General features: G+C 70.6%; 61 protein-coding genes (2 of these 61 only partly in view). 50 read left to right on the forward strand and 11 right to left on the reverse strand.

Features of this window, described 5'->3' with window-relative positions; translation table 11 throughout:
* The 6 genes from HFP15_RS12275 to HFP15_RS12300 all read left to right on the forward strand — a co-directional run.
* Positions 1-347 carry the final stretch of an Rv2578c family radical SAM protein gene (locus HFP15_RS12275; protein ID WP_312871555.1) on the forward strand. It extends 1,114 nt beyond the left edge of the window, so the window shows 347 of its 1,461 coding nt (coding positions 1,115-1,461); its start codon lies beyond the left edge, outside the window; it ends in the stop codon at positions 345-347.
* A 95-nt stretch (positions 348-442) separates the two neighbouring features.
* The gene (gene aspS / locus HFP15_RS12280) at positions 443-2,215 is read left to right on the forward strand and encodes an aspartate--tRNA ligase (RefSeq protein WP_168514796.1); all 1,773 of its coding nucleotides are present in this window, start codon (positions 443-445) and stop codon (positions 2,213-2,215) included.
* 3 nt (positions 2,216-2,218) lie between these two features.
* Complete coding sequence (locus HFP15_RS12285) at positions 2,219-3,163, forward strand: DUF389 domain-containing protein (protein ID WP_168514798.1); 945 nt, start codon at positions 2,219-2,221, stop codon at positions 3,161-3,163.
* A 46-nt stretch (positions 3,164-3,209) separates the two neighbouring features.
* Positions 3,210-4,379, forward strand: a complete 1,170-nt coding sequence (locus HFP15_RS12290) for a phosphotransferase (protein ID WP_168514800.1) — start codon at positions 3,210-3,212, stop codon at positions 4,377-4,379.
* 60 nt (positions 4,380-4,439) lie between these two features.
* The gene (locus HFP15_RS12295) at positions 4,440-5,351 is read left to right on the forward strand and encodes an SGNH/GDSL hydrolase family protein (RefSeq protein ID WP_210717132.1); all 912 of its coding nucleotides are present in this window, start codon (positions 4,440-4,442) and stop codon (positions 5,349-5,351) included.
* Positions 5,327-6,709, forward strand: coding sequence for a replication-associated recombination protein A (locus HFP15_RS12300; protein WP_168514802.1), 1,383 nt, complete (start codon positions 5,327-5,329; stop codon positions 6,707-6,709). Before HFP15_RS12295 ends, HFP15_RS12300 begins: the two co-directional genes overlap by 25 nt.
* Before the next feature lie 4 nt (positions 6,710-6,713).
* Here HFP15_RS12300 and HFP15_RS12305 read toward each other — a convergent pair whose 3' ends face one another.
* From HFP15_RS12305 to HFP15_RS12315, 3 genes are read right to left on the reverse strand one after another with little or no spacing between them, the layout of a single operon-like run.
* Positions 6,714-7,337, reverse strand: coding sequence for a maleylpyruvate isomerase family mycothiol-dependent enzyme (locus tag HFP15_RS12305; RefSeq protein WP_168514804.1), 624 nt, complete (start codon positions 7,335-7,337; stop codon positions 6,714-6,716).
* A 9-nt stretch (positions 7,338-7,346) separates the two neighbouring features.
* Positions 7,347-8,375, reverse strand: coding sequence for an S-adenosylmethionine:tRNA ribosyltransferase-isomerase (locus HFP15_RS12310; RefSeq protein WP_168514806.1), 1,029 nt, complete (start codon positions 8,373-8,375; stop codon positions 7,347-7,349).
* Positions 8,372-9,064, reverse strand: coding sequence for an SDR family NAD(P)-dependent oxidoreductase (locus HFP15_RS12315; protein ID WP_168514808.1), 693 nt, complete (start codon positions 9,062-9,064; stop codon positions 8,372-8,374). The genes HFP15_RS12310 and HFP15_RS12315 overlap by 4 nt, the downstream gene beginning before the upstream one ends.
* A 50-nt stretch (positions 9,065-9,114) precedes the next feature.
* Here HFP15_RS12315 and HFP15_RS12320 point away from each other — a divergent pair, with 50 nt between their 5' ends.
* The 9 genes from HFP15_RS12320 to HFP15_RS12360 all read left to right on the forward strand — a co-directional run bounded on the left by HFP15_RS12320 (position 9,115) and on the right by HFP15_RS12360 (position 17,971).
* The gene (locus tag HFP15_RS12320; protein WP_168514810.1) at positions 9,115-9,963 is read left to right on the forward strand and encodes an NAD(P)-dependent oxidoreductase; all 849 of its coding nucleotides are present in this window, start codon (positions 9,115-9,117) and stop codon (positions 9,961-9,963) included.
* A gap of 146 nt (positions 9,964-10,109) precedes the next feature.
* Complete coding sequence (locus HFP15_RS12325; protein WP_168514812.1) at positions 10,110-10,517, forward strand: DUF948 domain-containing protein; 408 nt, start codon at positions 10,110-10,112, stop codon at positions 10,515-10,517.
* Positions 10,514-10,816, forward strand: coding sequence for a hypothetical protein (locus HFP15_RS12330; RefSeq protein WP_168514814.1), 303 nt, complete (start codon positions 10,514-10,516; stop codon positions 10,814-10,816). The genes HFP15_RS12325 and HFP15_RS12330 overlap by 4 nt, the downstream gene beginning before the upstream one ends.
* Positions 10,817-10,873: 57 nt before the next feature.
* Positions 10,874-13,534 carry an alanine--tRNA ligase gene (alaS, locus tag HFP15_RS12335; RefSeq protein ID WP_168514816.1) on the forward strand — a complete coding sequence of 887 codons (2,661 nt, stop codon included), beginning with the start codon at positions 10,874-10,876 and terminating at the stop codon, positions 13,532-13,534.
* Entirely contained in the window at positions 13,531-14,022 is a 492-nt protein-coding gene (ruvX, locus tag HFP15_RS12340; RefSeq protein WP_168514818.1) for a Holliday junction resolvase RuvX, read from the forward strand. Before alaS ends, ruvX begins: the two co-directional genes overlap by 4 nt.
* A complete protein-coding gene (gene mltG, locus HFP15_RS42725; protein WP_312871556.1) occupies positions 14,019-15,575 on the forward strand; it encodes an endolytic transglycosylase MltG in 1,557 nt (518 codons plus the stop codon). The genes ruvX and mltG overlap by 4 nt, the downstream gene beginning before the upstream one ends.
* A gap of 7 nt (positions 15,576-15,582) precedes the next feature.
* Entirely contained in the window at positions 15,583-16,410 is an 828-nt protein-coding gene (locus HFP15_RS12350) for a shikimate dehydrogenase (RefSeq protein ID WP_312871567.1), read from the forward strand.
* A gap of 36 nt (positions 16,411-16,446) precedes the next feature.
* A complete protein-coding gene (locus HFP15_RS12355; protein WP_168514822.1) occupies positions 16,447-17,049 on the forward strand; it encodes a GrpB family protein in 603 nt (200 codons plus the stop codon).
* Complete coding sequence (locus HFP15_RS12360) at positions 17,027-17,971, forward strand: D-2-hydroxyacid dehydrogenase family protein (protein ID WP_168514824.1); 945 nt, start codon at positions 17,027-17,029, stop codon at positions 17,969-17,971. Before HFP15_RS12355 ends, HFP15_RS12360 begins: the two co-directional genes overlap by 23 nt.
* On the opposite strand, the gene HFP15_RS12365 is transcribed toward HFP15_RS12360, so the two are convergent.
* From HFP15_RS12365 to HFP15_RS12380, 4 genes are all read right to left on the reverse strand, one after another.
* Entirely contained in the window at positions 17,964-18,743 is a 780-nt protein-coding gene (locus HFP15_RS12365; protein ID WP_168514826.1) for a S1 family peptidase, read from the reverse strand. The genes HFP15_RS12360 and HFP15_RS12365 overlap by 8 nt on opposite strands.
* 110 nt (positions 18,744-18,853) lie before the next feature.
* Entirely contained in the window at positions 18,854-19,663 is an 810-nt protein-coding gene (locus HFP15_RS12370; protein WP_168514828.1) for a serine hydrolase domain-containing protein, read from the reverse strand.
* Positions 19,664-19,719: 56 nt separating this feature from the next.
* Entirely contained in the window at positions 19,720-20,940 is a 1,221-nt protein-coding gene (locus tag HFP15_RS12375; protein WP_312871557.1) for a PTS transporter subunit EIIC, read from the reverse strand.
* Positions 20,937-21,707, reverse strand: coding sequence for a GntR family transcriptional regulator (locus HFP15_RS12380; protein ID WP_168514830.1), 771 nt, complete (start codon positions 21,705-21,707; stop codon positions 20,937-20,939). Before HFP15_RS12380 ends, HFP15_RS12375 begins: the two co-directional genes overlap by 4 nt.
* A gap of 165 nt (positions 21,708-21,872) precedes the next feature.
* Here HFP15_RS12380 and HFP15_RS12385 point away from each other — a divergent pair, with 165 nt between their 5' ends.
* Together HFP15_RS12385 and HFP15_RS12390 are read left to right on the forward strand one after the other, a co-directional pair.
* Positions 21,873-22,109: a PTS sugar transporter subunit IIB gene (locus HFP15_RS12385; protein ID WP_168514832.1), complete on the forward strand. Its 237-nt coding sequence runs from the start codon at positions 21,873-21,875 to the stop codon at positions 22,107-22,109.
* A complete protein-coding gene (locus tag HFP15_RS12390; RefSeq protein ID WP_168514834.1) occupies positions 22,106-22,558 on the forward strand; it encodes a PTS sugar transporter subunit IIA in 453 nt (150 codons plus the stop codon). The genes HFP15_RS12385 and HFP15_RS12390 overlap by 4 nt, the downstream gene beginning before the upstream one ends.
* Position 22,559: 1 nt before the next feature.
* Here the strand turns inward: HFP15_RS12390 and HFP15_RS12395 are convergent, their stop codons facing one another.
* Positions 22,560-23,009, reverse strand: a complete 450-nt coding sequence (locus HFP15_RS12395) for a QcrA and Rieske domain-containing protein (RefSeq protein ID WP_168514836.1) — start codon at positions 23,007-23,009, stop codon at positions 22,560-22,562.
* A gap of 114 nt (positions 23,010-23,123) precedes the next feature.
* Here HFP15_RS12395 and HFP15_RS12400 point away from each other — a divergent pair, with 114 nt between their 5' ends.
* The 9 genes from HFP15_RS12400 to HFP15_RS12440 all read left to right on the forward strand — a co-directional run bounded on the left by HFP15_RS12400 (position 23,124) and on the right by HFP15_RS12440 (position 31,038).
* Complete coding sequence (locus HFP15_RS12400; protein WP_168515090.1) at positions 23,124-23,516, forward strand: hypothetical protein; 393 nt, start codon at positions 23,124-23,126, stop codon at positions 23,514-23,516.
* Positions 23,513-24,025, forward strand: coding sequence for a sigma-70 family RNA polymerase sigma factor (locus HFP15_RS12405; protein WP_168514838.1), 513 nt, complete (start codon positions 23,513-23,515; stop codon positions 24,023-24,025). Before HFP15_RS12400 ends, HFP15_RS12405 begins: the two co-directional genes overlap by 4 nt.
* Complete coding sequence (locus tag HFP15_RS12410) at positions 24,022-24,657, forward strand: anti-sigma factor family protein (protein WP_168514840.1); 636 nt, start codon at positions 24,022-24,024, stop codon at positions 24,655-24,657. The genes HFP15_RS12405 and HFP15_RS12410 overlap by 4 nt, the downstream gene beginning before the upstream one ends.
* Before the next feature lie 471 nt (positions 24,658-25,128).
* The gene (locus tag HFP15_RS12415) at positions 25,129-25,773 is read left to right on the forward strand and encodes a prepilin peptidase (RefSeq protein WP_168514842.1); all 645 of its coding nucleotides are present in this window, start codon (positions 25,129-25,131) and stop codon (positions 25,771-25,773) included.
* 36 nt (positions 25,774-25,809) lie between these two features.
* A complete protein-coding gene (gene aroC, locus HFP15_RS12420) occupies positions 25,810-26,997 on the forward strand; it encodes a chorismate synthase (protein WP_168514844.1) in 1,188 nt (395 codons plus the stop codon).
* Positions 26,994-27,518 carry a shikimate kinase gene (locus HFP15_RS12425; protein WP_312871558.1) on the forward strand — a complete coding sequence of 175 codons (525 nt, stop codon included), beginning with the start codon at positions 26,994-26,996 and terminating at the stop codon, positions 27,516-27,518. The genes aroC and HFP15_RS12425 overlap by 4 nt, the downstream gene beginning before the upstream one ends.
* Complete coding sequence (aroB, locus tag HFP15_RS12430) at positions 27,515-28,624, forward strand: 3-dehydroquinate synthase (RefSeq protein WP_168514846.1); 1,110 nt, start codon at positions 27,515-27,517, stop codon at positions 28,622-28,624. The genes HFP15_RS12425 and aroB overlap by 4 nt, the downstream gene beginning before the upstream one ends.
* A 34-nt stretch (positions 28,625-28,658) precedes the next feature.
* Positions 28,659-29,099, forward strand: coding sequence for a type II 3-dehydroquinate dehydratase (aroQ, locus tag HFP15_RS12435; RefSeq protein WP_168514848.1), 441 nt, complete (start codon positions 28,659-28,661; stop codon positions 29,097-29,099).
* 442 nt (positions 29,100-29,541) lie between these two features.
* On the forward strand, positions 29,542-31,038 hold the full coding sequence (locus tag HFP15_RS12440) for a glycoside hydrolase family protein (protein ID WP_168514850.1): 1,497 nt from the start codon (positions 29,542-29,544) through the stop codon (positions 31,036-31,038).
* Here the strand turns inward: HFP15_RS12440 and HFP15_RS12445 are convergent.
* Positions 30,986-31,444: a B-4DMT family transporter gene (locus HFP15_RS12445; protein ID WP_210717134.1), complete on the reverse strand. Its 459-nt coding sequence runs from the start codon at positions 31,442-31,444 to the stop codon at positions 30,986-30,988. The two genes, HFP15_RS12440 and HFP15_RS12445, sit on opposite strands and share 53 nt — an antisense overlap.
* A gap of 31 nt (positions 31,445-31,475) precedes the next feature.
* On the opposite strand from HFP15_RS12445, the gene HFP15_RS12450 reads away from it, so the two are divergent.
* From HFP15_RS12450 to nusB, 3 genes are read left to right on the forward strand one after another with little or no spacing between them, the layout of a single operon-like run.
* Positions 31,476-32,573: a M24 family metallopeptidase gene (locus tag HFP15_RS12450; RefSeq protein ID WP_168514852.1), complete on the forward strand. Its 1,098-nt coding sequence runs from the start codon at positions 31,476-31,478 to the stop codon at positions 32,571-32,573.
* A gap of 43 nt (positions 32,574-32,616) precedes the next feature.
* Positions 32,617-33,180, forward strand: a complete 564-nt coding sequence (gene efp, locus HFP15_RS12455) for an elongation factor P (RefSeq protein WP_168514854.1) — start codon at positions 32,617-32,619, stop codon at positions 33,178-33,180.
* Complete coding sequence (gene nusB / locus HFP15_RS12460; protein WP_168514856.1) at positions 33,177-33,629, forward strand: transcription antitermination factor NusB; 453 nt, start codon at positions 33,177-33,179, stop codon at positions 33,627-33,629. The genes efp and nusB overlap by 4 nt, the downstream gene beginning before the upstream one ends.
* Before the next feature lie 7 nt (positions 33,630-33,636).
* On the opposite strand, the gene bldD is transcribed toward nusB, so the two are convergent.
* On the reverse strand, positions 33,637-34,125 hold the full coding sequence (gene bldD / locus HFP15_RS12465) for a transcriptional regulator BldD (protein WP_020422358.1): 489 nt from the start codon (positions 34,123-34,125) through the stop codon (positions 33,637-33,639).
* A 247-nt stretch (positions 34,126-34,372) separates the two neighbouring features.
* On the opposite strand from bldD, the gene pyrR reads away from it, so the two are divergent.
* The 21 genes from pyrR (at position 34,373) to HFP15_RS12570 (ending at position 55,622) form a co-directional block, all read left to right on the forward strand.
* Positions 34,373-34,960, forward strand: a complete 588-nt coding sequence (gene pyrR, locus HFP15_RS12470; RefSeq protein ID WP_168514858.1) for a bifunctional pyr operon transcriptional regulator/uracil phosphoribosyltransferase PyrR — start codon at positions 34,373-34,375, stop codon at positions 34,958-34,960.
* The gene (locus HFP15_RS12475; RefSeq protein ID WP_168514860.1) at positions 34,957-35,886 is read left to right on the forward strand and encodes an aspartate carbamoyltransferase catalytic subunit; all 930 of its coding nucleotides are present in this window, start codon (positions 34,957-34,959) and stop codon (positions 35,884-35,886) included. The genes pyrR and HFP15_RS12475 overlap by 4 nt, the downstream gene beginning before the upstream one ends.
* 76 nt (positions 35,887-35,962) lie before the next feature.
* Complete coding sequence (locus HFP15_RS12480; protein WP_168514862.1) at positions 35,963-37,255, forward strand: dihydroorotase; 1,293 nt, start codon at positions 35,963-35,965, stop codon at positions 37,253-37,255.
* Positions 37,255-37,767: a PH-like domain-containing protein gene (locus HFP15_RS12485; RefSeq protein ID WP_168514864.1), complete on the forward strand. Its 513-nt coding sequence runs from the start codon at positions 37,255-37,257 to the stop codon at positions 37,765-37,767. Before HFP15_RS12480 ends, HFP15_RS12485 begins: the two co-directional genes overlap by 1 nt.
* Positions 37,768-37,852: 85 nt before the next feature.
* Positions 37,853-38,971 (forward strand): glutamine-hydrolyzing carbamoyl-phosphate synthase small subunit, encoded by a 1,119-nt coding sequence (gene carA / locus HFP15_RS12490; protein ID WP_168514866.1) that lies wholly within the window; start codon positions 37,853-37,855, stop codon positions 38,969-38,971.
* Positions 38,971-42,285 carry a carbamoyl-phosphate synthase large subunit gene (gene carB / locus HFP15_RS12495; RefSeq protein WP_168514868.1) on the forward strand — a complete coding sequence of 1,105 codons (3,315 nt, stop codon included), beginning with the start codon at positions 38,971-38,973 and terminating at the stop codon, positions 42,283-42,285. Before carA ends, carB begins: the two co-directional genes overlap by 1 nt.
* Positions 42,282-43,109 carry an orotidine-5'-phosphate decarboxylase gene (gene pyrF / locus HFP15_RS12500; protein WP_168514870.1) on the forward strand — a complete coding sequence of 276 codons (828 nt, stop codon included), beginning with the start codon at positions 42,282-42,284 and terminating at the stop codon, positions 43,107-43,109. The genes carB and pyrF overlap by 4 nt, the downstream gene beginning before the upstream one ends.
* 170 nt (positions 43,110-43,279) lie before the next feature.
* Positions 43,280-43,597: an integration host factor, actinobacterial type gene (mihF, locus tag HFP15_RS12505; RefSeq protein WP_017983071.1), complete on the forward strand. Its 318-nt coding sequence runs from the start codon at positions 43,280-43,282 to the stop codon at positions 43,595-43,597.
* Positions 43,594-44,253 carry a guanylate kinase gene (gmk, locus tag HFP15_RS12510; RefSeq protein ID WP_168514872.1) on the forward strand — a complete coding sequence of 220 codons (660 nt, stop codon included), beginning with the start codon at positions 43,594-43,596 and terminating at the stop codon, positions 44,251-44,253. Before mihF ends, gmk begins: the two co-directional genes overlap by 4 nt.
* Positions 44,250-44,522 carry a DNA-directed RNA polymerase subunit omega gene (rpoZ, locus tag HFP15_RS12515; protein WP_091507578.1) on the forward strand — a complete coding sequence of 91 codons (273 nt, stop codon included), beginning with the start codon at positions 44,250-44,252 and terminating at the stop codon, positions 44,520-44,522. The genes gmk and rpoZ overlap by 4 nt, the downstream gene beginning before the upstream one ends.
* The gene (gene coaBC, locus HFP15_RS12520) at positions 44,515-45,735 is read left to right on the forward strand and encodes a bifunctional phosphopantothenoylcysteine decarboxylase/phosphopantothenate--cysteine ligase CoaBC (RefSeq protein WP_168514874.1); all 1,221 of its coding nucleotides are present in this window, start codon (positions 44,515-44,517) and stop codon (positions 45,733-45,735) included. The genes rpoZ and coaBC overlap by 8 nt, the downstream gene beginning before the upstream one ends.
* Positions 45,736-45,796: 61 nt before the next feature.
* On the forward strand, positions 45,797-46,999 hold the full coding sequence (gene metK / locus HFP15_RS12525; protein WP_168514876.1) for a methionine adenosyltransferase: 1,203 nt from the start codon (positions 45,797-45,799) through the stop codon (positions 46,997-46,999).
* On the forward strand, positions 46,992-49,043 hold the full coding sequence (locus HFP15_RS12530; RefSeq protein ID WP_168514878.1) for a primosomal protein N': 2,052 nt from the start codon (positions 46,992-46,994) through the stop codon (positions 49,041-49,043). The genes metK and HFP15_RS12530 overlap by 8 nt, the downstream gene beginning before the upstream one ends.
* A 116-nt stretch (positions 49,044-49,159) precedes the next feature.
* Entirely contained in the window at positions 49,160-50,086 is a 927-nt protein-coding gene (gene fmt, locus HFP15_RS12535; protein ID WP_168514880.1) for a methionyl-tRNA formyltransferase, read from the forward strand.
* Positions 50,083-51,510 (forward strand): RsmB/NOP family class I SAM-dependent RNA methyltransferase, encoded by a 1,428-nt coding sequence (locus HFP15_RS12540; RefSeq protein WP_168514882.1) that lies wholly within the window; start codon positions 50,083-50,085, stop codon positions 51,508-51,510. Before fmt ends, HFP15_RS12540 begins: the two co-directional genes overlap by 4 nt.
* Positions 51,507-52,001, forward strand: a complete 495-nt coding sequence (locus HFP15_RS12545) for a flavoprotein (RefSeq protein WP_168514884.1) — start codon at positions 51,507-51,509, stop codon at positions 51,999-52,001. Before HFP15_RS12540 ends, HFP15_RS12545 begins: the two co-directional genes overlap by 4 nt.
* A 19-nt stretch (positions 52,002-52,020) precedes the next feature.
* Complete coding sequence (gene rpe, locus HFP15_RS12550; RefSeq protein WP_168514886.1) at positions 52,021-52,704, forward strand: ribulose-phosphate 3-epimerase; 684 nt, start codon at positions 52,021-52,023, stop codon at positions 52,702-52,704.
* A gap of 26 nt (positions 52,705-52,730) precedes the next feature.
* Positions 52,731-53,363 carry a riboflavin synthase gene (locus HFP15_RS12555; RefSeq protein ID WP_168514888.1) on the forward strand — a complete coding sequence of 211 codons (633 nt, stop codon included), beginning with the start codon at positions 52,731-52,733 and terminating at the stop codon, positions 53,361-53,363.
* A gap of 26 nt (positions 53,364-53,389) precedes the next feature.
* On the forward strand, positions 53,390-54,670 hold the full coding sequence (locus HFP15_RS12560; protein ID WP_168515096.1) for a bifunctional 3,4-dihydroxy-2-butanone-4-phosphate synthase/GTP cyclohydrolase II: 1,281 nt from the start codon (positions 53,390-53,392) through the stop codon (positions 54,668-54,670).
* The gene (gene ribH / locus HFP15_RS12565) at positions 54,667-55,173 is read left to right on the forward strand and encodes a 6,7-dimethyl-8-ribityllumazine synthase (RefSeq protein ID WP_168514890.1); all 507 of its coding nucleotides are present in this window, start codon (positions 54,667-54,669) and stop codon (positions 55,171-55,173) included. The genes HFP15_RS12560 and ribH overlap by 4 nt, the downstream gene beginning before the upstream one ends.
* Before the next feature lie 5 nt (positions 55,174-55,178).
* Positions 55,179-55,622, forward strand: coding sequence for a PH domain-containing protein (locus HFP15_RS12570; RefSeq protein ID WP_168514892.1), 444 nt, complete (start codon positions 55,179-55,181; stop codon positions 55,620-55,622).
* Between the two features lie 81 nt (positions 55,623-55,703).
* Here the strand turns inward: HFP15_RS12570 and HFP15_RS12575 are convergent, their stop codons facing one another.
* On the reverse strand, positions 55,704-56,160 hold the 3' portion of the coding sequence (locus HFP15_RS12575; protein WP_168514894.1) for an exodeoxyribonuclease III. It continues 323 nt past the right edge of the window; only the last 457 of its 780 coding nucleotides appear in the window; its start codon lies beyond the right edge, outside the window; the stop codon is at positions 55,704-55,706.

The following is a 56,160-nucleotide window of genomic DNA, read 5'->3' on the forward strand; positions in this document are numbered from 1 at the left end:
CCGGCCTCACCGATTCCACCGGGCAACTGGACGAACTGCTCGCCGAGGTCGCCGCCACCGGGGCCACCAGCGCCACCGTGCTGGCACTGCACCTGCGGCCGGGCGCGCGCGAGTGGTTCGCGCACTGGCTGGGACGCGAACATCCCGGGCTCGTCCCGCGCTACCGCGAGATCTACGGCAAGGGCAGCTACGCCGGCGGCCGCTACCGGCGCCTGCTGGCGGCGAGGGTGGGGCCGTTGCTGCGGCGCCACGGTTTCGCCCGCGAGAACAGGGAAGCCGATCATCGCCTGCCGGAGCAGCGGGCCGCGGAGGAGGAGCCCCGCGCGGAGCAGATGAAGCTGCTCTGAGAAACCTGGTGGCGGGCACGTGGGCTACGTTCGTTAGCCTTTATCTGCATTCTGTCGCAGTTAGCATGATGATCCTTTCAAGGAGAGCAACCGCAGTGCTTCGCACCCACGACGCCGGCACCCTGCGTGCCGAGCACGCCGGCCAGATCGTCACGCTCACCGGGTGGGTCGCCCGGCGGCGCGATCACGGCGGGGTGATCTTCATCGATCTGCGGGACGCCACCGGGGTCGCACAGGTGGTCTTCCGCGAGGGCGAGATGGCCGAACGCGCCCACCACCTGCGGTCGGAGTTCTGCGTCAAGGTCACCGGCGAGGTCAGCAGGCGCCCCGAGGGCAACGAGAACAGCGAGATCCCCACCGGCCAGATCGAGGTGCTGGCCACCGCGCTGGAGGTGCTCTCGGAGTCCGCGGTGCTGCCCTTCCCGATCGACGACCGGGTCGACGTCGGCGAGGAGATCCGCCTCAAGTACCGCTACCTCGACCTGCGCCGCAGCGGGCCCGCGTTCACCATGCGGCTGCGCAGTGAGGTCAACCGCGTCGCCCGCGAGGTGCTGCACGCCCAGGACTTCGTGGAGATCGAGACGCCGACCATGACCCGCTCCACGCCGGAGGGCGCGCGGGACTTCGTCGTCCCCGCCCGGTTGCGTCCCGGCGCCTGGTACGCGCTGCCGCAGTCGCCGCAGCTGTTCAAGCAGCTGCTCATGGTCGGTGGCATGGAGCGCTACTACCAGATCGCGCGCTGCTACCGCGACGAGGACTTCCGCGCCGACCGCCAGCCCGAGTTCACCCAGCTCGACATCGAGATGAGCTTCGTCGAGCAGGACGACGTGATCAAGGTCGGCGAGGACGTCGTCGCGGCGCTGTGGAAGCTGATCGGGCACGAGGTGCCGCGGCCGTTCGCGCGCATGACCTACGCCGACGCGATGGCCAAGTACGGCACGGACAAGCCGGACCTGCGCTTCGGCCTGGAAATCACCGAGCTGACCGACTACTTCGCCGACACGCCCTTCCGCGTCTTCCAGGCGCCCTACGTCGGTGCCGTGGTGATGCCGGGTGGCGGCAGCCAGCCGCGCCGCCAGCTCGACGCGTGGCAGGAGTGGGCCAAACAGCGCGGCGCGAGGGGCCTCGCCTACGTGCTCATCGGCGAGGACGGCACGCTCTCCGGCCCGGTCGCCAAGAACATCTCCGAGGCCGAGCGCGAGGGACTCGCCGAGGCCGTCGGCGCGAAGCCGGGCGACTGCGTCTTCTTCGCCGCGAGCAGGCCGAAGGACGCCCGTGCCCTGCTCGGCGCGGCCCGCGTCGAGATCGGCCACCGCCTCGGCATGATCGATGAGAACGAGTGGTCGTTCGTGTGGGTCGTGGACGCGCCGCTGTTCGAGCCCGCGGACGAGACCGACGACGTGGCGGTCGGCTCCGGCAAATGGACCGCGGTGCACCACGCGTTCACCTCGCCGACCCCGGAGTGGATCGACAAGTTCGAGCAGGACCCGGGCAGCGCGCTGGCCTACGCCTACGACATCGTCTGCAACGGCAACGAGATCGGCGGCGGCTCCATCCGTATTCACCGCGCGGACGTGCAGAAGCGCGTGTTCGAGGTGATGGGCCTTTCCGAGGCCGAGGCGCAGGAGAAGTTCGGCTTCCTGCTCGACGCCTTCCAGTTCGGCCCGCCGCCGCACGGCGGCATCGCGTTCGGCTGGGACCGCATCACGATGCTGCTGGCCAAGGCCGAATCGCTGCGTGACGTGATCGCGTTCCCGAAGACCGGTGGCGGCTACGACCCGCTCACCGGCGCGCCGGCGCCGATCACCGCGCAGCAGCGCAAGGAGGCCGGGATCGACGCCAAGCCCCCGGTCAAGCCCGCCTCCTGACCGGTGCTGCATCTGCGGGTGGTGTGCCCGCCGGAGAAGACCGACGACGCGCTCGCGCTGCTGCGCCGCCGCACCGGGGTGGCGCACCTGATCGTGCATCGCGGTGTCGCCGTCGCTCCGGCGGGCGATCTGATCGAGGCCGACGTGGCCCGCGAGGCCGCCGACGAGGTCATCGACCTGCTGTGTGAGCAGGACATCGATCACGCCGGCGGGATCACCCTCGAAGCGATCGACACGGCGCTGTCGGACGCGGCGGACGAGGCGGAGGAGGACGCGCCGGGCGAAGGTGCCGACGCCGTGGTGTGGCAGGAGCTGGTCAGCCGCACCGGCGAGGAGTCCCGGCTGAACGCGACCTTCCTGGCGTTTCTCACCATCGCGTGCCTGCTCGCCTCGGTCGGCGTGATCACCGATTCACCCGTCACGATCGTCGGCGCGATGGTCGTGGGACCCGAGTTCGGCCCGCTCGCGGCGATGGCGGTCGGGCTCGTGCTGCGGCGATGGGACCTGCTGCGCCGCGCGGGTGCCGCGCTCGCCATCGGCTTCCCGGCCGCCGTCGTGGTCACTGCCGTGGTGACGCTGGCGTCGGAGGCCGTCGGGCTGCTGGACGTCAGAGCCATCCGCTCGGGCGCGCACCAGGTCGACTTCGTCTACGAGGTGGGCTGGTATTCGCTGATCGTGGCCCTGCTCGCGGGTGCGGCCGGCATGCTCGCCATGACGTCGGCGAAATCGGCCGCGCTGGTCGGTGTCTTCATCTCCGTGACCACCGTGCCCGCGGCCGGGTACGTGGCCGTCGCGGCGGTGCTCGGGGACTGGCAGCGGGCGCTGGAATCGCTCGGCCAGCTGGTGGTCAACCTGGCCGGCATCGTGATCGCCGCGGCGGCCGTCCTGGCGCTGCGCCGGCGCGGGCAACGCGTCCGTGCGGGGGACCGCCCGCTGGCGCGTGGGTGAAATCGTTGTGGTCGCTGGGGTGCGGCCGCTAGTAGGGTCGAACACGATGACCGTGGACACTTCCGAAGAAGGCCCAGCCGCCTTGCGCGGCGGTGCGGAGGCCGGAGCGCTCGCCGTCGAGGCGGCGGTCAAGGCAGGCGAGGCGGTACTGGCCAGACGTTTCGGCAGCGCGATCTCCCTGGTCGCGCCCGAGGTACTGGCCGGAAGCGGGCCGGCGACGGTGGTCCGGGCCCGGATCGCCACCTCGCCCTTCGGGCTGCCCCGAACCCTGGTGATCAAGCATTATCCCGAGCTGCCCGGCAAGCGCAAGCCGGATCCCTTCGCCCAGGAAGCCGTCAGCTACCAGCTGTTCGCCGCGCTCTCGGCCGAGGAGCGGATGTGCCCCGAGCTGTTCGCGCACGACGGCGGGCACCGCGTCATCGTCATCGAGGACCTCGGCGGCGCCCCGACCCTGCAGGACAAACTGGCCGGATCGGACGCCCGCGCGGCGGAGCGTTCGCTGCTGTCGTGGGCCCGCTCGCTCGGCCGCCTGCATGCCACCACCGCGGGCCGTGAGGCCGATTTCGACGCGCTGCTGCGCCGGCTGGGCGGGCCGGTCAAGCAGGAGCAGCTCGAGCCGGCCACGGTGTGCGGGCGGCTGCCCGGCCTGCTGGCCGACGCGCTCGGCGTCGACACCCCCGAACCGGTTCGGAAGTTCGCCGGCCACGTCTGCGAGCGTGTCACCTCGCTGTCCTACCGCGCGTTCAGTCCCGTCGACCTCAGCCCGGACAACAACCTGGTGACCAGCGGCGGGGTGCGGTTTCTCGACTTCGAACGCGGCCGGGTGCGCAACGCGCTGATCGACGCGGCGCACCTGCGGGTGCCGTTCGCGTCGTGCGGCCGTCCCTTCGCGTTGCCCGCGGGTATGAGCGAGGCGATGATCGCGGCGTGGCGTGCCGAGGTGTCCGGGATGTGGCCGGGCCTGGCCGACAACGAGGTGCTCAACGCGCACCTGCTGGACCACCAGCTGCTGCTGGTCTGGGCCAAGACCTGGACCGCGCTCGGCGGGCACCCGGACAAACCCGCCGCGCTCGTCACGTGGTGGCGTGACCTGGCGCTGTACTCGGACCGGCAGGACGAGCCCGAGGTCGCCGCGCACGCGCGCAAGGTCGCCGACGCCCTGGATGCCCGCTTCGGACCTGGGCTGGAGTTGCCCTACTACGCCGCGTTCCGGTAATTCGTCCAGAGATCTCCACCTCGTTACCCGCGCATCACCGCTGGTGAGTGTCGATGCCCGATGGTCTGTGGCGTGACCGCCCTCGAGCAGATCCCCTTGACCCAATCGATGCCACGGCGGGCCGAGCGGCTGGCCGTGCTCGGCGACTCCACGGCTGTCGGCCTCGGCGATCCGGTGCCGGGCCGAGGCTGGCGTGGCGTCGGTCCCTTCGTCGCACACGCGCTGGGCATCGGTCCCGGCGGCTACCTCAACGCGGCCTTCACCGGTGCGCGCATGGGCTGCGTCCGCACCGAGCAGCTGAAGCAGGCGCTGGCCCACCGGCCCGACGTCGCACTGGTCATCGTCGGCATGAACGACACACTGCGGTCGGATTTCGACGCCGCCTCGATCGCCGCGGACCTGGAGCACGTCGTGACCACGCTGACGGAGCAGGGCACGATCGTGGTTCCGGTGCGTTTTCACGACCACAGCAGGGTGTTCCGGCTGCCCGGTTCGCTGGCGCGCGCGCTGCGTGCCCGGATCCTCGAGCTGAACGGCGCGATCGACGGGGTGGTCGCACGACACGGCATCCCGTGCCTCGACCTGGACGCGCTGCCGGGGGCCTACGAGCTGTCGTCGTGGAGCGTGGACCGGCTGCACCCGTCCGAGCTCGGGCACCGGATGCTCGCGCGGGGACTCACCGACCTGCTCGCCGAGACCGGGGTCGCGCTGGCGGAACCGGTCAGTCTGGTGTGTTCCGGCGGTATCAAGCCGCGCACCATCGACCACGTCGGATGGCTTGTGTTCAAAGGACTTCCGTGGTTGTGGCGGCGGGGGCGGGATTTCCTGCCCTACGCCTTCGCGATCATGGCGGCCTCGGCCAAGGAGTCCTATATCCACTGGCGTGACCAGCCCGCCCCGCCCCCACCAGCGCAAGGTTTGTCGGACCTGCCGATTACCGTGGAAGGGTGCAGGACGAACTCTTCACCGTAAATCCGGACGTGGCGCCTCCGCCGCCACCGGCCGAGGCGCCCGCTGAGCCGGTCATCCCGCCCGGCTCGCCGCTGGCCGTCCGGATGCGCCCGCGCACGCTGGACGAGGTGGTCGGCCAGCAGCACCTGCTGGGGGAGGGCGCGCCGTTGCGGCGGCTGGTCGAGGGCGCCGCACCCGCGTCGGTCCTGCTCTACGGCCCGCCCGGCACCGGCAAGACCACGCTGGCCAATCTCGTGTCCACCGCGACCGGCCGCCGCTTCGTCGCGCTCTCGGCGCTCTCGGCCGGGGTGAAGGAGGTACGCGGCGTCATCGAGGAGGCGCGGCGCAGGAGGCAGTACAACACCGAGAACACCGTGCTGTTCATCGACGAGGTGCACCGGTTTTCCAAGACGCAGCAGGACGCGTTGCTCGGCGCGGTCGAGAACCGCACGGTGCTGCTGGTGGCGGCCACCACCGAGAACCCGTCGTTCTCCATCGTTTCGCCGCTGCTGTCACGCTCGCTCGTGCTGCAGCTGCGCCCGCTGACCGACGAGGACGTGTGCGCGCTGATCCGGCGTGCGCTGGCCGACGAGCGCGGGCTCGGCGGCCAGCTGACGCTGACCGAGGAGGCGGAGGAGCACCTGATCCGGCTCGCCTCCGGGGACGCGCGTCGCGCGCTGACCGCACTGGAAGCGGCTGCCGACGCCGCGAGCGTCACCGAGCACCGCACGATCGACCTCGCCACCGTCGAGTCCACAGTGGACAAGGCCGCGGTGCGCTATGATCGCGACGGCGACCAGCACTACGACGTGATCAGCGCGTTCATCAAGTCGATCCGTGGGTCCGATGTGGACGCCGCGCTGCACTACCTGGCCCGGATGATCGAGGCGGGCGAGGATCCGCGGTTCATCGCGCGGCGGCTGGTGGTGCACGCCAGCGAGGACATCGGAATGGCCGATCCGACGGCACTGCAGTCCGCGGTGGCGGCCGCGCACGCGGTGGCGTTCATCGGCATGCCGGAGGGGCGGCTCGCGCTCGCGCAGGCCACCGTGCATCTGGCGACGGCGCCCAAGTCCAACGCGGTGATCATGGGTATCGACTCGGCGTTGTCGGACGTGCGGTCCGGCCGGATCGGCACCGTGCCGCCGCATCTGCGCGACGGCCACTACGCGGGCGCGGCCAAGCTGGGCAACGCGCAGGGCTACCGGTATCCGCACGACGTGCCCGAAGGCGTGCTGGCGCAGCAGTATCCGCCGGACGAACTCGTCGGCACGGACTACTACAACCCGACCCAGCGCGGCGCGGAACGCACACTCGCCGAGCGGGTGCCGCGCCTGCGCCGCACGATCCGCGACGAGGGCCGCGAGCGCAGCGTATAACGGCCTATACGCCAAGTCGTCCGGCGAGCACGTCCCGGCCCGGCCCGTCCAGCTCGCCGACCGCGTGACCGCGGCCGGCGATCGCCATGAGGAGGGCCTCCCCGGGGCCGCGCAGTTCGGGCCCGCGGCCCGCGCTCCAGCCGACGTCCGTGGCGACCAAACGCAGGCCGCGTGCCCGCCAGAACGCTCCGATGGGCGGTGCGATCCGGGCGAAACCCAGGGCCGCGCGCAGCCTCGGTTCCGGGATCTGCCGGGGCAGGCCGAGCGGCCGGCGGATGTCCTGCTGGTGGATCAGTGCGTCCAGCAGAGCGATGCGCGAGCCGAACGCTGCCGTCAGTCCTCGCGGCTCCCGGAAACGCCGCAGCAGTTCGATCAGTTCTCGCGGTTCGCGGACGGTGTACTCGGCCGTGCCCACCCCGTTGACGCCGCCCAGGGTGAACCGGCCGCGCGCGAACCGGGAGAGCAGTGCGCGCCCGCCGAGCTCGTCGTAGCTGATCACGTGCGCCACCACGTCGCGCACGGACCAGCCGGTGCACAGGCTGGGTTCCCGCCATTGTTCCGGTGCCAGCGTGTCCAGGAACGCGGCGAAGTCCTCGCGCTCGCCGATCGCCAGCCGCTTGGTGTCCATGGCCGGACATCATGGCAGGAACAACGTCGAATCGCCGAACTCGTGCCACAGGTAGCGGCGTTCGACGGCCGCGTCGTACGCGGTCTTGACCAGCCCGTTCCCCGCGACCGCTTCGAGCAGCGACAGATGGCTCGCCTCTGGTGCGTGCAGTCCGGTGACCAGCCCGGACACCACCCGCGCCGGCCGATCCGGGCCGAGCACGAGATTCGTCCACCCGCTCGCGAGGCGCACGCTCGCGTCGGGGCGTGCGGCGCTTTCCAGCGCCCGGACGACGGTCGTGCCGACCGCGACGACGCGGCCCCCGGCGGCCCGCACCACGTCCACCAGCCGCGCCGTCGCGGCGGGGACCAGAAACCGTTCCGCCGTCGGGGGTTCGTGCAGTTCCGGGCTGGACACCCCGGCGTGCAGCACGATCGGCGCGACGATCACGCCCCGCGCCATCAGCCGCACCAGCAACGGCTCGGTGAACGGCCGTCCGGCGCTGGCCATCTCGGCGCTGCCCGGTTCGGTCGCGTACACCGTCTGGTAATCGCCCAGTGGGTAGCGTCCGGCGAGGTAGCCGTACCCGATCGGGCGGCCGTGCTCGGGCAGGTACCGCTGCGCGGAGACCGCGGGGGTGACCGTCGCCCGCCACAGGCGCGAGGTCGTCGTGGCCGGATCCGGGTACGGTTCGGCCAGCCGCAGCGTCACAGCGCCCGGCAGGTCGAACTCGTCGCCTTCGCGCACGGTCTGGTCGGGACCGCTCGCGTCGGGCAGCCGGATCTCGACCACCCAGTCGCCGTTGTCCAGCGGCGTCGACACGTGCACAGGTGCGCGTCTTCCGCCTGCCCGCCGCGCGTCCACCGCGGCCGGCAGGGTCGCCGAGGTGTTGACGACGACGAGATCGCCGGGTTCGAGTTCGCCGGGCAGGTCGTGGAAATGCTTGTGTGCCACCGCGTCCGGCCGCGCGACGAGCAAGCGCACCCCGTCGCGCGAAAGCCCTCTGCGTTCCGGCGGGCTGCCCGCCTCGCTTTCCGGCGGCAGGGTGAACCGGATCATGCCGGCACCTCGGTCGCCAGATCGGCCGCGCGGTACCGGCCGCTGGGCAGGTCGCCCTCGATCAGCCGGAGCAGCGCGGGAACGACCGTTTCGGGTGCGGGCCGGTCGGAGATGTCCTCGCCGGGGAAGGCCTGCTGGTGCAGGTCGGTGTTCATGTCGCCGGGGTCGCAGGCGTAGACGCGCAGGTCCGGTTCCTCGGCGGCGAGGATCGCGGTGAGCTGGTCGAGTGCGGCTTTCGAGGAGCCGTAGCCGCCCCAGCCCTCGTACGGTTCGACGGCGGCGTCGGAGGTGATGTCGATGATCCGGCCGTGCCGCGCGCGCAGCCCGGGCAGCAGGGCCTGGATCAGCGCGAGTGGTGCGATCGTGTTGACGGCGTAGACGTGTTCGAGTATGCCGAGTGGGTAGTCCCTCAGATGTGGTTGTGGACTCGGGCCGAGCACACTGGCGTTGTTCACCAGCAGGTCGACGCGGTCGGCGGCGGCTTCGGCGAGGTGACGCCGATGTCGCGGATCGGCGATGTCGCCGGGAATGCGAGTGAGGTTGGGCAGGTCGAGGGCGGCGGTCAGCCGGGCGCCGTCGCGCGCGTCGGCGATGATGTGCCAGCCGCGGGCGGACAGTTGCCTGGTCAATGCCAGGCCGAGACCGCGGGAGGCGCCGGTGACGACCGCGGTCGGTGTGTCGGTTCGCATGTGGCCAGCATGAAACCTCTAGTTAACTTGAGGTCAAGGAGGAGTTGCAGATGACGACTGTGGCCGTGCTCGGAACGGGGATCATGGGCCTGCCGATGGCGCGGAACCTGATCGGTGCGGGTTTCGACGTCCGCGCGTGGAATCGCACGGCCGAGAAGGCCCGTCCCTTGGCAGAACAGGGCGCGCACGTGTGCGAGTCGCCCGCCGACGCGGTACGCGACGCCGACTTCGTGGTGACCATGCTCGCCGACGGGCCCACCGTGCACGAGGTCGTTTCGTCCGTTGTGGACGCCCTGCCCGATGACGCCGTGTGGGTGCAGACCAGCACCGTGGGCCTGGAGTGGACCGGGAAACTCGCCGAGCTGGCCGACAAGGCCGGTGTGTCCTTTGTGGATGCTCCGGTGCTGGGCACGAAACAGCCCGCGGAGCAAGGAAAGCTCGTCGTGCTCGGGTCGGGTGCCGACGAGTTGCAGGAGAAGTGCCGGCCGGTGTTCGACGCGATCGGCGCGCGCACGATCTGGGTGGGCCCGGCCGGTGCCGGGAGCAAGCTGAAGCTCGTGTCGAACGCGTGGGTGCTGGCGCTGACCAACGGCACGGCCGAAAGCATCGGGCTCGCCGAGACGCTGGGGCTGGACCCGAAGCTGTTCCTCGAGGCCATCAGCGGCGGATCGCTGGACGTGCCCTACGCCCACCTGAAGGGCGGCGCGATGATCGAGGGCGAGTACCCGCTGAGCTTCCCGACCAAGCACGCCGCCAAGGACGCGCAGCTCGTCCTGGACGCCGCGAAGGGCACGATCGACCTCGGCGCCGTCCAGGCCGCGCTCACCCACCTGAAGGCGGCGGCCTCGGCGGGCCACGGCGACGAGGACATGGCCACGATCTACTACGGCCTGCGCTGACCAGCCGTGAGGGACGCCCCTCACGGCGCGTACGACCGCGAGGGGGTCCCTCACGGCACGCGGGGGACGGGGCCGACCGGCCGGTAGCGGCGGAGCACGGTAGCCTGACCGGCACATTCGTGCCGCCGAAACAACGAGGAGGGGCCGTGTCGGCAGGGCAGATCGCCGCGCTGATCGCCGCCGGGGCATTCGTGCTGCTAGTGCTGCTGCTGGCGATCCCATTGATCAAGCTCGGCCGCACGCTGGACGAAGCGACGATCGCGATCCGCAAGGCGCACGAGAACACCGATCCGCTGCTGATCGGTGCCAACGACACCATCACGCACGTCAACACCCAGCTCGAACGGGTCGACGGGATCACCGCCAACGCGCAGGCGGTCAGCGGCAACGTCTCGGCTCTCAGTTCGGTCTTCACCGCGACGCTGGGCGGCCCGCTGGTCAAGACGGCGGCCTTCTCCTACGGCGTGAGCAAGGCGATCCGCGCCCGCCGCAAGGCCAAGGAGGGCCCGGAGGGCAAGCACTCGCGCCGCGGCAAGAAGGGCGCCAAGTCGTGAAGCGGCTATTCTGGCTGGGTGTGGGCGTCGCGACGGGCGTCGCCCTGACCCGCAAGGCAGGCAAAACCGCTCGTCAGGCCACACCGGCGGGGCTAGCCTCGAATCTGGGTGACGCCGTGTCGGAACTGGCGGGCGCCATCGGTTCGTTCGGCGCCGACGTGCGAGCCGGAATGAGCGAGCGGGAGCAGGAGTTACGTGACGTGGTAGAGCAGCGGACCGCGACGCCGCGTGCGGCCGAGGGCCGGCACGCCGCCGTTGCGCGCCCCCGTCCGGCGCGAGCGCGCCGGGCGGAGAGCTGACCGCGCTCTCCGCCGTCGCCGTACCCACACCAAGGCGCCCAGCTCAAGGAAAGATCAGTGGAAACACACGAGATCAACAAACGCTTTCTCGACCATTTCGAAAGCCGCGGCCACACCAAGGTGCCCAGCGCGTCGCTGATCCTGGACGACCCGACGCTGTTGTTCGTCAACGCGGGCATGGTCCAGTTCAAGCCGTACTTCCTCGGTGAGGTGCCCCCGCCGTACCCGCGCGCGACCAGCATCCAGAAGTGCGTGCGCACCGGCGACATCGACGAGGTCGGCAAGACCACGCGGCACAACACGTTCTTCCAGATGGCCGGGAACTTCTCCTTCGGCGACTACTTCAAGGAAGGCGCGATCGGCCACGCCTGGGAGCTGATCACCAAGTCCCAGGACGACGGCGGTTTCGGCTTCGACCCGAGCCGCATCTGGGTCACCGTCTACGAGCACGACTCGGAAGCGGCGGGCCTGTGGCAGAAGGTGGCCGGCATCCCGTCCGAGCGCATCCAGGCCCGCGACGGCAGGGACAACTACTGGGACATGGGCGTGCCCGGTCCCGGCGGCCCCTGCTCGGAGATCTACTACGACCGCGGCCCCGAGTTCGGCCGCGACGGTGGCCCTGTCGTGGACGAGGACCGCTACCTCGAGATCTGGAACCTGGTGTTCATGCAGGACATCCGGGGTGAGCAGAGCCCGAAGTACGGCCACCCGCCGATCGGTGAGCTGCCCAAGAAGAACATCGACACCGGCATGGGCGTCGAGCGCGTCGCCTACCTGCTGCAGGGCGTGGAGAACGTCTACGAGACCGATCTGGTGCGCCCGGTGATCGCGAAGGCCGAGGAGTTCTCCGGCCGCCGCTACGGAGCCGACCACACCGACGACGTCCGCTTCCGCGTCATCGCCGACCACGCCCGTTCCGGCGTGATGCTGATCGGCGACGGCGTGACCCCGGGCAACGAGGCACGCGGATACGTGCTGCGGCGCCTGCTGCGCCGCATCGTGCGCTCGGTGCGCCTGCTGGGCGTGCACGAGCCGGTGCTGCCGGAGTTCGCGAAGGTCGTGCGCGACGCGATGTCGCCGTCGTACCCGGAGATCGCGCGCGACTTCGACCGCATCAGCGACGTCATGCGCGCCGAGGAAGAGGCCTTCCTCGCCACGCTGACCAGCGGTTCGCGCATCTTCGACCTCGCGGCGGAGGAGACGAAGAAGTCCGGCGGCGACGTGCTCGCGGGCGACCGAGCCTTCCAGTTGCACGACACCTACGGCTTCCCGATCGACCTGACCCTGGAGATGGCGGCGGAGCAGGGCCTGTCCGTGGACGAGGACGGCTTCCGCACCCTCATGGAGGAGCAGCGTCAGCGCGCGAAAGCCGACGCGGCCGCCCGCAAGAAGGGCCACGGCGACCTGTCGGTGTACCGGGATCTGCTGGAGCGCCACGGCGAGACCGGCTTCCTCGGCTACACCGATCTGCAGTCCACGTCGAAGGTGATCGGCCTGCTCAAGGACGGCCAGGGCGTGCCCGTCGTGCGCGAGGGCGAGAAGGCGGAGCTGATCCTGGACCGCACCCCGTTCTACGCCGAAAGCGGTGGCCAGGTCGCCGACACCGGCGTGCTGATCGGCTCGGGCGGCGAGGCCAAGGTCGTCGACGTGCAGAAGATCGTGCCCGGCCTGTGGCTGCACCGCGTCGAGGTCACCGAGGGCGAGATCGCGCTGGACACCGAGGTCACCGGGTCGGTCGACGCGACGCGCCGGTCCTCGATCGCGCGTTCGCACTCGGCCACGCACCTGGTGCACGCGGCCGTCCGCGGCGCGTACGGCCGCCGCGCGGCGCAGGCGGGTTCGCTGAACTCGCCGGGCCGCATGCGGTTCGACTTCACCACGCCCGGCCCGGTGTCGGCGGACATCCTCACCGAGGTCGAGGAGGAGGTCAACGGCTACCTGCAGACCGACGTCGAGGTGCAGTCCTACACCACCACCAAGGACAAGGCGCTCGAACTGGGCGCGATCGCGTTGTTCGGCGAGAAGTACGGCAACGACGTCCGGGTCGTGGACATGGGCGACTACTCGCGTGAGCTGTGCGGTGGCACCCATGTCGGCCGCATCGGCGAGCTCGGCCTGGTGAAGCTGGTCAGCGACTCCTCGATCGGCTCGGGCGTGCACCGTGTCGAGGCGCTGGTCGGCACGGACGCGCTCCGGCACGTCCGCAGGGAACAGTTGATGGTTTCGCAGCTGGCGAACACGTTCAAGGTGCCGACGGCCGAGCTGCCGTCCCGGATCGAGGACGTGCTGACCCGCCTGCGCAACGCGGAGAAGGAGATCGAGCAGCTGCGCACCCAGCAGGTGCTCGGTTCGGCCTCGTCGCTGGCGGACAAGGCCACCGACGCCGGCGGTGTCTCGCTCGTCGCGGAGAAGATCGACGGCGAGATCGACGCCGGCGGGCTGCGCGCGCTGGCGATGGAGGTGCGCAACCGCCTCGGCTCGCGTCCGGGTGTGGTCGCGTTGTTCGCGCCGCAGGGCGAGAAGGTGAGCTTCGTCGTCGCCACCACCGCGGCCGCGCGGGACAAGGGGGTCGCGGCGGGCAAGCTGGTGCCCGCGTTCGCCCCGGCCGTCGGTGGCCGCGGCGGCGGCAAGCCCGACATGGCACAGGGCGGCGGTACAAACCCCGCCGGTATCGAGCAGGCAGTCACCGCGCTGCGAGACGCGGTCGTCTCGGGGTGACGCAGCGTTCCGCGGACCGGCCCGGGGAGAACGATCCCGGGCCGGGACGACGCCTCGCCGTTGACGTGGGCTCCGTGCGCGTCGGCATCGCACTGAGCGATCCCGCCCCCATGCTCGCCACTCCTCTGGTTACCCTGTCGCGTGATGTTCGCAGCGACAGTGATCTCGATCAGCTGGCCGGGCTCGTCTCCGAACACAATGTGGTGGAGGTGATCGTGGGTCTGCCGAGGACGCTCGCGGACCGGCACGGGCCGGCCGCGGAGATCGCCGTTGCCTATGCGGACAAGATCGCGGAGCGGGTCGCTCCGATCCCGGTACGGTTGGCCGACGAACGGTTGACCACCGTCAGTGCCGCCCGCATGCTGTCCCAGCGGGGCGTGAAGGGACGCAAGCAGCGCGCGGTGGTCGACCAGGCCGCCGCGGTCGAGATCCTGCAGGGCTGGCTCGACGGGCGTTCCGCTTACCTGGCGCGAGAGGGCCGATCGTGAGCCGAGACCTTCCTCCTCCGCCGCCCCCCGGCGGCCGCAGACGCCGCCCGGCGGGCCCGCCGCCGCAGCCGATGCCGCCGCGCACCCCGCCGCCTCGCAACCAGCCACCCCGGCACGCCCGCCAGGCGCCACCCGAGCCGCCGCCGGCGCGCCGTCCGCCCGTCCGGCACCCGCAGGCCAGGGATCACGGGCTCGACCTGTTCGACGACCGGACACAGCGCCCGGCGCGGCCCCGGCGGCCGAGGCAGATCCCGCCGGACGAGAGCCCGACCGAAATCCTCGCTCCGGTCGAGGACGACTACTACGAAGACGACTACTACGCCGAAGACGACTTCGAGGGCTTCGAGGACGGCTACGCCGACGACGAGCGTGCCGAACCGGAGTACATCGGAGCCGGGGACGACGACGAACCGCCTCGGAAACGGGCGCGCACCAAGAAGAAGCGCTCGAAACCGCTGCGGTGGCTGATCGCGCTCACGGTGCTGGGGCTGATCGCCGGTGGTGCGTGGGTCGGTATCTCGGCGATCTTCGGCTACGACGACTACCCCGGCACCGGCGATTCCGACGTCGTGATCGAGATCGGCCAGGGCGACTCGACCAATGCGATCGGGACCGCGCTCAAGAACGCCGGTGTGGTGGCGAGCTCGAAGGCGTTCGTCAAGGCCAGCGCGGACAACTCGAACGTGCTGAGCCTGCAGCCCGGCTACTACGTCGTGAAGACGCACATGTCCGGCTCGGCCGCGGTCGCGAAGCTGACCCAGCCCGAGTCACGCGTCGGCGTGCTCCAGGTCCGGGCCGGCACCCAGCTCGACGACATCACCCAGCCCGACGGCACCGTCACGCCCGGCGTGTTCTCGTTGCTGTCCAAGGCTTCCTGTGCCGATCTCAACGGGCAGAGCACCTGCGTGCAGACCGGCGATCTGCGCAAGCTGGCGGGCACCGCGGACCTCGCCGGAATGGGCGTGCCGGCGTGGGCCGCGGACATCGCGGCCAAGAGCACCGATCCGCGCCGGATCGAGGGCCTGATCGCGCCGGGCGTGTACGACGTGAAGCCCGGCTGGTCCGCCCAGGACCTGCTCGGCTACGTGCTCAAGAGCTCGGCGACGAAGATCCAGGCCGCCGGGATCGGCGCGTCCACCAGCGCGCAGGGGCAGGATCCCTATCACCTGCTGGTGATCGCCTCGCTCATCGAACGCGAGGGCGTCAACCAGGATTTCGAGAAGATCGCGCGGGTGATCTACAACCGGCTGGGCAAGAACATGCGGCTGCAGCTGGACTCGACGGTGAACTACCTGCTGGACAAGCCGGTCGTGACCACCACTGACGCCGACCGTGCCCGGCCCGATCCGTACAACACCTACGTCAACAGCGGTCTGCCGCCGACGCCGATCGGCTCGCCGAGCGCGAACGCGATCCAGGCCGCGCTGCAGCCCGCCGACGGCGACTGGGTGTTCTTCGTCAAATGCGAGAAGAACGGGCTGTCGTGTTTCGCCACGACGCAAGCCGAGCACCAGCAGAACATCGCACTGGCGAGGCAGCGCGGTGCCTTCTAAAGCGGCGGTGCTCGGCAAACCGGTGGCGCATTCCCTGTCACCGGTGCTGCACCGCGCCGCCTACGCCGCGCTGGGGCTGAGCGACTGGACCTACGAGCGGATCGAGGTCGACGAGGCCGGGCTGCCCGCGCTGGTGCGCGCGGCGGGCCCGGACTGGGTCGGGTTCTCGGTGACCATGCCGGGCAAGCGCGCCGCGCTGGAACTGGCCGGTCAGGCCACGCCGCGAGCGGTCGCGGCCGGGGTGGCGAACACGTTGGTACGCAGGGATTCCGGCTGGGCCGCGGACTGCACGGACGTGGATGGCGTGACGGGCGCGCTGCGATTCGCCGGCGGATTCACCGGATCCGCCGCGGTGGGGGTCATCCTCGGCGGTGGCGGTACGGCCTCGGCCGCGGTGATCGCGTTCGCCGAACTGGGCATCCCGCTGGCGCGGCTGGTCGTGCGGAATGCGGAGCGGGCGGCCGAAACGGTGACCGCGGCCAACCGGGCAGGCATCGCGGTCGAGGTGCTCACCTGGGCGGAGGTCGACTTCGCGAAGGTGGCGGCCGATGCGTCGGTGCTGGTCAGCACCGTGCCACCGGCCGCGATCGAGGAGCACGCCGCGGACCTGGCGGCGGCCGCATGCGTGCTCGACGTCATCTACCACCCGTGGCCGACGCCGCTGGCCGAAGCGGTGCTGGCGCGCGGCGGGCGCGTGGCCACCGGGCTGGACATGCTGCTGCACCAGGCTTTCGGCCAGGTCGAGCAGTTCACCGGCCAGGCGGCCCCGCGCGAGGCGATGCGCGACGCGTTGCGCGAGGCGACGAAAAACGTGTTGTCGCTGCCGGTGTCCTGAGTTACGTTGGCCGACTGCCTTCGAGAAGGGACAGTCATGCCGAAACGTGACCGCACCGCCTACCGGGAGGACGAGATCCAGGCGGCTTGGGTCGATGAAGCACCGGTGCTGAACTCGACGGTGACCCTCGCCGAGTACAACCCGCGCTGGCCGTCGCTCTATGAACGGGAGGCGGCCCGCATCCGCTCGGTGCTGGGGGAGCGCGTCGTACTGCTCGAGCACATCGGCTCCACGTCGGTGCCGGGACTGTGCGCCAAACCGATCATCGACGTGCTGCTCGTCGTGCCCGATTCCGGTGACGAAGCGGCGTATCTGCCCGCTCTCGAGGCGGCGGGCTACCGGCTGGTGATCCGTGAGCCGCAGTGGCACGAGCACCGTGCGCTCAAGGGCCCGGACACGAACGTGAACCTGCACGTCTATTCGCCCGGTTGCGCCGAAATCGAGCGGTGCCTCACGTTCCGGGATCACTTGCGTGCCGACGACTCCGATCGCGAGCTGTACGCGCACACCAAGCGCGAGCTCGCCGCGCGCACCTGGAAGTACATCCAGAACTACGCCGACGCCAAGAACGGTGTCGTCGACGAGATCCTCGGCCGGGCGGGGTACCGTCGTCAGCGTGAAGATCGCGATCCTCGATGACTACCAGAACGTCGCACTCAGCTTCGCCGACTGGGACTCGCTCGGTGCCGAGATCGAGGTGTTCACCACCTACCTCGGCGATCAGGACGAGCTGGTGCGGCGGCTGGCCGGGGCCGAGGTCGTGGTCGCGATGCGCGAACGCACCCGCTTCCCCGCCGAGCTGTTCGCTCGCCTGCCGGACCTGAAACTGCTGGTCAGCACCGGTCCCCGCAACGCGGCGATCGACCTGAAGGCCGCGGCGGAGCACGGTGTCACGGTGTGCGGAACGGGCTATTTCTCCTCGCCGACGTCCGAGCACACCTGGGCGCTGATCCTGGCCGCGATGCGCAACCTCACGGTCGAACTGCCCGCGATGCGCGAGGGCGGCTGGCAGACCACGGTCGGCACGACGCTGGACCGCAAGACCCTCGGCCTGCTGGGGCTGGGGCGTCTCGGTTCGCGGGTGGCCAAGGTCGGTCAGGCGTTCGGCATGGAAACCATTGCCTGGAGCCAGAACCTGACCGCGGAACGGGCGGCCGAGCACGGTGTCACCGCAGTGTCCAAAGAGGACTTGTTCGCCCGCTCCGATGTGCTCTCGGTGCACCTGGTGCTCAGCCGCCGCACGCATGGTCTCGTCGGTGCCGCCGAGCTCGGCCTGATGAAATCCGGCGCGCTGCTGGTGAACACCTCACGCGGACCCATCGTCGACGAGGCCGCGCTGCTGAAAGCACTGCGGGACAAGGAGATCGGGGGAGCGGCGCTGGACGTCTACGACGTCGAGCCGCTGCCCGCCGGTCATCCGTTGCGCGAGCTGCCGAACGTGACGCTCACCCCGCACCTCGGCTACGTGACCCGCGAGACGTACGAGACCTTCTACCGCGACGCGGTCGAGGACATCGCCGCCTACCAGGCCGGTGCGCCGGTGCGGGTGATGACTACCTGACGATCGTGCCGCCGGAGCCGATCCGGTCGGAGATGTCGCCGGAGAAGGATTGCACCTCGCCGTACACGCCGTAGTAGCCCTTCTCGGCGCAGCCCTGGCCCCAGCTGACGATGCCGACCTCGACCCAGCGGCCCGCCGCGTCCTGTTTGACCATGGGGCCGCCGGAGTCGCCCTGGCAGGTGTCCACGCCGCCCTCGGCGTAGCCGGCGCACAGCTCGTAGGCGGGGTGTAAGTCCTCGCCGTAGGCCTTCTGGCAGGTCGCGTCCGGCACGAACGGGACCGTCGCGTACTTGAGATACCGCGACTGCCCGCCGCCCTCGGTGGTCGATCCCCATCCCATGATCGTCAGGTTCCCGCTGTTCAGCGACGTGTCGCCGGGCGCGGCGAAGGCGAGCTGCGGTGCCGACGGTGCGGTTGCCAGTTCGATCAGCGCCCAGTCCCGCGCTCCGGTACTCGCGTACTCCGGGCTGCGGTAGACGTAGGTGGACTTGACCGACTCGCCGCCGCTGCCCCGCAGGTCGACCTTGCCGAGCGTCGCGGTGATACCGGTGTCGCCGCCGGTGCGGTCGACGCAATGCGCGGCGGTGAGCACGACCTTCGCCGCGACCAGTGCGCCACCACACCCCATCGAAAGCCGCACCATCCACGGGAACTGACCCTGGCCGGCATTGCCGCCGCCCACCACCAACGGCCGCGCCGAGGCCTGTGCCGTGCCGGTGACGACCAGCGACAGCAGCAAGGCGGCCAGCAGCAGTATTCGAGACTTGCGCATGACGACGGAGACCCCCCACAGGTTATGAAGTCGCGCGGACTGTGCGCGACCAGGAAAACGCTAACCTGGGGCGGACCCGACGAAAGTCGCTAAATTGCTGAGTATCTGTTTCAGAGCTGCGCGAGCACCGAATCGGTGAACGCGGGCCACGTTTCCGCCGCCCACGGGCCGAAGTTCCGGTCGGTCAGCGCCACGCACGCGGCGCCCGCGTCCGGGTCCACCCACAGAAAGGTTCCCGACTGTCCGAAGTGGCCGAAGGTGCGCGGGGAGCTGTTCGCGCCTGTCCAGTGTGGACTCTTGCCGTCCCTGATCTCGAAGCCAAGGCCCCAGTCGTTGGGTTTCTGGTGCCCGAACCCCGGAAGCACTCCGTTGAGCCCGGGAAACACGACCGAAGTCGCCTCGGCCAGCGTTCCGGGCGCGAGCAACCTCGGCCGCTGCAGCTCGCCGGCGAAGACGATCAAATCGTCCAGTGTGGACACGATCCCCGCCGCAGGGGAGCCGTCGAGTTCGGTCGAACGCAGGCGCAGCGGGCCGAACAGCGCCTCGCGCTGGTAGTCGGCGAACGGGATGCCGGAATGCTCGGCGAGCGCGTCCGCGAGCTGCTCGAACCCGGCGTTGGAGTAGAGCCTGCGCGTGCCGGGCCGCGCCACGACCTTGTGCTCGTCGAACGCGAGTCCCGAGGTGTGTGCGAGCAGATGCCGGACCGTCGAGCCGTCCGGACCTGCCGGGGTGTCCAGCTCGGCGACGCCTTCTTCGAGCGCGATCAGCGCCGTGTACGCGGTGAGCAGCTTCGACACCGAGGCCAGCCGGTAGGTACGTTCCGCAGCCCCGTAGGAGGCGAGCACCTCGCCGTCGGCCCCCACGACCGCCACGGCCGCGTTGTCCACAGGCCACTCACTCACCGCACGCACACTGTCCACGCCGACACCCTACGACGTGGCGCCCGGTCCGGACGCCACGTCGGAAGGTCCTCGCGTCAGGCCGAGGTGTCCCCGGCTTCGCTGCCCTCGTCCTCGCGGCCGGGTGTGCGCAGGTTCCACTTCTTGATCACCCAGGTGAACAGGAAGTAGTAGATCACCGCGTACACCAAGCCGATGGGGATCAGCAGCCAGGCGTTGTGGGCCGCCTTCGCCCCGGAGTTCAGAGCGAAGTCGATCGCGCCGGCGGAGAAGGAGAACCCGAGGTGGATGTCCAGTGCGTTGCAGATGGCCAGCGAGATACCGGTCAGCACGGCGTGGATCAGGTACAGCGGCCACGCCACGAACATGAACGCGAACTCGATCGGCTCGGTGACGCCGGTCAGGAACGAGGTCAGCGCCGCGGAGATCATGATGCCGCCGACGATCTTCTTCTGGGCCGGCTTGGCGGTACGCCAGATCGCGAGCGCGGCGGCGGGCAGCGCGAACATGAAGATCGGGAAGAAGCCCGTGGTGAACGCGCCCGCGTTCGGGTCACCGGCGAAGAAGTTGTTGATGTCTCCGCCCTTGAAGATGAACCACACCGGCACGTTGATCAGCTGGTGCAGGCCGACCGGCAGGAGCAGCCGGTTGAGCAGGCCGTAGGCGCCGCCACCGATGACCGCGTCGCCGGTCACCGCGTTGCCGAGGTGCTGCATGCCGTTGTCGACCACGGGGAAGATCAGGCCGAACACCACGCCCAGCACCAGCAGGGCGAGCGAGTTGATGATCGGCACGAACCGCCTGCCCCCGAAGAACGCCAGGTACGGCGGGAGCTTGACGCGGTGGAACCGCTGCCACAGCGCGGCGGTCACGAGCCCGACGACGATGCCGCCCAGCACGCTGTAGGGCCACTTGATCGGCTGCAGGTACCAGCCTTCCTTGAAGCCCTGCATCTCGTTGATGGGGGCGAACACCTGCACGACCTTGTTGAACACGACGAACCCGACGGCGGCGGCCACACCGGTCGAGCCGTCGCCGCGGCGGGCGAAACCGACCGCGATGCCCACCGCGAACAGCAGCGGCAGCCAGTCGAACAGGCCACCGCCCGCGGCGGCGAACACGGCCGCGACCTTCTTGGTCGCGTCCCAGCGGCCGAGCATGTCGTCCTGCCCCAGCCGGTTGAGCAGGCCGGCGGCGGGCAGGGTCGCGATGGGCAGCATCAGGCTGCGGCCGAACCGTTGCAGCCCGGCCAGGCCCGGGCGCTTGCCCTTCGTTCCTTCCGCGGTGGTCGTGGTCACGGCATACCTCCGTGTCGGGTGGTGGGGAGTGCGGGGTCGAGATCCATGGACACCTGGTACCGGTCGGCCCGGTACCAGGACGTGATGTCCTCCACCGGTTCACCACGCGTGGTGGAGATCCGGCGGAAGGCCAGCAGCGGGCTGCCCGCGCGAATGCCGAGCAGCCGCGCCGTTTCGCGGTCGGCCACTTCGGCCCACACGGTCTGCCGCGCGTGGTCGAAGCGGACGCCGTGATGCCGTGCGATCTGCTCGTACAGCGAGGCGGTGAGGTCCAGATCGAGCAGCTCAGGCACCCGCGCCGGGTGGTACCAGCCACGTTCCAGCGCCAGCGGGACACCGTCGGCGCGCCGGAGCCGGACGAGCCGGTAGGCGGGCCTGCCGTGGCCGAGACCGAGCGCGGAGGCGGTGGTGGCGGGCGGGATTTCGGTCGTGCGGTCGAGCACCTCGGTGGTCGGGACCAGTCCGCGCCGGCGCATGTCGTCGGTGAACGACATGAGGTAGAGCTGCAGTTCCATCCGGCGCGCGGCGGTGAACGTGCCCTTGCCACGGGCCCTGGTGAGCAGGCCTTCCTCGACGAGCTTGCCGATCGCCGAGCGCACGGTGAGCCGGGAGACCTCGTAGCGTTCGGCCAGTTCCCGTTCGGAGGGAATGGGGGAGCCGGGCGGTAGTTCGCGCTCGATCGAGCGGCGCAGGATTTCGCGCAGCTGGGCGTGTTTCGGCGTCGGGCCGTCCACCACACGGTCAGAGGTGACGTTGGGTGCGGGCATGTCACCTCCTTTGTTTCGGCTCGGTTTCCGGGACTCGCCCCGGGCGCCGAAGATTGGTACGTTCCGGTCTAGACCATTTCTTGATGGGGCAGAATGCTCCGCTACCCGGCGAGGTGTCAACCACCGTTACGGGTTCGTGTTCGGACGAGAGAGAAGGAGACCGCAGTGGCAGACGACAGGCCGGAGCGGATTCTCGCCGCGCTGGGCGGCGCGGAGAACATCATCGAGATCGAAGGCTGCATCACGCGGCTGCGGTGCGAGCTGGAGGACGGCTCGGTCATCGACGAGGCCGCGCTCAAGAGCGCCGGCGCGGTCGGCGTGATGAAGATGGGGTCCGTGGTGCAGGTCGTGGTCGGGCCGGAGGCCGACACGATCGCGAGCGATATCCAGGACCTGCTGTGAGCACGACGGTCGCGAGCCCGGCGACCGGCGCGGCGGTGCCGATGGCCGACGTGCCGGACCCGGTGTTCGCGCAGTCGATGGTGGGTCCCGGGGTCGCCGTGGAACCCGAGGGCGGCGAGCAGGACGCGCTCGCGCCGATCGCGGGCACCGTGGTGACCCTGCACCCGCACGCGTTCGTGATCGCGGGCGAGGACGGCAAGGGGGTGCTGGTGCACCTCGGCATCGACACCGTCAAGCAGCAGGGGGAGGGCTTCACCCTGCACGTGGTCAAGGGCGAGACGGTGCGGGCGGGCCAGCCGCTGATCGGCTGGAACCCGGAGACGGTGCGGGCGGCCGGCTATTCGGCTGTCGTGCCGGTGGTCGCGCTGGACGCGCAGGCGGGGTCGTTGTCGGGGCTGCCCACCGGTGGCCCCGTTGTCGCCGGTGAGCAGCTGTTCGTCTGGGACTGAGTCAGGCCGTCACGACGTTCTGGCCGTCGACCTTCACCGGGATCGAGGGCAGCGCGGTCGACGCCGGTCCCTTCTCGACGGCACCGGTCAGCGCGTTGAAGACCGAGCCGTGGCACGGGCACTTCAGTTCCGAGCCGTCCGGCTGGACGGTGCAGCCCGCGTGGGTGCAGATGGCGCTGAAGCAGGCGGCCGTCGTCTCCGTCGGGCGGGCCACGATGGCGTCCTGGCCGTTGACCTTGACGGACTTGCACTGGCCGACGGTGATGTCGGACAGCGTCGCGACCGTGGTGCCGGCGGGCGCCGGGGCGGCGGACGAGCCGCCGCTCGAGCCGGAGGACGAGCCCGAGCCGGAGCTGCCGCAGGCTGCGAGGACGACCGTGCCGGCCGCTGCGCCGGCCACGGCGACCCCGGTGGTCAGGACGGTACGGCGGGTGGGTGTTTCAGCAGTCATGGTCAAAGACACGATCCGGCCCCCTGATCGGTTCAAGGTGATTGCGGATTGAACCGAATCGGGTGGCGCCTCGTGGAGTCGTTGTACGGTTTCCACGGCAAGGAGGGGCCGGTCATGACCGCGTGGTTGCTGCGAGTTCTGGTGATCCTGGGCCTGCTGGGATCGGCTTGGGTGCACTATGACCTGTGGGCCAACCAGGGTTTCTCCGATATCCAGACCATTGGGCCGTTGTTCCTGGTCAACGTCGTCGCGGGGGTGGTGATCGCGCTCGCCGTGCTGGCCTGGCACCACTGGCTGCCGGCGCTGGCGGCGATCGGATTCGGCGCCGTCACCCTCGTCGCGTATCTCGTCTCGCTCACCCCGGCCGGGCTGTTCGGGGTGCATGAGCAGTTCAAGATGGCGTCCGAGGTGTGGGGCGTGGTGACCGAGGCCGGGTGCGTCGTGTTCGGTATCGCGCTGCTGCTCGCGCAGGTGCGCAGCCGTCCCAGGGCGGTCGCCCGGGTATGAAAGGGGCCGCGGAGGACGAGTTGATGCGTGCGCTGCATGAGGATCATGCGGCGGCGCTCTGGTCCTACGCGCTCAAACTGACCAGTGGCGACCGGGCGCAGGCAGAGGACGTCGTGCAGGAAACCCTGCTGCGGGCCTGGAAGCATCCCAGGGTGCTCGACCAGTCGCAGGGCTCGGCCAGGGCGTGGTTGTTCACGGTGGCGCGGCGGATCGCGATCGACGGCTGGCGGTCGGCGGCGGCGCGGTCCGAGGTCAGCACGGACAGCCCGCCGGAGATACCGCTGCCCGACGGGACGGAGCGGGCTTTGCAGGGCTGGCTGGTCGCCGAGGCGTTGTCGGAGCTGTCGGCGGCGCACCGCGAGGTGCTGGGACTGTGCTTCTTCCAGGGCTACTCGGTCGCTGACGCGGCGAAGCGGCTCGGGATCGCGCCCGGCACGGTGAAATCGAGAACGCACTACGCATTGCGGGCCTTGCGGCTGGCTTTGGAGGAACGGGGGGTGACCCAGTGAGCAGACCAGCGGATCCGTTCGAGACCTACGACGCGGCGTACGTGCTGGGCGCGTTGTCCCCCGAAGACCGGGCGGCGTTCGAGGCGCACGTGAAGGAATGCCCGGAGTGCGCGCGGTCGGTGCAGGAGCTGGCCGGGCTGCCGGGGCTGTTGTCGCAGGTGACACCCGAGATGGTGGAGACGGAGGAGCCACCGGACGGTTTGCTGCCCTCGATGCTGAACGACGTGCGGCGGCTCCGGCGGCGGCGCACGCTCACCACGGCGGTGGTCGGCGCGGTGGCCGCGGCGGCGGTCGCGGTGGCGATCGTGCTGCCGGTGACGGGGGACGGTTCGGTCGGGACGGCCATGACTCCGCTCGGTTCCTTCCCGGTGCAGGCGACGGCCGCGGTGGCAGCCGTCTCGGGTGGCTCGCGGGTCGACATGTCGTGCGAGTACAAGGGTGCGTCCTACGGCGCGGACTACGTGCTGGTGGCGGTGCGCCGTGACGGCCGCGAGGCGCAGCTGGCGACGTGGTGGGCCGACCCCAACCACGAGGCCAAACTGACGCTGGACACGGAACTCGCACCGGGGGAGATCCAGGCCCTGGAGATCCGCTCCACGGCGGGATTGCCGTTGCTGCGCTGGAGCCCGTGATCGGGGCTGCGGTCCCTCCCGCAGGAGTGCGCGCCTGGGGCGGTGTTTTCGGTGATGTGGGCCGTCCGCCGCACGGGCTGTCCACCTGCCGCCGGTCTGGCCGCCCGTTGACGGTCTGGCCGCCCGTTGACGGTCTGGCCGCCCGCTGACGGGCCGTCACCGCCCCTGCTTCGCCGCCACCGGACGGCCCGGCTCTCTCGCCGTCGTGCCTACGGCAACGTCAGTGGCGGGCTGCCAGCCGACTGCCTGGCGGCGACCCCCGCAGACCGGCTGCCTTCCCGTCGCATGCACCGCACCCTCACCGGCCCGATCACCACCCGACCGACCCGACCACCCGACCACCGACCCGAACCCTGACCGCACCACCGGCCCCACCCCGATCGAGCGAACCTCACCTCAAACCCGTGCGAACGGGCCACTCGCAAAAACCCGTTCTTGCGGCCCCGGTTCACAACCCGCAAGGCTAACGCCATGACCTGGGGACTTCTGCTCATCACACTGCTGTCCGGCGCCGCCGCCGGCCTGCTGACCTCATTCGCGCTGAGCCGCGCCCGCGCGCCCGCGCCCGTTCCCACCATGCCCGTCGCGGTGAGCACCGGCCTGTTGTGCGCACTCGTGGCCTGGCGGTGCGTGTCCGGTAGCTTGCCGTCGTGGTGGCTGCCGGTGCCACTGCTGGTGACGTTGTTCGCGGTGCCGCTCTTCGTGGCTGACATCCGGCACCGCCGCCTGCCCAACGTCCTGACTCTGCCCGCGTACCCGGCAGCGGGAGTCGCGCTCGTCATCGCGGGCCTTACCGGACCAGGCATGGGTCTGATGCTGCGTGCGCTCGCGGCCGCGGTGGTGTTCGGTGGGCTGCACCTGATGATCCACGCGCTGTCGCGACGCTCACTCGGCGGCGGAGACGTCAAGCTCGCGGGCGTGCTCGGCGCGGTATTGGGGGCGGTGAGCTGCGCGGCCCTGATCCTCGGCGCGCTCGTGGCCTCGCTGGTCACTCTGCTGCTCACGAGGGCGCGCCGATGGCGAGACGGCGTTCCGCACGGACCCGGCCTACTGCTCGCGTCGTGGCTCGTGACGGTGTTCCCCGCCACCGCAGGGGAGGTGGGGACGGGCGCTTGACTCGCGCGAACGGCGACGTGACAGGATCGTAAGGTGGTGTTGCGCTGGATAACCGCTGGTGAATCGCACGGACCCGCATTGGCGGCCGTGCTGGAGGGGATGGTGGCCGGGGTCGAGGTCACCACCGCCGAGGTGGGCGAGCAACTCGCTCGTCGGCGGCTCGGGTTCGGCCGGAGCCCGCGCATGGGCTTCGAGACCGATCACATCGACTTCCTCGGCGGCGTCCGGCATGGCGTCACTCAGGGCGGCCCGATCGCGGTGCAGATCGAGAACGCGGAGTGGCCGAAATGGGAAAAGGTCATGGCCGCCGATCCGGTCGACCCGGCTGAGCTGGCCGGTCTTGCCCGCAACGAGCCGCTGACCCGGCCCCGTCCCGGCCATGCGGACCTGCCCGGTATGCAGAAGTACGGCTTCGACGAGGCACGTCCGGTGCTGGAGCGGGCGAGCGCGCGGGAGACCGCTTCCCGCACGGCGCTCGGCACGGTCGCGCGGGCCTTCCTGCGGCAGTTGCTCGGTGCCGAGATCATCAGCCACGTCGTTTCGATCGGGCGGGCCCAGGCGCCCGAGGGGCCGCTGCCCCAGCCCGGGGACCTCGCGGCGATCGACGAGAGCCCCGTGCGTGCCTTCGGTCAGGAAGCCACCGACGCGATGGTCGCCGAGGTGGATGCCGTGCGCAAGGCGGGAGACACCGTCGGCGGCGTGATCGAGGTGATCGTCTACGGCCTGCCGCCGGGGCTCGGCTCGCACGTGCACTGGGACCGTCGCCTCGACGCGCGGCTCGCCGGTGCGCTGATGGGTGTGCAGGCCATGAAGGGCGTCGAGATCGGCGACGGGTTCACCACCGCCCAGCGGTGGGGCAGTCAGGCGCACGACGAGATCGACCGCGGCACCGGGCCGGTGGGCGTCACGCGTCGCTCCAACCGCGCTGGTGGCCTTGAAGGTGGCATCACCAACGGCGAGCCGCTGCGGGTGCGGGTGGCGATGAAGCCGATCTCCACCGTGCCCAAGGCGCTGTCCACAGTGGACGTCGCAACGGGGGAGCCCGCCGTGGCGATCCACCAGCGTTCCGATGTGTGTGCGGTGCCGCGGGCCGGTGTGGTGCTCGAATCGGTCGTCGCCCTCGTGGTGGCCGATGCCGCGCTGGAGAAGTTCGGCGGTGACTCACTGCCGGAGACCAAGCGCAACGCCGAGGCTTACCTCAAGGCGCTGGAGGAACGCTGGTGAAACCCTGCATCGTGGTCGCGGGCCCGCCGGGCTCGGGCAAGAGCACGGTCGGCCCACGTCTCGCCGAACGTCTCGGCGTGCCCTTCCGTGACAGTGACGACGACATCGTGCTGCGCACCGGCCGCACGATCGCGGACATCTTCGCCACCGACGGTGAGCCCACGTTCCGTGCGCTGGAGGAGTCGGTGATCGCCGAGGCGCTGACCGAACACGGCGGTGTGCTGTCCGTCGGCGGTGGTGCGGTGCTGTCCACCGCGACGCGGGAACGGCTGCGTGGCCATCCCGTCGTGTTCCTCAATATCGGCTTCGCGGCCGGGGTGAGGCGTGTCGGGCTGTCCACGGCGCGTCCGCTGCTGGCCGGTGTGAACCCGCGCGCCACCTACAAGTCCCTCCTCGAAGCGCGGCTGCCGGTGTACCGCGAGGTCGCGACCATCGAGGTCGCCACCGATGATCGCACGCCGGACGAGATCGTCACGGTCATCGCCGCCGAGCTGAGCAAGAATCTGGAGAACACGAAGTGACCGAGCCGGTACGGATCGGCGTGAAGACCGCGCGGCCGTACGACGTCGTGATCGGGCGCGGTCTGCTGGGCGACCTGACCGAGGCCGTGCGCGATGCCTCGAAAATCGCCCTGATCCATCCGCCGACACTCACCGCGACCGCCGAGGCGACGCGTGACGAGTTGGCCGCCGCGGGGCTCGACGCGCACCGAGTCGAGATTCCCGACGCCGAGGACGGCAAGGCGTTGTCGGTCGCCAGCTTCTGCTGGGAGGTACTCGGGCGGATCGGGCTCGACCGGCGTGGTGTCGTCGTCGGTCTCGGCGGCGGAGCGGTGACGGACCTCGCCGGGTTCGTCGCGGGTACGTGGATGCGCGGCGTGCGGCTGGTCAACGTGCCCACCACGCTGCTCGGCATGGTCGACGCCGCCGTCGGTGGCAAGACCGGCATCAACACCGAAGCCGGCAAGAACCTGGTGGGTGTCTTCCACGAGCCCAGCGCGGTTCTGGTCGACCTCGCGACGCTGGAAACCTTGCCGCGCAACGAACTCGTCGCCGGCATGGCCGAGGTGGTCAAGGCCGGGTTCATCGCCGATCCGCACATCCTCGACCTGATCGAGCGCGACCCCGCGGCCGCGGTGGATCCCGCCGGTGAGGTGCTGGGTGAGCTGGTCCGCCGGTCGATCCAGGTGAAGGCCGACGTCGTCGCCGCCGACCTGCGCGAATCGGACCTGCGCGAGATCCTCAACTATGGCCACACCCTCGGTCACGCGATCGAGCGCCGCGAACGGTACCGGTGGCGGCACGGTGCGGCGGTGAGCGTCGGTCTCGTTTTCGCCGCCGAGCTGGCGCGCCTCGCGGGCCGGCTGGACGACGCGACCGCCGAGCGGCACGCCAAGGTGCTCAAACTTCTCGGTCTGCCAACGACATACGACGCCGACGCACTGCCGCAACTGCTGGAAACCATGCGCGGCGACAAGAAAACGCGTTCGGGTGTGCTGCGGTTCGTCGTGCTCGACGGGCTGGCCAAACCGGGCCGTCTCGAGGGACCGGACCCCGCTCTGCTGGCCGCCGCGTACTCCGCCGTCGCCGCGGACGATCCGGCCAACGGCGGAAGCGTGCTGCTGTGATGGCGCAAGCCCGTGAGGAGAGGAGCCTGCCGAGGTGAAGGTCTTCGTGTTCAACGGTCCCAACCTGGGCAGGCTCGGCAAACGGGAACCCGCCGTCTACGGTTCCACGACGCATGCCGACCTCGCCGAACTGTGCGTCAAGACGGGTACGGAACTCGGCATCGACGTCGAGGTGCGGCAAACCGATCACGAAGGCGAGATGGTCGGCTGGCTCCACGAGGCCGCCGAGGGTCGCAACCCGGTGGTCCTGAACGCGGGCGCGTGGACGCATTACTCGATCGCAGTCCGCGACGCCGCCGCACAGCTCGAAGCGCCGCTGATCGAACTGCACATCTCGAACGTGCACAAACGTGAGGCCTTCCGGCACCACAGTGTGCTGTCCGACATCGCGACGGCGGTGATCGCCGGACTCGGTGTTCCCGGCTATCCGCTGGCCCTGCGCTGGATCGCGGAGAACACGAAAAGCGCCGAGTAGCAGGCAAACGGGCGCGGCCTCCTGCTGCGCCCGCACCCCTTGAGTGGACGCGTTGAGGCGGCGCCCGGGCAAGTCGCCGAACCCGGATGACACCGAGGCTGGGCCACGCTCGGGCCGGTGCCGCAGAGCGCGGGGTCAGGATCGAGTGCACGGTCAGGTGAGGATCGGGTTCACGAGCGGCCGAGGGCTCGGCGAGGGACCGGGTCCACTCACGCCGGGAGCCGGGAGCCGGGAGCCAGGCTGGAGCCCGAGCGCTGGGTGAGGATCCGGACTCGAAAAATGGACTGCCCCATGAGCGTTCCAGCTCTCCGTACCGAGCGGCTTCTCCTGCGCGGGCTCGCGCCCGGGGACACCGACGCCGCCGACCCGGAGACTGTCACCCAAGCGGGTTAACGAACTCTCTACACTGACCCCGCCGACGGTAGTGGACAAGAGAGGGCACATGCGAGGGTTCCATCGGCGGCTTGGCGCCGTTCTGCTTGCCGCGACCCTCAGCGCGGCCGGGCTCGCCGGCTGCACCAACGGCACCTCCCAGACCCGCGCCGAAGGAACCGCCGACGTCAGCCTCGGCGGCACCAAAGCCCCGGCCATACCCGCCGACGTCACACTGCACACCAGCGGCAGCCGCGAAAGCGGCGTCGTCGCGGCGGGCGGACCCGGCGCGCCCTACAACTACGGCCCGACGGTGATGCTCGACGGCGGCGGCGCCCGCATGTGGTGGTGCAGCCAGTACCCGACCGCACCGCCGCCGGGCGACGACATCCTCTACGGCGAAGCACCCACCCCGGACGGCCCCTTCACCGGACCCGGCGGCGCCGTGCCTCCGGCCGTCCTGTCCGGCGACCCCGGCCAGTTCGACGGCGCGCACACGTGCGATCCCTCGGTGATCCGCGTCAACGGGATCTACTACATGTACTACACGGGCGCGGCGGGCGATCACGCGCTCGGCAACGCCATCGGCCTGGCCACCCGCATCGACGGCATCACCTGGACCCGCGCGAACGGCCCCATCGTCAGCCCCTCCCACGACGTCCACCGCGACAACCTCTACGGCGCGGGCCAGCCCTCGGCGGTCTACCGCGACGGCTGGTTCTACCTGATGTTCACCGACACCACCGGCCGCGCCGCGGGCTGGAACGGCGCGGGCCAGTTCCTGTTGCGGGCCAGGGATCCCGCCTTCACCGCGAACGTGGAAGCCCTGGGGGACAACGGATTCCAGGCTGCCCCCAACAGCGCGCGCACCCGCTCGGTGGTGGACGCCTTCAGCGCCGACCTGATGTGGGTCGACGCACTGGACGCCTTCGCCATCGCGCACGAAACCCAGGACGGCACGACGATCACGTTCGCGGGCGCCGACTTCACCGCCAGCCCGTACCGGCCCGTCGTGATCCCGGGCGCGTGGCAGGAAGGCCCCGGCCTGCTGCGCCAGCCCGACGGCCACGCCCCGGTGTCGGCCACGGACCCGTGCGGCACGGTCCCGCTGGACGTCGTGCGCGCGACCACCATCGGCCAGGCCGGCGCACCGACCGACCTGCGCCGCTTCGGCATCGACGTCACCGGTGTGAACGGCTGCGCCGACACCGCGCACGCGCTCACCGTGCTCGACGGGTTCGCGATGCCGTCCCCGGCGCGCACCATGGACCTCGTCGTCGCGGGCCACATCGTGCGCGTCGACCGCCGGTCGGTGGCCGAGCAGCTGGCGCGGCACGTGCTGGACAGCCGCATGGAGATTCTCGACCGCGTCCCGGTCGCGGCACGCCTGGTCGCCGGCGCCCGTGCGATCACCGCACCCGGCCTCGGCCTCGGCCTGCTGCTCGACGACGGGAAGCTGTGGCCCGCTCACCCGGACTCGGTGGCCGAAGTCAACGGCTCGCGGATCGAGACGGTCACGCCCGCGGAGTGGCGCTCCTACCCCGAGGGCGCGGGCTTGGGGCGCTAGGCCGCTTCCGGTGACCGCCGGGCTTGAGCTTGCCGCCGACGAACATCCCGAGCCCGGCGGGCACGAGGATGAGCAGCGCGGTGAACGCCGCACCCCCGGTCAGCGCGGTGCCCAGTTCGCCGGTGCCGCTGCTGTCCACGAACACCGAGCGGCCGATCACGTACAGCACGCCGGACAGGGGCCCCGCGATGAGCGACGCGATCACCCAGGTGCGGCCGAGGTCCTCGCGCCGCAGCATCCCGTCGATCGCGCTCCACAGGGCGGCCGCGCCGACCAGCAGTGCGATCGCGATGATTCTCGGTGTGGTGAGTCCGGTCGGTTCGTAGACCGCCGCCTTCGCCAGCGCCGTGTCGGCGGCGGCGTGCAACAGTGCCATTCCGAGAGCGCGCGTCAACCAGGGCCGCATCGCCCCACTGTAAGCCAATAGAGTCGCAGGCGTGCCTGAGATCCACGCCAATCGCCGCGAAGCCCTCCGTCAGCTGCTCGAGCAGGCCGGGGTGGACGCGCTGCTGGTCACCGACCTGCTCAACATCCGCTACCTGACCGGTTTCACCGGGTCCAACGCCGCGCTGCTGCTGCACACCGGCGACGACGAGCGCACGGTGTTCTGCACCGACGGCCGCTACTTCACGCAGTCCGCCGCCGAGGTGCCCGATCTGGAACGGATCATCGACCGGGCCAGTGCGGTGGCGCTGCTCAGCCGCGCCGCCGAGCACGCGGCGACCTACCGCAGCACCGGATTCGAGAGTCACTACGTCAGCGTCGAGGACTACGAGGCGTTCGCGGCGCTGGCCGACGGCGTCGAACTGCACCGCGCGCCCGGACTGGTCGAACAGCTGCGGCTGGTCAAGGACGAGGGCGAGATCGCGTCCCTGCGCAAGGCGTGCGAGGCCGCCGACCGCGCGCTGGCCGTCCTGCTCGAACGCGGCGGCATCCGGACCGGCCGCACCGAGCGCGAGGTGGCCCGTGACCTGGAGAATCTGATGCTCGACCACGGCTCTTCCGGCCCGTCGTTCGACTCGATCGTGGCGGCGGGAGCGAACTCCGCGATCCCGCATCACCGGCCCACCGAGTACGTGCTCACCGCGGGCGACTTCGTCAAACTCGACTTCGGCGCGACGGTCGAGGGCTACCACTCCGACATGACCCGCACGCTGGTGCTCGGCAGGCCCGCGGACTGGCAGCGCGACCTCTACGACCTCGTCGCCAGGTCGCAGACCGCGGGGCGGGCGGCCGTGACGCCCGGCGCCGGCACCAAGGACGTGGACAAGGCGGCCCGGCAGGTGATCGACGACGCCGGTCGCGGCGAGGACTTCACCCACGGTCTCGGCCACGGCGTCGGATTGCAGATCCACGAGGCACCGAGGCTGGCCAAGACCGGCGACGGTACACTTGCTGCCGGTATGACGGTCACCGTCGAGCCCGGCGTATACCTCGCGGGTCGCGGTGGCGTCCGCATAGAGGACACGCTGGTCGTGCGGGACTCCGCTCCCGAACTCCTCACCCTGAGCAGCAAGGAACTCGTGGTCGTCTAGGCACGGCCGCGAAACGAAAGACAACAGGAGAAGTGGACTACCCGTGGCCACCACCAACGACCTGAAGAACGGCCTGGTGCTCAACCTCGACGGTCAGCTCTGGTCCGTCGTGAACTTCCAGCACGTCAAGCCCGGCAAGGGCGGCGCGTTCGTGCGCACCACCCTCAAGCACGTGCTCTCCGGCAAGGTGGTGGACAAGACGTTCAACGCCGGCACCAAGGTGGAAACCGCCACCGTCGACCGGCGCACCATGACGTACCTGTACAACGACGGCCAGGACTACGTGTTCATGGACGGCGAGACGTTCGACCAGATCACGGTCCCGTCGGAGATCGTCGGCGACGGCGCGAACTACCTGCTGGAGAACACCGAGGTCCAGGTCGCCATCCACGACAACACGCCGCTCTACGTCGAGCTGCCCACCTCGGTGGAGCTGGTCATCCAGCACACCGACCCGGGCCTGCAGGGCGACCGTTCCACCGGCGGCACCAAGCCGGCCACGCTGGAGACCGGTGGCCAGATCCAGGTGCCGCTGTTCGTCACCACCGGCGAGAAGGTCAAGGTCGACACCCGCGACGGGCGTTACCTGGGCAGGGTTTCCAGTTGAGCGCTGAGGGTTCCTCACGGCGCGGCGGCTCGTTGGGCCGCCGCGCTTTGCGCAGGCGTGCCGTCGAGATGCTGTACGAGGCCGCGCAGCGTTCACTCGATCCGGTCACGCTGTTGTCGGACCGGGTCGGTTCGACCGACGTGGAGCCGGTCGGTGACTACACGATTTCGCTCGTCGAAGGCGTCACGGCGCATCGCGAGCGCATCGACGAGCTGCTGGCCGAGCATGCGCAGGGCTGGACGCTGGACCGGATGCCGCCGGTCGATCTCGCCGTGCTGCGGGTCGGCGTCTACGAGCTGCTGTGGAGCGCGGACGTCCCCGACCCCGTCGCGATCGACGAGGCCGTCGGCCTGGCCAAGGAGCTGTCCACCGACGATTCACCGCGCTTCGTCAACGGTGTCCTCGGCCGGATCGGCGGGATCGCCGACCGGCTGCGCGCGGTGCTGTAGCTCCCGCTCAGTCTTCCTTGGCGGGACGGGCTTCCGGCGGAAGGACGCCCCAGTCGATGAGCTGTTCGGTGAGCTCGCCGGGCGTCATGTCGTAGATGATCGCCAGGGACCGCAGGTCCTCGGTGCGGATGGACAGCACCTTGCCGTTGTAGTCGCCGCGCTGGCTCTGGATGGTCGCCGCGTAGCGGGCGAGCGGGCCGACCTTCTCCGCCGGAAGCTGCTGCAGCCGCTCCAGGTTGATGACGATCTTGGTGGCGGGCTCGGCGCCGGAGGGAACCCGGCCCTCCGGAAGCAGTTCGACCACCGGTACGCCGTAGAAATCGGCCAGTTCGGCCAGCTTCTGTACGGTCACCGCCCGGTCCCCACGCTCGTAGGAACCGACCACGACCGCCTTCCAGCGGCCGCCCGACTTCTGCTCGACCCCGTGCAGGGACAGGCCCTGCTGCTGGCGGATCCCCCGGAGCTTCGCCCCAAGCGCCTTGGCGTAATCGCCCATCTGGTGGTTCTCCGTTTCCTCGCCCAGTCGGTCGCGAGGACCGCCAGGGGACTACTGAGCTGAATACTCAGAGTAATGGTTACGCATTGTCGTCACCAGGTCAAGCAAATGGTCTCACGTGGAGGAGCCATCCCTGCCCGGAAGGTGACCTGACCAAGCTGGTACTATCCGGAGGATTTCCTGGTCAATCAGGAAACCGACGTCCTTTAAGGACCCGTCCAGTGAGGCGGGGAAGGAGTCTGCTGCTGTGTCACGTCCTCGTGGCGCGGCGGAGCCGGGTGGCGAGCGGGAACTGCTCTCCTCCGGCGATGTCGCGCGCACCATCGCCCGAATGGCCCATCAGGTCATCGAGAAGACCGCCATCGGTGCGGACTCGGGCGAGCTGCCCGTTCTGCTGGGAATTCCCACCCGCGGCACCAGTCTCGCCGCGCGCCTCGCCGACCGCATCGCCGAGTTCGCCGGGGTGAAACCGCCCACCGGCGCACTGGACATCACGCTCTACCGCGACGACCTGCGCCGTAGGCCCACGCGCCCGCTGGCCTCCACTCGTGTGCCCGGCACCGGGATCGACGACCGCGTGGTGATCCTCGTCGACGACGTGCTCTTCTCCGGCCGCACCGTCCGCGCCGCGCTCGACGCCCTGCGCGACCACGGCCGCCCCCGCGCCGTGCAGCTCGCGGTGCTGGTGGACCGCGGCCATCGCGAGTTCCCGATCCGGGCCGACTACGTGGGCAAGAACGTGCCGACCTCACGCGCCGAGGAGGTGCACGTCCTGCTGGCCGAGGTCGACGAGCGCGACGCGGTGCTGTTGCGGAACACGAGGGAGGCGGAGTGAAGCACCTGCTGGCCACCGACGGGCTGGATCCCGACCGGGCGAGGTCGATCCTGGACACCGCGGACGAGCTGAAGAAGACGCTGCTCGGGCGCGAGGTGCGCAAGCTGCCGACGCTGCGCGGCCGCACGGTGATCACGATGTTCTACGAGAACTCGACCCGCACGCGCGTGTCCTTCGAGATCGCGGGCAAGTGGATGAGCGCCGACGTGGTGAACGTCTCGGCGGGCGGTTCCTCGGTGGGCAAGGGCGAGTCGCTGCGGGACACCGCGCTGACGCTGGCCGCCGCCGGTGCCGACTGCGTCATCGTGCGGCATCCGGCTTCGGGTGCGGCGCACCGGCTGGCCGGGTGGCTCGAAGAAGCCGGGACGTCCGTGGTCAACGCGGGCGACGGGATGCACGAACATCCGACGCAGGCGCTGCTCGACGCCGCCACGCTGCGGGAGCGGCTGGGCGAGCTGAAGGGCCGCCGCGTCGCGATCGTCGGGGACGTGCTGCACAGCCGCGTCGCTCGCTCCAACATCCACCTGCTCGCCGCGCTCGGCGCCGAGGTCGTGCTGGTCGCGCCGCCGACGCTGCTGCCGGCCGGGGTCGAGGCGCTGCCGGTGACGGTGTCGCACGAACTGGACGCGGAACTGCCCGCGGTGGACGCGGTGATGATGCTGCGCGTGCAGGCCGAGCGCATGCACGGCGGGTTCTTCCCGTCCGCGCGCGAGTACTCGATCGCCTACGGCCTGAGCGAAAAGCGGCTGAAGCTGCTGCCCGAGCACGCGGTCGTCATGCACCCCGGCCCGATGCTGCGCGGCATGGAGATCGCGTCGGTGGTGGCCGACGCGCCCGCGTCCGCGATCACCGAGCAGGTGCGCAACGGCGTGCACGTGCGGATGGCCGTGCTGTACCACCTTCTTGCCGGGGAGGAAGACAAGTGAGAGACCCGAAGGCGACGACCCGCGAGCATCGTAGGGCCGCCCACGGCCCGAGGAGCACAGCGGGGAGGAGCCGAGCATGACTGCCGTACTGATCAAGGGAGCCCGGATCTACGGCGAGGGTGACCCAGTGGACGTCCTGGTCTCCGACGGCGTGATCGCCGAAATCGGGTCCGTCGAGGCGCCGGACGCCGAGGTGATCGACGCCACGGGCCAGGTGCTGCTGCCCGGTTTCGTCGACCTGCACACCCACCTGCGCGAGCCGGGCCGCGAGGACACCGAGACCATCGAGACCGGCTCCGCCGCGGCGGCGATCGGCGGCTACACCGCCGTCTTCGCGATGGCCAACACCGATCCGGTCGCCGACAACGCGGTGATCGTCGAGCATGTGTGGCGCCGCGGCCGCGAGGCCGGCCTCGTCGACGTGTACCCGGTCGGTGCCGTCACGGTCGGGCTCAAGGGCGAGAAGCTCGCCGAGCTGGGCACGATGGCGAAGTCCGCCGCGAACGTCCGGATGTTCTCCGACGACGGGCACTGCGTGGCCGATCCGCTGATCATGCGCCGGGCGCTGGAGTATTCGACCGCGCTGGGCGTGGTCGTCGCGCAGCACGCGGAGGAGCCGCGGCTGACCGTCGGCGCGCAGGCCAACGAGGGCGTGCAGGCCTCGCGGCTGGGGTACGCGGGCTGGCCGGCCTCCGCGGAGGAGTCGATCGTCGCCCGCGACTGCATCCTGGCCAAGCACGCCGGGGCGCGGCTGCACATCTGCCACGTCTCCACCGCGGGCACGGTCGACGTGTTGCGCTGGGCCAAGGACAGGCACGGCCCGGGGCTCATCTCCGCCGAGGTCACGCCGCACCACCTGCTGCTCACCGACGACCGGCTGGAGACCTACGACCCGGTCAACAAGGTCAACCCGCCGCTGCGCACCGCGCGCGACGCGACCCGGCTGCGGGCCGCGCTGGCCGAGGGCGTGATCGACTGCGTGGCCACCGACCACGCGCCGCACGCGGTGCAGGACAAGGACTGCGAATGGGCGGTCGCCCGGCCGGGGATGCTCGGCCTGCAGACCGCGCTGTCGGTGGTCACCGAGACGATGGTGCGCACCGGGCTGCTGGACTGGCGCGGCGTGGCCCGCGTGATGAGCGAGCGGCCCGCCGAGATCGCGGGGCTGGCCGATCAGGGACGCCCGGTGGAAGCCGGGGAGCCGGCCAACCTGGTGCTGGTCGACCCCGATGCGGAGTGGACGGTGCGTGGCGCGGAGCTCGCGAGTGTCGCCGAAAACACCCCCTACGAGGGGATGCGGCTGCCCGGCGTGGTGACTCTCACGCTGCTGCGCGGGCGCGTGACCGCGCGCGAAGGGAAGATTGGGTGATGGAGCGCTTTCTGCTGGTCCTCGTGGTCGTCGCGGTGTTCGCACTCGCCTTGTGGGGCATGCGCCTCGGCTGGCGACGACGCGCCCGATCCCAGAGCGTGCGCCTGGCGCCGTTCCCGCAGGTGCCCGCCGAGCCCGGCGAGCCGCTGCTGGAGGCCGACGGCCTCTACGTCAGCACCACGACGGCGGGCAACTGGCAGGACCGCATCGTGACCCGCGGCATGGGGCTGCGGGGCCGCGCGGTGCTGCGCCGCTATGCCGGCGGGGTCGAGGTGGACCGGGCGGGCGCGCCCGGGTTCTGGATCCCGGACGAGTCGGTGCTCAGGGTGCGGCGCGGCAGCGCGATCGCCGGGAAGGTGATGGGCAGCGACAGCCTGCTGATCATCACCTGGCGCCTCGGCGAAGTGGAGCTGGACACCGGGTTCCGGGGAGACGACCACGGTGACTATCCACAGTGGATGCAGAGCTTGAGTAAAGGCCATGCTGATTCGACCGAAAGTAGGCCAAAGTGATCAACCGGAGGCCGACCTACGCCAGTCGGATCGCCGTGGCTGCCGGCCGGATCGGCATCGATCGACACAGTAAGGGAGGGGCCCAGTGAAGACCCCAGCTGCTTTGGTGCTGGAGGACGGCCGGGTGTTCCGCGGCTCGGCGTACGGGGCGCGTGGCCGCAGCCTGGGCGAGGCGGTGTTCTGCACCGGCATGACCGGCTACCAGGAGACACTGACCGATCCGTCCTACTGCGGGCAGATCGTGGTGCAGACCGCACCGCAGATCGGCAACACGGGATGGAACGACGAGGACGACGAATCGGACCGCATCTGGGTCCGCGGCTACGTCGTGCGCGACCCGGCCCGCACGCCGTCGAACTGGCGGTCCCGCCGTTCGCTGGACGACGAGCTGGAGCGGCAGGGCATCGTCGGAATCTCCGGAGTGGACACCCGGACGCTGACCCGGCACCTGCGCGAGCGGGGCGCCATGCGCGCCGGGGTGTTCTCCGGTGACGCACTGTCCGATGTGGACGCGATGGTGAGCGAGGTGCTGGCGAGCCCGCCGATGAAGGGTGCCGACCTCGCCGGCGAGGTCACCACGGCCAAGCCGTACGTCGTCGCGCCGCAGGGGGAGCGCCGCTTCCGCGTGGCCGCGCTGGATCTGGGCATCAAGTCCAACACTCCGAGGCACATGAGCCGCCGCGGCATCGAGGTGCACGTGCTGCCCGCGACGAGCACGATCGAGGATCTGCTGGCGGTCGAGCCGGACGGGGTGTTCCTGTCCAACGGCCCCGGCGACCCGGCGACGCAGGCGCACGCGATCGAGCTGACGCAGGAGACGTTGCGCCGCGAGGTCCCGCTGTTCGGCATCTGCTTCGGCAACCAGATCCTCGGCCGCGCGCTGGGGCTGGGCACGTACAAGATGCGCTACGGGCACCGCGGCATCAACATCCCGGTCATCGACATCGACACCGGCAAGGTCGCGATCACCGCGCAGAACCACGGGTTCGCACTGGAAGGCGAGCCGGGCGAGACCTTCGACTCGCCCTTCGGCGCCGCGAAGATCAGCCACTACTGCCCGAACGACAACACGGTCGAAGGTGTGCGGTGCTCGGACGTGCCCGCCTTCTCGGTGCAGTACCACCCCGAAGCGGCCGCGGGTCCGCACGACGCCGCGCCGCTGTTCGACGAGTTCGTGACCCTCATGGAGAAGAAGACCCGCTGATGCCCAAGCGCACCGATATCAAGCATGTTCTGGTCATCGGGTCCGGTCCGATCGTGATCGGCCAGGCCGCCGAGTTCGACTACTCGGGCACGCAGGCGTGCCGGGTGCTGCGCGAGGAGGGACTGCGGGTCTCGCTCGTCAACTCCAACCCGGCCACGATCATGACCGACCCCGAGTTCGCCGACTCGACCTACATCGAGCCGGTCACCGCGGACTTCGTGGAGAAGGTCATCGCCGCCGAGCGTCCCGACGCGCTGCTGGCCACCCTCGGCGGGCAGACCGCGCTCAACACCGCGGTCGCCCTGCACGAGCGCGGTGCGCTGGAGAAGTACAACGTCGAGCTGATCGGCGCCGACATTGACGCCATCCAGCGTGGTGAGGACCGGCAGAAGTTCAAGGACATCGTCCGCACCATCGGCGGCGAGGTGCCGCGCAGCAAGGTCTGCCACTCCATGGAAGAGGTGCGCGAGACCGTCGCCGACCTCGGCCTTCCGGTCGTGATCCGGCCGTCGTTCACCATGGGCGGCCTGGGCTCGGGCATGGCGCACACCGACGAGGAACTGGAGCGCCTGGCCTCCATCGGGCTCGCCGAATCCCCGGTCACCGAGGTGCTCATCGAGGAAAGCGTGCTCGGCTGGAAGGAATACGAGCTCGAGCTGATGCGCGACCGGCGCGACAACGTCGTGGTGGTCTGCTCCATCGAGAACGTCGACGCGATGGGCGTGCACACCGGCGACTCGGTCACCGTCGCACCCGCGATGACCCTGACCGACCGCGAGTACCAGCACATGCGCGACGTCGGCATCGCCGTGCTGCGCGAGGTCGGCGTGGACACCGGTGGCTGCAACATCCAGTTCGCGATCAACCCGCGTGACGGGCGCATGGTCGTCATCGAGATGAACCCGCGCGTGTCCCGCTCGTCGGCGCTCGCGTCGAAGGCCACCGGCTTCCCGATCGCCAAGATCGCCGCGAAGCTCGCCATCGGCTACACCCTCGACGAGATCCGCAACGACATCACCGGCGAGACCCCGGCGAGCTTCGAGCCGACGCTGGACTACGTCGTGGTCAAGGTGCCGCGGTTCGCCTTCGAGAAGTTCCCCGGTGCCGACCCGACGCTGACCACCACGATGAAGAGCGTCGGCGAGGCGATGGCGCTGGGCCGCAGCTTCCCCGAGGCGCTCGGCAAGGCGTTGCGGTCGATCGACACGCAGGCGTCCGGGTTCTGGACGCGCCCCGACCCCGAGGGCGCGACGCTGGAGAACACCCTCGAAGCCCTGCGCACCCCGCACGACGGCCGCCTGTACGCGGTGGAGCGGGCGCTGCGGCTGGGCGCGAGCGTCGAGCAGGTGCACGAGGCCAGCGGGCTCGACCCGTGGTTCATCGACCAGATCGCGCTGATCGGCGAGGTCGGCGCCGAGGTCCGGGACGCCCCGGTGCTCACCGCCGACCTGCTGCGTGAAGCCAAGCGCACCGGGCTGTCGGACCAGCAGATCGCCGCGCTGCGGCCGGAACTGGCCGGTGAGGACGGGGTGCGCGCGCTGCGGCACCGCCTCGGCGTGCGGCCGGTGTTCAAGACGGTGGACACCTGCGCCGCCGAGTTCGCCGCGAAGACGCCGTACCACTACTCGGCCTACGAGATCGATCCCGCCGCCGAGTCCGAGGTCGCGCCGCAGCCCGACAAGCCGAAGGTGCTCATCCTCGGCAGTGGGCCGAACCGCATCGGCCAGGGCATCGAGTTCGACTACTCGTGTGTGCACGCCGCGCTCGCGCTACGCGAGGCCGGCTTCGAGGCCGTCATGGTCAACTGCAACCCGGAGACCGTCTCCACCGACTACGACACCTCCGACCGCCTCTACTTCGAGCCGCTGACCTTCGAAGACGTCCTCGAGGTGATCAACTCGGAGCGGGAGTCGGGCACCGTGGCCGGGGTGATCGTGCAGCTGGGCGGGCAGACCCCGCTCAAGCTCGCGAAGCGGCTCGGTGACGCCGGCGTGCCGGTCGTCGGCACGCCGCCGGAGGCCATCCACCTCGCCGAGGAGCGGGGCGCGTTCGGCGAGGTGCTGCGCGACGCGGGCCTGCCCGCGCCGAAGTACGGCATGGCGACCTCGTTCGAGGGCGCGAAGCGGATCGCCGACGAGATCGGCTACCCGGTGCTGGTGCGCCCGTCCTACGTGCTCGGCGGGCGCGGCATGGAGATCGTGTACGACGAGGCGTCGCTGGCGGGCTACATCCAGCGCGCCACCGAGGTCACGCCCGAGCACCCGGTGCTGGTGGACCGCTTCCTCGACGATGCGATCGAGATCGACGTGGACGCCCTCTACGACGGCCAGGAGCTGTACCTGGGCGGCGTGATGGAGCACATCGAGGAGGCCGGCATCCACTCCGGCGACTCCTCCTGCGCGCTGCCGCCGATCACGCTCGGCCGTCAGGACGTCGAGGCCGTGCGCGCCTCCACCGAGGCGATCGCGCGCGGTGTCGGCGTGCGTGGACTGCTCAACGTGCAGTACGCGCTCAAGGACGACGTGCTCTACGTGCTGGAGGCCAACCCGCGCGCGTCGCGCACGGTGCCGTTCGTGTCGAAGGCGACCGGGGTGCAGCTGGCCAAGGCCGCGTCGCTGATCATGACCGGATCCTCGATCAAGGACCTGCGTGAGCGTGGCCTGCTGCCCGCCGAGGGCGACGGCGGGCACCTGCCCGCGAACGCGCCGGTGGCGGTCAAGGAGGCCGTGCTGCCCTTCCACCGCTTCCGCACTCCCGAGGGCAAGGGCGTGGACTCGCTGCTCGGCCCGGAGATGAAGTCCACCGGCGAGGTCATGGGCGTGGACACCTCCTTCGGCGAGGCGTTCGCCAAGTCCCAGGCCGGGGCCTACGGCTCGCTGCCGACCTCGGGAAAGGTGTTCGTGTCGGTGGCCAACCGCGACAAGCGGGCGCTGGTGTTCCCGGTCAAGCGGCTGGCCGACCTCGGGTTCGAGATCCTCGCGACGTCCGGCACCGCCGAGGTGCTGCGCCGGAACGGGGTCGCCTGCACCGAGGTGCGCAAGCACTCCGAAGGGTCGACCGCGACGCAGCAGAACATCGTGGACGTGATCCTCGATGGCGGCGTCAACATGGTGATCAACACCCCGTACGGCAACAGCGGGCCGCGCATCGACGGTTACGAGATCCGCACCGCGGCGGTGTCGCGGGACATCCCGTGCATCACGACGGTGCAGGGCGCGGCGGCCGCGGTGCACGGGATCGAGGCGCTGATCCGCGGCGACATCGGCGTCCGGTCGCTGCAGGACCTCCAGGCGGCGCTGCGGGCCACCTCGTGACTGCTCCATTCGGCTCAAAACTGGCGGAGAAAACGGCTCAGCGCGGCACGTTGTGCGCCGGGATCGACCCGCATCCGGGGTTACTCGACGCATGGGGCCTCGAACGCACTGTGTCGGGATTGGAAAAATTCGCGCTCATCTCGGCCGAGGTGCTGGGCGCGGAGACGGCCGTGGTGAAGCCCCAGTCGGCGTTTTTCGAGGCCTTCGGAGCCCCGGGAATCGCCGTTCTGGAGCGGGTGATCACGCTCTGCCGGGACGCCGGTGCGCTCGTCCTGCTCGACGTCAAACGGGGCGACATCGGCTCGACGATGGGCGCCTACACCGCTGCGTATCTCAGCGGTGACACAGCGCTCTCCGCCGACGCCGTGACCGTCTCGCCGTACCTCGGTTTCGGCTCGCTCGCGCCCGCGATCGAGGCCGCTCGCGCGGGCGGGCGGGGTGTCATGGTGCTCGCCCGAACGTCCAATCCGGAGGCAGCGGAGTTGCAGAATGCGTTGCTGCCCAACGGAAAAACAGTGGCGCAGTCCATTGTGGATCAGGCTGCGGCGATCAACGAGGGCGCCGAGCCGCTGGGCGACGTCGGCGTGGTCGTCGGCGCGACGGTCGCGCCGGGTGAGCTGGATCTGGACGCGCTGAACGGCCCGGTGCTGGCCCCCGGTTTCGGGGCCCAGGGCGCCACCGTGAGCGATCTACGGAAGCTGTTCGGTGCGGAGCTGCGGGGTGTGCTCCCGGCCTCATCCAGGGACCTCCTGCGGCACGGTCCTGATCCGGTCGCACTGCGTGACGCGGTGCGCCGGACCCAGTTGTTGATCAGGGAATCGTGAAAAACACGGTGGCGCGTAGCGTCTCCGTTGAGGGTTGGCGGTGGGGCGGCGGAGGCTAATATCAGGCCGCACGGGGGCAACAGACCGGCCACCCCCGCATTGTGGCCGGTGGCCAGGGGTGGGTACCGTCGCGTCACCCACCCAGAATTTTGAGTACTACGGAGGAAAACGTGGCACTTCCCCAGCTGACCGAGGAACAGCGCAAGGCGGCGCTGGAGAAGGCCGCTGCCGCTCGTCGTGCCCGTGCCGAGCTCAAGGAACGCCTCAAGCGGGGCGGCACCACCCTGACTGACGTGCTCAAGCAGGCCGACGAGGACGAGGTCCTCGGCAAGATGAAGGTCTCCGCCCTGCTCGAGGCTCTCCCCGGCGTCGGCAAGGTGCGCGCTCAGCAGACCATGGAGCGCCTGGAGATCGCGCCGAGCAGGCGGCTCCGCGGCCTTGGTGACCGGCAGCGCAAGGCGCTGCTGGCCGAGTTCAGCGGCGAGTGAGCGACACGAGCGACCACGTGGCAGCGGCCGGCGTGACCGGTCGAGCGACGCACGGTGAGCCGGCATCGGGGAATGCCCCCCGGCGCCGGCTCACCGTCGTCTCGGGCCCTTCCGGCGTCGGCAAGTCCAGCGTCGTCGGCGAGCTGCGGCGGCTGAAACCGGACATCTACTTCAGCGTTTCCGTCACCACCCGGGCTCCCCGGCCCGGCGAGGTCGACGGGGAGCACTACCACTTCATCGACCGGGCCGTGTTCGACAAGATGGTCGCGGCGGGTGAGCTGCTCGAACACGCCGAGTTCGCGGGCAACTGCTACGGCACCCCGCGCGAACCCGTCGAGCGCGCACTCGCCGAGGGCAGGCCCGCGGTGCTGGAGATCGAACTGCAGGGCGCGCGCCAGGTCCGCGCGGCGATGCCCGAGGCGCGGCTGGTGATGCTGATGCCGCCCTCGTGGGAGGAACTGGTCGGCAGGCTCACCGGCCGCGGCACCGAGGAAGAGGCCGCCGTGCGCGCCCGCCTCGCCGAGGCCGAGCGCGAACTGGCGGCGGCGGGGGAGTTCGACGTCCGCGTCGTCAACGCCGACCTGCGGGGCGCCGCCGAGCAGTTGTTAAACTTGATTGACACGGACTTCGAAATGATTCAGGAGCAAAGCGAGTGACCGCAGCGCTGGGTATCCACGGCGAAGAGCTGGAAGGCATCACCAACCCGCCGATCGACGACCTGCTGGCGAAGGTGAGTTCGAAGTACGCGCTGGTGATCTACGCCGCCAAGCGCGCCCGTCAGATCAACGACTACTACGCCCAGCTCGGCGAGGGCCTGCTCGAGTACGTCGGCCCGCTCGTGGAGCCGGGCCCGCGCGAGAAGCCGCTGTCCATCGCCCTGCGCGAGATCCACGGTGGCCTGCTCGAGCACACCGAGGGTGAGTAAACCCAAGGTTGTCCTGGGCGTGGGTGGCGGTATCGCCGCCTACAAGGCCTGCGAGGTGCTACGCGGGCTGACCGAGTCCGGTCACGACGTCCGTGTGGTGCCCACCGAGGCCGCGCTGAACTTCGTCGGCGCGGCCACTTTCGAGGCGCTGTCCGGGCATCCGGTGCACACGGGCGTGTTCACCGAGGTGCCCGAGGTACAGCACGTCCGTGTCGGCAAGGAAGCGGATCTGGTGCTGGTGGTCCCGGCCACCGCCGATCTGCTCGCCCGTGCCGCGCACGGCATCGCCGACGACCTGCTGACCGGCACGTTGCTCACCGCGCGCTGCCCGGTCGCGTTCTTCCCGGCGATGCACACCGAGATGTGGGAGCACCCCGCCACCCGCGACAACGTGGCACTGCTGCGCTCGCGCGGCGTGGTCGTCACCGAGCCCGCCGCGGGGCGGCTGACCGGCGCCGACACCGGCAAGGGGCGCCTGGCCGATCCCGCCGAGATCGTCGACCTCGCCCGCCTGCTGCTCGCCTCCCGCACCGCGCTGCCGCGTGATCTGGAAGGGCTGCGCGTCGTCGTGTCCGCGGGCGGTACACGGGAACCGCTGGACCCGGTGCGCTTCCTGGGCAACCGCTCCTCCGGCAAGCAGGGCTACGCGCTCGCCCGCGTCGCCGCGCAGCGGGGCGCCGAGGTCACGCTGGTCGCCGGGCACGGCAACGAACTGCCCGCACCCGCGGGCACCGACGTGCGGCACGTGTCCACCGCGCTGGAGATGCGCGACGCCGTGCACGAGGCGGCCGCCGCTGCCGACGTCGTGATCATGGCCGCCGCGGTGGCCGACTTCCGGCCCGCGACCCGCGTCGAGTACAAGATCAAGAAGACCGACGACCAGCCGGATCCGGCGATCACGCTGGAGCGGAATCCCGACATTCTCGCCGAGCTGGTGGAAAACCGGAAAATAGGCCAGACGATCGTCGGATTCGCGGCGGAAACCGGTGACGAGCACGCCGGCGTGCTCGACCATGCGCGTGCCAAGCTCAAGCGCAAGGGCTGCGATCTGCTCGTGGTCAACGCGGTCGGCGACGGGCGCGCGTTCGAGGTCGAGGAGAACCAGGGCTGGCTGCTTTCCGCCGACGGTGCCGAGCGTCCCATTCCGCTGGGCTCGAAATCGCATCTGGCGGCCACGGTGTGGGATGCGGTAGCAGAATTCATCAAGCGGTGACCGGTGGCCTCAGTAGGCTGAACGTGGTTGCCACCGAGATTGATGGGAAGTGACGAGCGTCGTGACCGAATCGACCCGCAGGCTGTTCACGTCGGAGTCCGTGACCGAGGGACATCCGGACAAGATCTGCGACGCGATCAGTGACTCGATCCTCGACGCTCTGCTTGCGAAGGACCCGCGCAGCCGGGTCGCGGTGGAAACCCTGATCACCACCGGCCAGGTGCACGTCGCCGGTGAGGTCACCACGGAGGCCTACGCCGACATCCCGTCGATCGTGCGGGAGCGGATCCTCGAGATCGGCTACGACTCCTCCGCCAAGGGGTTCGACGGCAACTCGTGTGGCGTGAACATCGCGATCGGTTCGCAGTCGCCGGACATCGCGCAGGGCGTGGACACCGCGTACGAGTCGCGGCTGGAGAACGCCCTGGACGAGATCGACAAGCAGGGCGCGGGCGACCAGGGCCTGATGTTCGGCTACGCGTGCTCGGACACCCCGGAGCTGATGCCGTTGCCGATCGCGCTGGCGCACCGCCTGTCGCAGCGGCTGACCAGGGTGCGCAAGGAGGGTGTGCTGCCCTACCTGCGGCCGGACGGCAAGACGCAGGTGACGATCGAGTACGCCGGTGAGCAGGCCGTGCGGCTGGACACCGTCGTCGTCTCGACGCAGCACGCCGAGGGCATCGACCTGGACACGATGCTCGGGGTGGACGTGCGAGAGCAGGTCGTCGCCCCGGAGCTGGAGCGTCTGGAGCTGGATTCCTCGGACACCCGGCTGCTGGTGAACCCGACCGGCCGGTTCGTGATCGGCGGCCCGATGGGTGACGCCGGGCTGACCGGCCGCAAGATCATCGTGGACACCTACGGCGGGATGGCGCGGCACGGTGGTGGCGCGTTCTCCGGCAAGGACCCGTCGAAGGTGGACCGTTCGGCCGCGTACGCGATGCGGTGGGTCGCCAAGAACGTCGTCGCCGCGGGGCTGGCGGGCCGGGTGGAGGTGCAGGTCGCGTACGCGATCGGCAAGGCCTCCCCGGTGGGTCTGTTCGTGGAGACGTTCGGGACGGAGACGGTGGACCCGTCGAAGATCCAGTCCGCGATCACGCAGGTGTTCGACCTGCGGCCGGCGGCCATCATCCGGGATCTGGACCTGCTGCGCCCGATCTACGCGCAGACCTCGGCCTACGGTCACTTCGGCCGTCCCGAGCTGAACCTGCCGTGGGAGAACACCGACCGCGCCGAGGCGCTGCGCTCCGCCGCTGGTGCATAACGGGCCGCAGACCTCCCCACTCTGGGACCTTCCCAAGCCCAAGCCGGGGAAGAAACCCCAGGCGCGCAAGGGACAGCAGACCCCGGCTGCCGAGCGCCCGATCGCGCGCGTCATCGTCGACGTGCCGTTGGCGCACCTCGACCGCACCTTCGACTACCAGGTGCCGGACAAGCTCGACGCCGAGGCCGTGCCCGGCTGCCGGGTGCGGGTCCGCTTCGCCGGGCAGCTGGTGGACGGGTTCCTGCTCGACCGCGCGGACACCACCGAGCACACGGGGCGGCTGGCGTTCCTGGAGCGTGTGACCTCTTCCGAGCCGGTGCTGGATCCGCGGCTCGCGTCGCTCGCGCGTACGGTCGCCGAGCGCTACGGCGGCACGATGATCGACGTGCTGCGGCTGGCGATCCCGCCGCGGCACGCGAAGGCCGAGGGCGAACCCGCGCGCGAGCGTGCCTCGCTTCAGGCCGCGCCCTCCGGTGACGGCTGGCAGCGGTATCAGCGGGGCGCGGCGTTCCTCGACGCGCTGCGCGGGAACCGGCAGGCCCACGCCGTGTGGCAGGCGCTGCCGGGGGAGGACTGGCCGGCGCGGCTCGCCGAGGCGGCGACCGCGGTCGCCGCGAACGGGCGCGGTGCGGTGCTCGTGGTGCCCGATCAGCGTGACCTCGCGCGGGTGCACGCGGCCTGCGTGGCGCTGGCGGGGGACGACGCCGTGGTGGCGCTGTCGGCAGAACTCGGCCCCGCCGAGCGGTACCGGCGATGGCTTGCCGTCTCGCGTGGTTCGGTGCCGATCGTGGTCGGCACGCGGGCCTCGATGTTCGCGCCCGTCGCCGATCCCGGCCTGTTCGTCGTGTGGGACGACGGCGACGACCTGCACGTCGACCCGCACATGCCGTATCCGCAGGTGCGGGACGTGCTGACGGTGCGGGCCCACACCGAGCGGGCCTCGCTGGTGGTCGCCGGTTTCGCGCGGACCGCCGAGGCACAACTGCTGGTCGAATCCGGGTGGGCGCACGCGGTCCTCGCGTCGCGGGACGAACTGCGGAAGGCAGCGCCCCGGGTCACGCCGGTCGGCGAGGACTTCGATGTCGCGCGGGACGAGGCCGCGCGTGCGGCGCGACTGCCGTCGGTCGCCTTCGAGGCGGCACGGCAGGCCTTGAGTGCCGGGGCGCCGGTGCTGGTGCAGGTGCCCCGGCGCGGATACGTGCCCGCGCTGGCGTGCGCGCAATGCCGCACGCCGGCGCACTGCCGTCGCTGTGCGGGTCCGCTGGGGCTGACCGGCGGGCCGGCGCATCCGCCGAGCTGCCGCTGGTGCGGCGCGCCGGAGGGGACCTTCCGGTGCCAGGCCTGCGGTTCGCCCCGGCTGCGGGCGGTCGTCGTCGGGTCGAAACGGACCGCCGAGGAACTGGGTCGCGCGTTCCCCGGCTTTCCCGTGCGGACCTCGGGTGCGCAGGAAGTGCTCGCGTCGGTGCCCGGCAAGCCCGCGCTGGTGGTGTGCACGCCGGGCGCGGAACCCGTCGCCGAGGGCGGGTACGGCGCGGCGCTGCTGCTGGACGGCTGGGCGTTGCTGGGCCGGCAGGACCTGCGGGCCGCGGAGGAGACCTTGCGGCGGTGGATGGCGGCCGCGGCCCTGGTGCGGCCTTCGACGGCGGGCGGGCGGATCGTCGTGGGAGCGGAGGCCGCGCTGACGCCCGTGCAGGCGCTCGTGCGCTGGGACCCGGCCTGGCACGCCGAACGGGAACTGTCCGAGCGGCGGGAACTGGGCTTCCCGCCCGCCGTGCGGATGGCGAGCATCGAAGGCATCCCGGACGCGGTCGCGGCGCTGATCGAGGAACTGGCGCTGCCGGAGACCGGCGAGATCCTGGGTCCGGTGCCGTTGGGTGAGGTGGACGACGAGGGCCGCTCGGAACGAGAGCGGGCCTTGATCCGGGTCCCGCGCTCGGACGGGCGCGCACTGGCGTCGGCCCTCGCCGCGGCCCAGGCCCAGCGAGTGGCCCGCAAGGAAGCCGACCCGGTGCGCATTCAGCTCGACCCGCTGGAGCTGATCTAGGGCCTGGCCGGCGAGACCGGCCCCGGTGGGACGACATGGCGTTGGCCGGCTGAATACGGCCGGGCCATAGACTGGTCTGTGATGTTCGCCCAGTCTGACGCCGGTGAGGTGGCCTGATGCGCCTGGTCTTCGCCGGTACCCCGGAACCCGCGGTGCCCTCGCTGCGCGCCTTGATCGACTCGCCCCGGCACGAGGTCGTCGCCGTGGTGACGCGGCCGGACGCGCCCGCCGGGCGTGGCCGCCGCCTCGTGCGCTCGCCGGTCGGCGCCCTCGCCGACGAGCACGGCATCGAGGTGCTCACCCCGGCCAAGGCTGGCGAAGCCGAGTTCCTCGATCGGCTGCGTGAACTCCACCCGGACGCCTGCCCCGTCGTCGCCTACGGCGCACTGCTGCCGCAGCGCACGCTCGACATCCCGCCCCAGGGCTGGGTCAACCTGCACTTCTCGCTGCTGCCCGCGTGGCGTGGCGCGGCACCGGTGCAGGCCGCGATCCGCGCGGGCGACGAACTCACCGGCGCCTCGACGTTCCGGATCGTGCGCGAACTCGACGCGGGCCCGGTTTTCGGTGTGGTGACCGAGAAAATCGTGCCGTCGGACACCGCGGGCAGCCTGCTGGCGAAACTCGCCGACGCGGGAGCCCGGCTGCTGGTGTCCACAATGGACGGTATTGAGGACGGTGAGCTGGTCGCCGTGGAACAGCCGGCCGACGGCATCACCTACGCGCCCAAGGTCACGGTGGAGGACGCACGGATCTCCTTCGCTGATCCGGCGATCGGCGTGGACCGGCACATCCGCTCGGTCACCCCGGAGCCGGGCGCCTGGGCGGAGTTCCGCGGCGAGCGGTTCAAACTCGGCCCGGTCCAGATCCTCGACGCGCCCCCGCTGCCTGCGGGCGAGCTGAAGGTCGAGCGCAAGCGCGTCCTCGTCGGCACGGCCACCCAGCCGGTCCGGCTCGGCGAGGTGCAGGCACAGGGCAAGAAGCGGATGGCGGCCACCGACTGGGCGCGCGGCACGAGAATCGAGCAAGGGGAATCGCTGACATGAGCCCGCAACCGCAACGCCGCTCCGGACGGCCGCACCGAGGCGGCCGTCCCGCGCCGCGCAAGGAAGGGCCACGCCGTCCGCCGTACGAGGATCCCGCCCGCCGCGTCGCGGTCGACGTCCTGCGCGCGGTCCGCGAACGTGACGCCTACGCCAACCTCGTGCTGCCCGACCTGCTGCGCGAGCGCAAGCTCACCGGCCGCGACGCGGCCCTGGCCACCGAACTGACCTACGGCACCTGCCGCGCGCAGGGCATGCTCGACGAGGTGCTCGCGACCTGCCTGGACCGTCCGCTCATCGAAACCGACGGTGCGGTGCTGGACTGTCTCCGGCTGGGCGCCTACCAGCTGCTGCGTACCCGCATCCCGGAGCACGCCGCGGTCGACGCGATGGTCAACATGGCTCGCGCGGACGCCGGTACGCACGTCGCCGGTTTCGTCAACGCGGTGCTGCGGAAGGTGTCCGAAAAGGACGAACAGACCTGGCTCGAACAGCTCGCTCCCGACCGTGACTCCGATCCGATCGGGAACCTCGCGCTGCACACCGCGCACCCGCGCTGGATCGCCCGCTCGTTTGCGGAGGCCTTGGGGGACAAGGGAACCGAGCTGGAGGCCGCGCTGAAGGCCGACGACGAGCGGCCCGCCGTGCACCTCGTCGCGCGGCCGGGCGAGATCAGCGCCGACGAGCTCGCCGCCATCACCGGCGGCGACCTCGCCCCGTACTCGCCCTACGGCGTGCACCTGCCGCCCGGCTCCGGTGATCCCGCCGACTCCGAGCCCATCCGCGAGAAGCTCGCCGCCGTCCAGGACGAGGGCAGCCAGCTGTGCGCGGTCGCGCTGACCCGCGTGCCGCTGGAGGGCACCGACGAACGCTGGCTCGACCTGTGCGCGGGCCCGGGCGGAAAGGCGGCGCTGCTCGGCGCGCTGGCCGGGCTGTCCGGTGCGCACGTCGACGCGGTCGAGGTGGCGCCGCACCGCGCGCGTCTGGTCGAGCGCGCCACCGAAGGCCTGCCGGTGACGGTGCACGTCGCCGACGGGCGCGAACCCGAACTCGAACCCGGCTACGACCGTGTGCTGGTGGACGCCCCGTGCAGCGGGCTCGGCGCGCTGCGGCGCCGTCCCGAGGCGCGCTGGCGCCGCAAGCCCTCCGACGTCGCGGACCTGACGAAACTGCAGGGCGAGCTGCTCGCCTCGGCGCTGGAACTCGTGCGCCCCGGCGGGGTGGTGGCCTACGTCGTGTGCTCGCCGCATCTCGGGGAGACCGAGGGTTCGGTGGGCAACGCCGCGCGCCGCGCCAAGGCCGAGATCGTCGACGCCCGCGAGTTCTTCCCGGGTGTGCCGCTGCTCGGCGACGGGCCGTACGTGCAGTTGTGGCCGCACCGGCACGGCACGGACGCGATGTTCTGCGCCGTGCTGCGCAAGCCGTGAGGAATCTCGGTCTGGTCGCCAGCTCGTGCGGCGGCCTCGACACCCGGTTCCGCGCCGAGATCGCCGAACCCGCGGCCGCGCGCGGCTGGCGGCTGGCGATCACGCTGACCCCGACGGCGGCGCGCTGGCTGGCGGCCGCGGACGAGATCGGCAAGCTCGCCGCGCTGACCGACCTGGAGGTGCGCAGCGAGTCCCGGCTGCCCGGCGAGCCGCGCCCGCACCCCGATCCGGACGTGTTCCTCTTCGCCCCGGCGAGCGCGAACTCGGTCGCGAAACTGGCACTGGGCATCGCCGACAACCAGGCGCTCACGGTCGTCGGTGACGCGCTCGGCGACCCGGCCGTCACGATCGTCGTCGGCTACCAGGTGCGGGACGAACGCAGCGGTCATCCGGCATGGCAACGGCACCTGGATGCCCTGTCCTCGGCCGGGGTACGGCTGTTCCGCCTGGACGAGTCGTGGAGCACGGCACTGCAAGGGTTGCCCGCCTGACCTTCTACACTGCGTAACCGTGGCACACCGACCCCTCATCGCGCCGAGCATCCTTTCCGCCGACTTCGCCCGTCTCGGCGAGGAGATCCAGGCCGTGGCGGGCACGGGTGACACGAGAGCGGACTGGGTGCACGTCGATGTCATGGACAACCACTTCGTGCCCAACCTGACGCTGGGTCTGCCGGTCGTGCAGTCGCTGCTCAAGGCCACCGACCTGCCACTGGACTGCCACCTGATGATCGAGGACCCGGACCACTGGGCCATCGGGTACGCCGAGGCCGGTGCCTACAACGTCACGGTGCACATCGAGGCCGCCAAGGACCCGGTCAAGCTCGCGAAGCACCTGCGTGCCGCGGGCGCGAAGGCCGGTCTGTCGGTCAAGCCCGGCACCCCGCTGGAGCCCTACCTCGACGTCCTCAAGCACTACGACACGCTGCTGGTGATGTCGGTCGAGCCCGGGTTCGGCGGGCAGTCGTTCATCGCGGACGTGCTGGACAAGGCCCGCACCGCGCGCCGGCTCGTCGACACCGGTCACCTCAAGCTCGTCGTGGAGATCGACGGCGGCATCAACGCCGAGACCATCGAACAGGCCGCCGAGGCGGGTGTCGACTGTTTCGTCGCGGGCTCGGCGGTCTACGGTGCCGACGATCCGGCCAAGGCCGTGGCGGCGCTCCGCGAACGCGCGGCGCGTGCCGCGCGGTGACCAGCTCAAGAACCCAGGAGGCGCCCGTGTTCACCGGCATTGTCGAGGAGCTCGGTGAGATCACCGGCGTTGAGCAGCTGCCCAACGCGGCCCGGCTCACCGTGCGCGGGCCGGTGGTCAGCTCCGATGCCAAACACGGCGACTCCATCGCGGTCAGCGGGGTCTGCCTGACCGTGGTCGAGGTGCGGGGCGACGAGTTCACCGTGGACGTCGTCAACGAGACCCTCGAACGCTCCCGGCTGGCCAAGATCGCCCAGGGTGACCGGGTGAACCTGGAGCGGGCCACCGCCGTCGGGGACCGGCTGGGCGGGCACATCATGCAGGGCCACGTCGATGGCACCGGCGTGTTCCTCTCCCGCGACGAGAACGGCCTGACCCGGTTCGCGCTGCCGTCCGGTTTGTCCCGTTATGTGGTCGAAAAGGGCTCGATCGCGATCGACGGGATCTCCCTCACGGTGACGAGTGTGACGAACGACGAGTTCACCGTGGCCCTCATACCGACCACACTGGAGTTGACGACGCTGGGCCGAGCCGAGCCGGGCGATCTGGTCAACCTCGAGGTGGACGTGCTCGCCAAGTACGTCGAGAAGCTGGCCACACCGCATCTCGACCGTCTCGCGCCGGAGCACAATGGGGTCAGGCCGGAGGAGGACGCGTGAGTTCAGGGACGCCGTGTGGCGCCGGGGTGCCGGTGGACACCGTGGGCATCGAAAAGGCGATCGCCGACATCGCGGCCGGCCGCCCGGTGGTCGTGGTCGACGACGAGGACCGCGAGAACGAGGGCGATCTGATCTTCGCGGCCGAGAAGGCCACGCCGGAGCTGCTCGCCTTCATGGTCCGCTACACCTCGGGATACGTCTGCGTCGCGCTCACCGACGAAGACTGCGAGCGGCTCGACCTGCCGCCGATGTACCACACCAACCAGGACGCGCGCGGCACCGCGTACACCGTCACCGTGGACGCCGCCGAGGGCATCAGCACCGGCATCTCCGCATCCGACCGCGCGCACACCACGCGGCTGCTGGCCGATCCGAAGTCGCAGGCCGGTGACTTCCGCAGGCCGGGCCATGTCGTCCCGCTGCGCGCCAAGGAAGGCGGGGTACTGCGCAGGCCGGGGCACACCGAAGCGTCGGTGGACCTGGCCAGGATGGCCGGGCTGCACCCGGCCGGCGTGCTCTGCGAGATCGTCTCCCAGAAGGACGAGGGGGACATGGCGCGGCGCGACGAGCTGGAGGTGTTCGCCTCCGACCACGACCTGCAGATCATCACGATCGCCGATCTGATCGCCTACCGCCGCCGGCACGAGAAGCAGGTCGAACGCGTCGCCGAGGCCCGCATCCCGCTGGCCGCGGGCACGTTCCGCGCGGTCGGCTACGACAGCCTGCTGGACGGGATCGAGCACATCGCGTTCGTCTACGGCGACATCGCCGACGGCGAGGACATCCTGGTCCGCGTGCACTCCGAATGCCTCACCGGCGACGTCTTCGGCTCGCTGCGCTGCGACTGCGGGCCGCAGCTGGAAGCCGCGCTGCAGACCGTGGCCGACGAGGGGCGCGGGGTCGTGCTCTACATCCGCGGGCACGAGGGCCGCGGCATCGGGCTGCTGCACAAGCTGCAGGCCTACCAGCTGCAGGACATGGGCGCGGACACCGTCGACGCGAACCTGGCGCTGGGCGTGCCCGCCGACGCGCGGGACTACGGTACGGGCGCGCAGATCCTGTGCGATCTCGGCGTGCGGTCGATGCGCCTGCTGACCAACAACCCGGCCAAGCGGGTCGGGCTCGAAGGCTACGGGCTCAAGGTCACCGGCCGGGTGCCGCTGCCGATCTCGCCCAACCCGGAGAACGTGCGGTACCTGCGTACCAAGCGGGACCGGATGGGGCACGAGCTGTCCAATCTCGAGGAGTTCGACCAGGTCGGCGCCGACCTGGACGGGACACGGAATGGGAATGGTGCCGGTACGTGAGCGGTGAAGGACGCCCGGAGACCGAACTCGATCTGAGCGAATGCGAGAACCTACGGCTGGCGATCGTCGCCACCCGGTGGCACGCGAAGATCACCGACAGCCTGCTCGAACGCGCGATCGCCACGGCCAAGGAAGCCCACCTCAAGGAGGAGCCCACGGTCGTGCGGGTCGCCGGTGCGGTCGAGCTGCCGGTGCTGGCGCAGGCGCTGGCCCGCCAGCACGACGCGGTCGTGGCGCTGGGTGTGGTCATCCGGGGCGGCACACCGCACTTCGACTACGTGTGCGACGCGGTGACGGCCGGGCTGACGCGGGTCGCGCTGGACGAGGGCACGCCGGTCGGCAACGGTGTGCTCACGTGCGACACCGAGCAACAGGCGCTGGACCGGGCGGGCCTGCCGGGTTCGATCGAGGACAAGGGCCGCGAGGCGACGCAGGCCGCGCTGGACGCCGCGTACCAGCTGCGCGCGCTGCGCCAGCCGTGGACCGAGCGAGGTTTCGTGTGACCGCCATGACCGACGAGACCGTGGTCATCCGCCCGCACCGCTCGATGTGGATGTCGGTCGTGCTGGCCGCCGTGCTGCTGGTGGCCTTCGTGGTGGTCGCGGTGCTGCTGCGGCACTCCAACACGGGCGCGATCTTCCAGGTGTCGGACCAGATCGCGATGGTCGGCATCGGCATCCTGCTCGCGGCCGCCGCGCTGCTGTTCGCGACGCCGAGGGTGCGTGCGAACGCGCAGGGCATCGAGGTCCGCAACATCATCCTGCTCACCAAGCGGCTGGCCTGGCGCGACGTGCTGTCGGTGAGCTTCCCCGACGGCGCGTCCTTCGCCCGCCTCGAACTGCCGGACGACGAGTACCTCGGCATGCTGGCCATCCAGGCGGTGGACCGCGACCGCGCCGTCGAGGCGGTGCGGGCGCTGCGGCGCCTGCACAAACAGGCCTGGGCGGAGTAGGTCACCGCCCCTTGCCGCGGCGCCTGCCGATGTGGCGGGACCGGTCAGCGCAGCGAACGGCCCCGGCGGCGCGAGATCGTTCTAGAGCGTCAGGTCCACCACGACCGGTGCGTGATCGGAAGCGCCCTTGCCCTTGCGTTCCTCCCGGTCGACGTAGGCGTCGGTCACCGCGCTGCTGAACTTGGCGTCGGCGTAGACCAGGTCGATTCGCATGCCGTTGTTCTTCGGGAACGCGAGCTGCCGGTAGTCCCAGTAGGTGTAGGGCTTGTCGTACTTCAGCGGCCGCGGCACGACGTCGGCCAGGCCCGCGTCGCGCAACACCGCCAGCGCCGCGCGTTCGGCCTCGGTCACGTGCGTCGAGTGCTCGAACAGGCTGATGTCCCACACGTCCTCGTCGGTGGGCGCGATGTTGAAGTCGCCGAGCACCGCGAACGGGCGGTCCTTTCCGGACTCCTCGCGCACCGTCGTGTGCAGGGCTTCCAGCCAGCGCAGTTTGTACTCGTAGTGCGGATGCCCGGGCTCGCGGCCGTTGGGCACG

The sequence above is a fragment of the Amycolatopsis acididurans genome (genome assembly GCF_012328925.1).
GTDB lineage: Bacteria > Actinomycetota > Actinomycetes > Mycobacteriales > Pseudonocardiaceae > Amycolatopsis_E > Amycolatopsis_E acididurans.

What these genes read in the sequence shown, in the direction of transcription:
- HFP15_RS12480 (WP_168514862.1), top strand. Translation starts at nt 35,963, where the DNA reads ATGACTGCCGTACTGATCAAGGGAGCCCGGATCTACGGCGAGGGTGAC.
- HFP15_RS12365 (WP_168514826.1), bottom strand. Translation starts at nt 18,743, where the DNA reads ATGCGCAAGTCTCGAATACTGCTGCTGGCCGCCTTGCTGCTGTCGCTG.
- HFP15_RS12540 (WP_168514882.1), top strand. Translation starts at nt 50,083, where the DNA reads ATGAGCCCGCAACCGCAACGCCGCTCCGGACGGCCGCACCGAGGCGGC.
- HFP15_RS12315 (WP_168514808.1), bottom strand. Translation starts at nt 9,064, where the DNA reads ATGCGAACCGACACACCGACCGCGGTCGTCACCGGCGCCTCCCGCGGT.
- HFP15_RS12380 (WP_168514830.1), bottom strand. Translation starts at nt 21,707, where the DNA reads ATGCCCGCACCCAACGTCACCTCTGACCGTGTGGTGGACGGCCCGACG.
- carB (WP_168514868.1), top strand. Translation starts at nt 38,971, where the DNA reads ATGCCCAAGCGCACCGATATCAAGCATGTTCTGGTCATCGGGTCCGGT.
- HFP15_RS12440 (WP_168514850.1), top strand. Translation starts at nt 29,542, where the DNA reads ATGCGAGGGTTCCATCGGCGGCTTGGCGCCGTTCTGCTTGCCGCGACC.
- HFP15_RS12290 (WP_168514800.1), top strand. Translation starts at nt 3,210, where the DNA reads ATGACCGTGGACACTTCCGAAGAAGGCCCAGCCGCCTTGCGCGGCGGT.
- bldD (WP_020422358.1), bottom strand. Translation starts at nt 34,125, where the DNA reads ATGGGCGATTACGCCAAGGCGCTTGGGGCGAAGCTCCGGGGGATCCGC.
- HFP15_RS12400 (WP_168515090.1), top strand. Translation starts at nt 23,124, where the DNA reads ATGACCGCGTGGTTGCTGCGAGTTCTGGTGATCCTGGGCCTGCTGGGA.
- HFP15_RS12395 (WP_168514836.1), bottom strand. Translation starts at nt 23,009, where the DNA reads ATGACTGCTGAAACACCCACCCGCCGTACCGTCCTGACCACCGGGGTC.
- HFP15_RS12445 (WP_210717134.1), bottom strand. Translation starts at nt 31,444, where the DNA reads ATGCGGCCCTGGTTGACGCGCGCTCTCGGAATGGCACTGTTGCACGCC.
- HFP15_RS12305 (WP_168514804.1), bottom strand. Translation starts at nt 7,337, where the DNA reads ATGGACACCAAGCGGCTGGCGATCGGCGAGCGCGAGGACTTCGCCGCG.
- HFP15_RS12485 (WP_168514864.1), top strand. Translation starts at nt 37,255, where the DNA reads ATGGAGCGCTTTCTGCTGGTCCTCGTGGTCGTCGCGGTGTTCGCACTC.
- HFP15_RS12405 (WP_168514838.1), top strand. Translation starts at nt 23,513, where the DNA reads ATGAAAGGGGCCGCGGAGGACGAGTTGATGCGTGCGCTGCATGAGGAT.
- HFP15_RS12570 (WP_168514892.1), top strand. Translation starts at nt 55,179, where the DNA reads ATGACCGACGAGACCGTGGTCATCCGCCCGCACCGCTCGATGTGGATG.
- HFP15_RS12320 (WP_168514810.1), top strand. Translation starts at nt 9,115, where the DNA reads ATGACGACTGTGGCCGTGCTCGGAACGGGGATCATGGGCCTGCCGATG.
- fmt (WP_168514880.1), top strand. Translation starts at nt 49,160, where the DNA reads ATGCGCCTGGTCTTCGCCGGTACCCCGGAACCCGCGGTGCCCTCGCTG.
- HFP15_RS12310 (WP_168514806.1), bottom strand. Translation starts at nt 8,375, where the DNA reads ATGATCCGGTTCACCCTGCCGCCGGAAAGCGAGGCGGGCAGCCCGCCG.
- HFP15_RS12295 (WP_210717132.1), top strand. Translation starts at nt 4,440, where the DNA reads ATGGTCTGTGGCGTGACCGCCCTCGAGCAGATCCCCTTGACCCAATCG.
- HFP15_RS12415 (WP_168514842.1), top strand. Translation starts at nt 25,129, where the DNA reads ATGACCTGGGGACTTCTGCTCATCACACTGCTGTCCGGCGCCGCCGCC.
- HFP15_RS12355 (WP_168514822.1), top strand. Translation starts at nt 16,447, where the DNA reads ATGCCGAAACGTGACCGCACCGCCTACCGGGAGGACGAGATCCAGGCG.